The following is a 57,671-nucleotide window of genomic DNA, read 5'->3' on the forward strand; positions in this document are numbered from 1 at the left end:
GCCGCCATCGCCTCAAGCTCTTGCGAGGTCATCAGGCCAGTGGTGTCCTGCGATCCTACGATGTTGACCTTGACCCGTACGTCCGACCCGGCGTGCAAGACCGTGCCTTCCGCTACTCCCAAAGCGTTGCGGTTAAAGATCTTTTCGACCGCGGTCAGGCCCTGTCCATCTCGGCTGATCTCTTTCGACGGCGCAAATGCCGACTTCAGCTCGACTCCCAGTGTCTGTGCTGCAAATGTTTGCAACTTCTTGCCGAACACGATGGCGTAGGATCCGCCGGCCTTCATGAACTCCTGCTTTTGCGGAGTGAAGGACGAGGCAATATCAACAAGCTCTTTGGCGCCATCGGCGTCATAAAGCTTTTTGTCTTTCGTATTGATCGTGAGCACTGTCCCGGTTTCGACCGAGTACTTTTGCTCCAGGATAGGGCTGTCGTCATTGTTGAGGATCGGATTCCCCTCGGAATCGACTTTTTTGACCCAGTTTTTCAGGTCGATACCAATCCCGCCCGTCACACCAACGGTGGTCAGAAAGATCGGAGAGATACCGTTCGTGCCGGCCACGATCGGGGCAATGTTTACGAATGGCACATATGGGCTGGCCTGCTTGCCGGTCCAAAGCGCAACGTTGTTGACACCCGACATCCGGGACGAGCCAACGCCCATTGTCCCTTTCTCAGCAATCAGCATCACGCGTTTATCTGGGTGCTGGCGCTGTAATTCTTGAATCTTGTCTTGCGCTTGCTGCGAGATTAAGCACTTGCCATGCAGCTCCCGATCCGAGCGCGAGTGTGCTTGGTTGCCCGGCGACAGCAAGTCAGTCGAAATATCGCCCTCGGCAGCGATATACGTGACAACTTTGATCTCTTCCTCGATATCGGGCAGCTTGGTGAAGAACTCGGCCCGCGCATAGCTTTCAAGAATGTCGCGCGCGACCGGATTTCCGGCAGAAAACGCCTCCTTCAAACGATCCGTATCAGCCTCATACAGGAAGACCTGTGTTTTCAGCACTTCAGCCGCCTGCCTTGCGATCTCGGGATCACCACCCAAAGCCAGATCAAGAAGAACCTCAACCGAAGGACCGCCTTTCATGTGCGACAACAGTTCAAAGGCAAAGGGTACTGAAATTTCGTCAACCAGCGCTTCGCTCTGAATGATCTCTTTCAAAAAACGTGCCTTCTCGCCAGCGGCGCTGGTCGTGCCGGGCAGCGTATTATAGATGAAATAGTTTAGAGAATCCGCACGATGCGCATGATCGACGTCCTTGATCTGTGTAACAAGCTCTTTGACAAGCGCGCCGTCATCAATCGGTTTCGGATGCAGACCCTGCGCTTTGCGGGCTTCAATTTCGTCGAGGTAGTTGGTGTAAAGGCTCATGGCTCGTTCCGGTATATGTGGCTCGATTAGCAGGGGCTCAAAGACGTTATGAACGCCCGAGGATCCTAATTGTATGCGGCGGTATACTAAATGACCGGAACTTGCAAGCCTTGCACCTGTGGCGCGATGTCCCGTCTAAAAGCAACACTTCACAAAGGATTTTGTGCCAGCCAATGACTTTCGATAAGTCCGCTATGTCCTTATCTGATCCCTGTTCCTGGACGATATGCATATAGACCGGCGAGGTAATGAATAGCCATAAGGCGTAAACCGCCCCTGCTTCGAATTGCGTCAGGCAGTTGCTCGGGTCAGATAATCCTGAACCATGTCGCCAAAACTCTGTTCAACCGCAAACTCAAAACCAGCCTCGCAGCGCATCACAAGTGCTTTTAGGCCAAACAACTCGGAATAGGTTACTGCGTCTTCATCAAAAGCAGTGACATGCAGATCAAGCGGGCAGGCAATAGCCATCACTTCAGCGGCTTGGGGTCCGGCGACACTAAAGAAGGTAAGGGTGTCCGATATCCGCACTATACTGATGTCCGCAGGGCAATCCGTTGGTTTGAGCTGAGCTTCCAGTGCCTCTTCCAGTTCCAGCGAAGCGCGTACAATCCAGTGATTGCGTCCAATGTGATATACCTCAAACGCTTCCTGCATCGCCCTTGTGTTGGGGCGGTTTGGCAGAGAAAATTCGGCCCAATTTTGAACGACCTCGGGATCCCCTTTGAGGTCAAACAGCGCATTCAGGGTTTGGCGTTCGATCTTGACGTCGTAGCTCATCTCAGGACCTCAGGCGCTGACCCTCGGGGTCATGGAATACAGGCTTTGTGATGGTCACCGGGATCACCTCGTCTTTCAGCCGAACATGCGCGGTTTGCCCGTGTCGCTCCTGCCCGTTCTTCAGCAACGCCAGGCCAACCCAGCGATTGTTGACGACGCTCCAGACGCAGGCGGTAACCAATCCTTCGGTCGCTTCTTTGCGACCTTCAGGGGTTAGTGGCGCGCCTTCGGGCACTTGCTTGTCAGGGTCTTCGGGCAAGATGCCGACCAATTCCCGGCGTTCCCCTACCGCTTCACGGCGCAAGTGGACCGAGCGCTTGCCTAGGTAGTCGGGCTTTTTCTTCGACATTGCCCAACCCATGCCCAGGTCATAGGCGTCCACGGTACCGTCGACCTCGTGCCCCAGCGAAAGAAAGCCTTTTTCCACACGCAAGACATGGCTGGATTCCGATCCTACAGGCAGGATACCAAGGGGTGCACCAGCCTCCATCACCTTGTCCCACAAGGCGGCCATGTGGCGTGGGGCAACGTTGACCTCATAGGATAGCTCACCGGTGAAGCTGACGCGCACAACCCGCGCAGGGAACCCCGCAACCGTACCGTCCCGGAACGACATGAAGGGGAATGCCTCGGGCGACAGATCGATATCCGTAAACAGCGCGTGCATGACATCGCGCGCGCGGGGTCCACAAATGGTGGCGTTGTTCCACTGGCTTGTCACAGTTGTGATCATGACTTGCCAGTCAGGAAACTCGGTCTGAAGCAGCTTTTCCATGTGCTGGTTGACGGCGTCTGCATGGCCCGTTGAGGTCGAGATCATCCAGCGGTGCTGATCCAGCCGAAAGGCCACCCCGTCATCTATGATCAGACCATCATCCGACAACATAAGACCATAGCGACCATCGCCAGGCTTCAGGCTGGACATGATGTTCGAATACAGAAAATCCAGAAAGCGCGGAACATCGCGCCCTTTAAGCTCAAACGTGCCGAGCGGCGAACCGTCGTATACGCCAACGCCTTCACGCACCGCGCGGCATTCCCGGTTCACCGCCTCTTGCAGGCCCTCACCTGGTTTGGGAAAAAACCCCGGACGGCGCCATCGGGCACCAGCCTCATACATCACTGCGCCATAATCCTTGTTCCATTGGGTCACCGGCGTGTGCCGGTAGGGGAACAACACCGAGTCCTCACGCAGCCCCCCAATCGCACCGAATGAGACCGGCGTGTAGGGAGAGCGGAATGTCGTCGTGCCAAAATCTTGCAATGGAACGCCCTTTTGCAGAGCAACGGTGCCAATAATGTTGATATTGCCCGTCTTGCCCTGATCTATGCCCATCCCGCCAGTGGTGTAGCGTTTGACATGTTCCACGTTGTCATATCCTTCACGCAGCGCCAGATGCACATCGCTGACCGCAACATCGTTCTGAATATCCAGGAATGCCTTTCCGCGTTGCCCTGGCACATCTACGCGCCATAGCGGTTCAATCGAATAAGGCAGCTCTGAACCGTCATCGATGATCCGATCCAGTGTGAGATCCCCCGCCGCCGCGCCGACGGCCCGACAGGATTGAATCGGTTGATCGGGCAAAAACGCAGCGAGTTCTTCATCAAACCGAAGTGTGCTGCGGGACTGAGACCACAAATGCACGGTTGGGTTCCAGCCTCCGGAATGGGCCAGCAAGTCGCAGTCAATCCAGGTGCCTACGCCCCCGGACTTGGGAAAGGCCTTGACGGCACGGATGCTTTTGTACCCTCGGATATCGGCGGCTACTGTTCCGGCATGGACGGTTATCCCCGACACCAGATCAAGAGCTTCCCTTGGAACCGTGTCGCGGCTATCGAGGATCGCGTTAACCGTTACCTCAGCTGCGACCAGATCGGCGGCCACTGCGTAAGCGCTGTTGTTGTTGGTGAACAGAACCACACTCTGACCGGGTGTCACGCCCCAACGATTAACATAGGCCTGCACGGATGAGGCCAACATGACGCCCGGCCTGTCATTATTGGCAAACACCATCGACCGTTCCGTGGCCCCGGTGGCAATCACCACCTCAGCAACACGGACCCGCCAGTTGCGTTCTAGAATGCTGGCCTGATCTGGCTCGCGTTCATTGACGATCACTAGGTTGTGTTCGCGATAGGCCCATACGGTCGCGTTCTGAAGATGGGTGACGTTTGCCATTTGGCTTAGTTCTTCAACCGCTTCGCCCACCCAATCCATCGCCGGACGCCCGCCAATGGTCAGGGTGCGGTTCAGGAGGCTGCCGCCCGCTTCGGTTCCCTCGTCTGCGAGGAAGACTCGCTTGCCTGCCCGACCAGCCTCAAGTGCAGCTTGCAGGCCGGCGGGACCTGCACCTGCAATCAAGACATCTGCATGAGCGTAGCGCGCTTCGAAATGCCCCGATGAAGGCGGGTGCACAGGCGCTGCTGCCAGCCCCGCCGCCTTGCGGATGTATGGTTCAAACAGTTGCCAGTTAGGCCATTTGAAAGTTTTGTAGTAGAAGCCCGCAGGAATAAAACGGGCAATCAATTGATTGATCCCGCCCAGATCAAACTCGGGCGATGGCCAGCAATTGACCGAGCGTGCATTCAGCCCTTCGCGCAATGGAACCGTGGTCGCTGGACGGTTGCCCGAGGCGTCCTCGCCTTCCAGCTCCACAAGCGTTCCTGGCTCTTCGGGACCGTGTCCGACAATGCCGCGTGGGCGGTGGTACTTGAAACTACGGGCTGTTACTCGCACCCCGTTTGCCAGCAAGGCCGAGGCCAGAGTGTCCCCTTCGAACCCTTCGTAAGTTTTCCCATTGAACTGGAACGTCAGAGGGCGGCTTCGATCAACACGACCACCCACTGCGCGGCGATTAATCTGAGCCATCGGGCACCTCCACAATGTCATGTGTCACGGTATCCCGCCAGATTGTCAGCCACTCGCCACAGCCCCGTGCGTGCCACCACCGCTCTTGCACAGGCCCCATAGGGTTGGGCGTTATGGTCAGGTATTCGACCCAATCAGCATCGCTGATGGCGTTGGTATCGGGTCGAGCAGCTCCGACCGGGCCGCCATAGACGAACTCGCTTTCATTGCGCTTGCCACAGAATGGGCAGGGGATGAGCATCATGATCCTGTCCCTTCCTATCTCGCCGTCGTGGTGCCGGCTTCCATCACAAATTCTAGATGGCGGAAGCGGTCCAAAGTGAACGAGGCCATCAGCGGATGCGGCTCGCCTTTGGCGACCAGATGCGCAAGCGTCAGTCCGCCCGCAGGAATGGCTTTGTATCCGCCCCACCAGCCAGCGGTCACGAACAGCCCCGGTACCTCAGTCTGATCCATGATGGGCGAGGCATCATGGGCAATATCAAGATGCCCACCCCATTGGCGCATTAGTTTGAGTTTCTTGAAGCTCGGGAAAAGCGACAGCATCGCGGTCACAGTGTCTTCGAACACATGTTGCTTGATGTCGCGACGAAAGCTTTGCCCCATATCAGGAGCGCCGCCGATCACCATCTCGCCCTTGTCAGACTGGCTGAAATAGAACCCACTGTCCGGGCAATTTACGATGACATCCACCAAGGGCTTCACAGGCTCGGACACAAAGGCCGTCAGGTTCATCGTGCGCAATGGCAGCTTGAGCCCCGCTGTCTCGGTCAACGTCGTGGTATGGCCCGATACGGCCACCACAACCTTTTTCGCCCGCACGGTGCCGCGATTGGTCTCGACACCTTCGATGCGCCCATCAGCGCCACGGATCAATGCTTGCACGGCGGTCTGTTGTTGCATCTCGACCCCCATTGCATCCGCCGCGCGGGCATAGCCCCAGGCCACCGCATCATGACGGTTTACACCCGCATCTGTGTGGACCATTCCGCAGATGATCGGCAGGCGCGCATCTGGCCCGCCACCTGTCAGCGCAGGTATGCGTTTGCGCAATTCGTCTGTGGTGATCTGCTCATAGGTCGAGCCATAGATGTCCATGACCAATTGCCGACGCCGCAACTCTCGCAGTTTGGGCCAGGTCTGCACCACATCCACCATGGTACGCTTGGAATGCATCATGTTGAAGTTCAACTCATGCGTCAGCCCTTCGTACATCTCGACGGATTTGACGTAGAACGGGATCGACTCGTCACGCATGTAATTTGACCGAATCGTAACCGTATTGCGCGCTATGTTTCCGCCACCCAACCAGCCCCGTTCCAGCACGGCGACGTCGGTTATGCCAAACTCTTTGGCCAGATAATAAGCCGTGGCCAGCCCGTGACCCCCTGCCCCGATCACCACCACCTCGTACCGGTCTTTGAGCGGCAGGCTCCGCCAGGCTCGGGACCAGTTCTTATGACCAGAAATCGCGTTACGGGCGAGTGAAAATGCCGAGTATTTTTGCATAACGAGCACAATATTTATCAGAAAAAATATATCGTCAATAAATATATTTACCATTGCGCAAAAACTGCTTGGGCAATCAAAGGTCGGGGGCTACCATGGCGCATGACCTTCAAAATTGAACAGTTTCATCGGAATCTTGCTGGCAAATGGTCGGCCCGATCCCGCTGGCCCTGCTTCATCATAAACTGCCGCAGTTCACCCTCTCTCTGACTCCATGCAGACCGTGGCGCTTTGCGCCTGAATTCAAACCCGCCGGGAAATGAGGCGGAAGCTATGGATGGAAGAACTATGATTAACACACCGGATACAGATACTGTTCAGCAAGCGTATGCGCGCGACGGCGTCGTTTTATTGAGAAACATCCTCAGGGACGATTGGTTAAACAAGTTGCGTGATGCCGTGGACGAAGAGGTTAAAAAGGGTGACCGGTATTTTGCCTATAAAAATATGCGTGAAAAACCGAGTGTCTTTCAGGACTATTGTCTGAACTCAGATATTGGAAAGCGAGTGGCCGAGGTGGCGGGCAGCCCCTGGACTTCGTTGATCTATGACCAAATTTTCGTGAAAGAACCTGGCACACGCACCCAGACCGGCTGGCATACAGATCAGCCCTATTGGCCTGTGGCCGGTCCCATCATGACAATGTGGATCGCACTTGATCCTGTCGACCCAGACAATGGAGCGCTGGAATTTGTCCGTGGCTCGCACGCTTGGGGCGCAAAATACCGGCCTTTCAAAACTGACCAGCTTGGCAAGTTTCTTCACTATCTGGAAGAGGATAACCCGGACTATATCGACATGCCCGATTTCGAGGCGGATCGCACTAAATATGACATATTCCATCATGAACAGATGGAACCTGGCGATGCCCTGGCCTTCGATGGAATGACTGTGCATTCGGCGATGGGCAACCGCACCTCGACCCGTCGCAGGCGTGGATATGCGGTACGTTTTGCCGTTGAAGGTGCCACCTATGAACCGCGCGATAGCGTTACTGAATGGCTGCATGATGACGACCTGAAACCGGGTGCTCCCTTTGCCGGTGGGCGCTTCCCTGTCATCTATAGCAACACCTAAGATAAGGGGCCGGGAACTGGCCCCTGTTCAGGTTTCAGGCGTGCCGAATTGCACCCTCTGGCACAGCGGCCTCGGCCTCGATCGCTCGATCGAGCACGCGTCGGTATGTTTTTGCCCCGGCATCCAAACCCAGATCAATATGCGGTGTCTGAGCATTTTTCATGCCCTTGTGCACTTTTTCCAGCACATCTTTGTCTTCAAGAAACGCCATCCGGGCACCGTCATTCATGAACTTTGAAACCTCGGCATTGTCCGGATCAGAGTTGCGATGCTGGAACCAGAAATACCTGGTCTGATCCTCGTTGATTGGCGTCATGAAGTTGTAAGAGATGTTGATGAATGTCTCATCGACAGGATCTTTGTCATATCCACCCGTGCCAACCGGAGTATAGATGGACTTATTCAGCCCGATTGCGGGCATGCACATTTCGTAATGCTGCAAACGGTCGCAATCGCCGTCGAACGAGACCAGTTTGGCATAGTAAGGCGATGGTGGTTTGTTTTCGATCCAGCGCGAGACAATCACGCCGCGATCTGTCTTTTTGACGTCCAGAGGCTCTTCATCCGTTCCCGCGCCGGCGAATGACGAGACATGTACCCAGGCCACATGGCTGGGATCAAGCAGGTTGTCGCAAACCCAAAGATAATGGCAATCGATATCCATCACCCCGCCATCGGTTAGGCCCCAGCTCGTGTCATCAAAGTTTTCGATTGGGAAAATCAGGTCCGGATCAGCCAGTTCAGGATCGCCCATCCAGATCCAGAGCAGGCGATAGCGGTCGGCAACTGGATAAGACTTCACCACCGCGCGCCGAGGCGTCATCCCCCGCTGCGTTGGGCTGTCCGTACATTTGCCCGAACAATCGAATGTCAGCCCGTGGTAGCCGCATTCGACCAGATCCCCTTTCAGATTGCCATCGGATAGCGGGAGCTTGCGATGCGGGCAGGCATTCTCAAGCGCAACGGGCGTCCCATCCTGCTGACGATAGAGCACAATGTTCTCACCCAGATATGTCGCAGCCTTCAGTTCGCGCCCGATATCCTTGCTCCAGGCGGCAACATACCAGCAATTTCTGAGGTACATGGTTTGCTCTCCAATTTGATCAGTTGGCTTAGCGCCATTATGGCAGCGTCAGTGCAATACACCATTCTGGATTTGTAATGATACATATAAGGCAAGCTAATTCGGCAGCATTACCGACGGGGGCAGATCGGGCTGCGAAGCAACTTCGGCCTTGATCCAGTTCAGGAACTCGCTGACTTTTTGGCTGTCTTTGCTATCAGGGCGCCGGACGAGCCAATAGGAAAGTGGCGATTGAGTCAGTTGCTGAAACGGTCGCACCAGACGGCCATCGCACAACGCATCAATAACCAGCGGTTCGCGCCCAAGCGCCACCCCCAGCCCCTCAATCGCTGCCTGTATGACCATGTTTGATTGGCCCAATCGGCGCGTGCGCACTCCAGACGGCAATGTCAGATTGGTTTGCCGCGCCCAGAACTCCCATGTTGGGCTGGACGTACCATGGTGCAGATTTTCATCTACGAGCAGTGTGTGCTGTGACAAATCTTCAATGCGCTTCAATTCAGGCAACAGCGCGGGCGCGCAGACGGGAAACAGCCTTTCCCGCATAAGCAAATCCACTTCAAACCCGGGATATTCACCAAGACCATATCGAATGCCGATATCGGAATCTGCGCCGGAAAACGGATAGTATCCCGTATCCGTCGCGATCGAAATAGACAGGTCCGGGTGGGCCAAATCAAAGTGCAGAAGCCTTGGAAACAGCCAGTTGAATGCAAACCCCGGCAAGCATGAAATCACGATGGTCCGGTCCGCACGCGTTCGATCGCGAAGTTGCGCACACACATCTGAAATGCGGCCCAGCCCATCCGAGATTGCCTGCGCCAATTGCTCACCTTCGCGGGTAGGTCGCGACTGCCGCGCACCGCGCACCAGCAAATCCCGCCCAAGCCATTCCTCAAGCGATCTGACGTGCTGGCTGACGGCACTTTGGCTGACCCCCAGTTCCTCGGCGGCGGGTGAAAAGCCGGAATGGCGTACAACTGCCTCAAAGGCTCGCAGCGCGGAGTATGGCAGATTCAAGATCATATTAGTCATCCTAATGTCAGCCATTATCACTTTCAAATGGATTGCCGGCGGCCTTAGGCCGTAAGTTGATAATGTCAAGTAATCAGGAGATGTCGATGTCCGACATGACGCCAGAGCGGGGCGCTTACAATCTGCTGGTCAATTGCGCCCGCGCGGCGGCGGGTGAAAGGCTGCTGATTGCCTATGAACCTGCAGAGTTTGGATATTTCGACGCCGACAGCGTGAATGTTGTCAGTCAGGCGGCCTGTCAACTTGGGCTGGGGGTCGACACGGTTGATGTGGGCTTCAATCCGGGCAATCCGCAATTATCGCCTGATCTGCTTGCCCGGTTCGAAGCGGCAGACATCATTCTATTTCTGGCCCGTCTTGGGGATCAGTTGCGGTTCTCGGACATGCCGCAGGGTAAGAAAGTCATCGTTAGCTTCGCTTTAACCAAAGAAATGCTGGGATCTGGTTTCTCCAACGGCCACCACGATGCGTTCATGGAGCTTAAGGCCGATATCAACGCGGTCTTGGACGCGGCCAGCGAGGTGCGGATCACTTGCCCGTTGGGCACTGATGTAAGCGGTCGGCCGGTGATGAACCTGCAAGCCTCGGGCGACACCTCGATCCTGCGCTTTCCGATGTCAGTCTTTACCCCGGTTCCTGCCCACAGTTTCTCGGGCCGTGTGGCCATCAGTTTTCTGACGGGAACGGGGTCGAAGTATTACGATGACTACACCATCGAATTCGACCGCCCCGTCTTTGCGATGATGGAGAATGGGCGGCTGCAGCGTTTTGACGGCGATCCCGCCAACGCCGCACGGGCCGAGGCGCATTATGACCGGGTAGCCAATCAGTTGGGAATTGATCGCAATTTCGTGCACTCTTGGCATGCAGGTATCCATCCGGGCTGCGGCTACCCCTGGGATATGCGCGAAAACTATGAACGCTGGGGCGGCTCCGCTTTCGGAAATCCACGCATCCTGCATTTCCACACCTGCGGGGCGTACGCGCCCGGAGAAATCAGCTGGAACGTTATTGATCCTTCCATCGAAATCGATGGCGTAACTTATTGGGACCGCGGTACATTCCATGCCGAACGGCTGCCTTGCGGTCAATCAATCCTGGATCGGCACCCCTGCGCGGCCGCCCTGTTCGCCCATCCCGATCCGGATATCGGTCTGCGTGCAGTTGGCTGATCAATAGCGGCTTGATCGAATCACGAGCTGTGGAAATACTCTTAGATAATAGGGTCTGTTCGAGTTGGCCCTATGGTGCGGAGCACTCCCGTCTCCGGTGCCGGAATATGCGCAGAGGGCAAGACCCCCGCTCCGGCAAAATCATGGAAATCACATGTCAAAAGCTATTGTTACGCCGCTGACTCAGGCTCTGGCCGAAGGAAAACTGACGCGCGAAGAACTCAAAGGATTCATGCAACGCTCGAACGCGCACGGGTTACGTCATCTTGCAATGTGGATTTTAGTGCTGGCCTGCACGACAACATTGATCACCCTAGCCTGGAACAGTTGGCTGATTTGGCCCGCGATGTTTCTGCAAGGGGTCGTCTTGGTGCATCATTTCTCGCTTCAGCATGAGTGTGTGCACTATACCGTGTTTCGCACCCGGTGGTTGAATGATCTGGTTGGTCAGATTTGCGGGCTGATCATCATTCTGCCCCATCGGTTCTTCCGATACGAACATTGTGATCATCACACATATACGCAATTGAACGGAGAGGATCCCGAACTAATCCCGCTGCCCAAATCCCTTCGCGAGTACTTTCTGTACCTGTCAGCCCTGCCTTATTGGCGCGGTAAGTTCACTGAGCTGTTCCGACATGCCTTTGGGAAGCTCAGCAAGGCCGAGTTGAGTTTCATTCCCAAAGAGGAGCATCAGTCGGTCTATTGGGACGCGCGCCGCATGCTGGCCATTTACGCTTTGATCTTTCTGGCTATGGCCTTCACCGGATGGTGGGGATTGATCTGGTATTGGATCATACCCCTGTTTCTGGGTGAGCCGGTGATGCGATTCATACGAATGACCGAGCATGTCGGACGTCCCACCGTGGCGCAGATGTCAGAAAACACGCGCACCAATCTGGTGTCAAAGCCGATGTCATTTTTATGCTGGAATATGAACTATCATGCCGAACATCACTATGTCGCCTCAGTTCCCTTTCACGCTCTGCCCCGTCTGCATGAGAAGTTAAAGGATCATATCTTCGTCGAGAAAGGTGGATATCTGGCTGCGCATCGCGACATTCTGCGGCAGATCATGCAACGCAAAGCCGAGGCCTGAGAGATGGTGGCAGACAAATCTTGGCGCGATGTGATCGAGGCATCGAAGCTGGAAGAAAACTGGGTCACGCGGGTTCAGATCGGGCCGAGATTGATTGCAGTTTATGATACACCCAGCGGTGTCTATGCCTCGCTGGCATTGTGCAACCATGGTGGGGCTGATCTGTGTGACGGCTATTTTGATGGGCATGTTATCGAATGCCCATTGCACCAGGGCGCGTTCGATGTGCGTGATGGCAAGCCCGTTTCAGCGCCCGCGACCCGAGCAATGCGGGTTTTTGAGACACGGATTCAGGATGGAATGGTTCAGGTCCGAATGTGACCTGAACCTAGCGCTTGTCAGATCGTTTCTCTAGCCGCGCAAAGATGCGGCTGAGGCCGAAGCAGACGACAAAATAGAATGCAGCCGTTGTGATCCATGCCTCAAAGATCATCCGGGACGAAGCGACCAACTCGACGGTTTTGTAGGTCAGTTCCTGAACCGAGATCAGCGACAAGATCGAGCTGTCCTTGATTAGTGAGATGAACTGGTTGGCCAGCGGCGGCACGACCTTTTTCATCGCCTGCGGCAGCACGACATAGCGAAGCTCTTGCAAACGGCTCATCCCGATCGAGCGTGCAGCTTCGCGCTGACCTTTCGGGATCGACTGGATACCTGCTCGGACAATTTCGCCGACAAATGCGCTTTCAAACAGCGCCAGAACGATGACACCTGAGACAAGCGACGGAAAACGCCGCATCTCACCAAAGAAAAATGTCCAGATCTGGTTGTCTTCTTGCCGCGCAATTCCACGTGCCCAGCGTTCAAGGTTTAGTGCGTCGATCAGTTGCTGCGACAGGAAGAAAAAGAAAATAAAGACAACAACAACCGGTGGCACATTACGCAGAAATTCAAGATAAGTGCGTGCCAGCATGCGTATGGTCAGGTTGGCAGAACAGCGCGCGATCCCCAGAATTGTACCCAGAATGAGCGCCAAAATGCCGGAATAGATGCTGATACGAACCGTCGCCACCAAGCCTTGCAGCAATAGATTGGCAAAATACTCTTCTCGCCCAGTATGCCAGCCGACGATGTAGCTGGGGATCAATTCCCACCGCCACTTATAGTTCAGCGTACCTTCGATCGACAGCCAGATATATCCGAAGAAGGCGATCAATACCGCCACGATCAGATAATCTGGCCATCTGAGTTTTTTAAGAAATTCAGGCACCTGGGCGCTCCGCTTCAGGCCCGAGGGCGGCTGACCCGCCCCCGGCTAATTGGTTATTGGGCAACCTGGTCTGCCCACTCTTCAGTTGCGAACCAATAGTTGTGACGCTCTTCCAACCAACCCGACCGCCAGTTCTGAGCGATCCAATTGTTGAAAAAGTTCATGGCATCCGGATCGCCCTTGCGTACTCCGAACGCTTCGCCACGCGGATCATAGAGGTTATCGAACGGAACGGTCAGAGTTTCCGGATGGCGACCGGCCTCGCGGTTCGGCGTAGGTTGAGCCGCCATCGAAGCATGCGCGTTTCCGTTTAGCACTTCTTGCGTTGATGCACCGTCTTCATCAAACAACAGCAGCGTCGCGTTGGGGAAGTTTTCCGCGATCACCGTAGCTGGTGTCGCCCCGCGACGAGCGGCAAAGGTGACCTCAGGTTTATTGAAATCTTCCAAAGACATACCATCGGTCAACTGTTTGTTAGCCATAATAGCTAGGCCCGAATACGCGTAAGGATCGGTGAAGTTGATCGTCAAGTTTCGCTGCGCAGTCACCGACATGCCCGAGATGATCACGTCGAAATTGCCAGATACGAGCGCCGGGATGATGCCATCCCAGGCGGTCGGTACAAACTCGACCTCTACACCCATGTCCTCGGCCAGCTTGCGACCGACATCCAGTTCGAACCCGATCAGATCACCATTCTTGTCGCGCATCGACCACGGCACGAACAGCGAAAGACCAATCCGGATTACCCCATCCTGTTTGATCGTTTCAATCACACTTTCGCGGGACAGTTCCTGAGTCGCACTTTGCGCCCAGCCTGAGGTCGCCATGCCTGTTGCCACGACCGCGCCCAGGGCCGCCCCGAGCATTCTGCGAGATAGCTTCATCTTGGTTCTCCTTGTTGTCCGGTTGAGTTCTTGTGGTTATTGGTCGACGGCATATTTCTTCTCCAGATAGCTAACGCCAATCGACAGGATCAGGGTCACCACCAGATAGACCAGCGCGATGGTGAACCATATTTCGAAACTCATATACGTGTCGGATATGATATTGCGTCCGAATGTGGTGAGTTCGGCCACGGCAATGACGCTGACAATAGCCGAGGATTTAATCAAGTGGACGACCTCGCCCGTCATGGGCGGCAGCATAAAGCGAACAGATTGCGGTAGAATGATATATCTGTAGGTCTGATAGGGGGTCATACCGATAGACTTGGCCGCCTCCCACTGACCAGATGGGATGGCGTTGATCGCCGCCCGCAGGATTTCTGAAATCAAGGCTGAATGAAACACCGCCAAGGTCAAGATGCTGGCGGTATATCGATCAAATCCAAAGATAGGACCCAGGACATAATAGAACAGGTAAAGCAGAACCAGCAGCGGGATATTGCGGATCAGTTCAAGGTAGGCAACCGCGACAGCCGTACCAATCACCAAGCCCGACAAGCGCAGTAGCGCCACCAGTAACCCGATGACGGTTGCCAGCAGAAACGATATGACGGACAGTTTGATCGTGGCGACCAGTCCGATGGGAATTTCGCCCCACTCGAACCCAATCTCGGTGTTGCGGTACAGGAATTGGGGCACGCGATACCACTGCCAATTATAGCCCATACCCTGCGCGCCAACATATGACCCGTAGGCGATCAACCCGACAATAACCGCATAGATCACGACGGACACTAACGCCGAGCCAAAGAACCGCTTGTATAGTGGCGGCTTCGGCAGCGCTTGCCCGCGTCCCTGTGATATGCCCAGATCGGTCACGTTAGTGTTCCAATATCTGGTTCAGGAATAGACGGCAGCGCTCGCTTGACGGGTTGGTGAAGAACTGATCGGGCGGCGAGATTTCAACGATCTGCCCCGCCTCCATAAAGACCATCGTGTCGGCGACCTTGCGCGCAAACCCCATCTCATGCGTGACAACCACCATGGTCATGCCCGTATCGGCCAGTTCAACCATCACATCCAGCACCTCATTGATCATTTCGGGATCAAGCGCGGATGTCGGTTCATCAAACAGCATGATCCGTGTTTCCATGCATAAGGACCGCGCGATCGCGACGCGCTGTTGCTGCCCCCCCGACAATTGCGCCGGGTACTTGTCGGCCTGCTCGGGGATGTGAACGCGATCAAGATAGTTGCGCGCGGTTTCCTCGGCCTGCGCCTTGGATAGCTTGCGCACCTTCATCGGTCCGATCATCAGGTTTTCAAGCACAGTCAGGTGCGGAAACAGGTTGAACTGCTGGAAGACCATGCCGACTTCCTGTCGCAGTTCACGGATTTCCTTGGCACCTTCATAGACTTCGATCCCATCGATCACGAGACGCCCGGAATTATGCCACTCTAACCCGTTGAAACAGCGGATCAGCGTGGATTTTCCTGATCCGGACGGGCCGCAGATTACCACCTTCTCGCCCTGATGAACGGTCAGATCGATGTTCTTGAGCGCATGGAAAGTCCCATAGAACTTATCCAGATTGGTCACTTCGATCATGGGGGAGAGCTGTGTCATGCCGAACCTGTCAAGATGCGGATCAGCTGGCGTCGCTGATCTATGACGCTGTGGTAGTGCGATCGCAACATGAGGTCATGCACGCATGCGCACGAAGTCATTCGCGGCGATTCAGGCAGAGTGGAGAGATCTGGCAAAGCTTCAGAATCCTCAAATTCGTTGCGCGCTGTTCAATATGGTTGCTTAATGTGCAATATTCGTCAATAAAAAACTCAGCCGAACGGCACACGCCGCGAAAATAGAAACAGAAAACACGAGAGGAAACGTGAATGTCCGCCTGGATTCGGATGATATCTGACGAAGATGCCGACGAGCACCTGAGAGCGACTCTGGATCTGGCGCGCACACCACACGGGACCGTGGACAACGTGATGCGCGTGCATTCACTGCGTCCCAACACCATGAAAGGTCACGTCATTCTGTATCGCGCGTGCCTGCATGATGAAGCCAATTCCATACCCATGTGGTTTCAGGAAGTCATCAGCTCTTACGTATCGACGTTGAACACCTGCCCCTATTCTTATGCCAACCATTGGGCAAACGCCCGACATCTGATCGGTGACGACGCACGCGCCGACGCAATCGAGGCCGCTTTAAAGGCCCATCGTCCGCAGGACGCATTTGAAGGTGCGCAGTTGGCCGCGCTGATCTATGCGCAAAAGCTGACCCTGTCGCCGGGTGCAATGGAGGAATCCGAAGTTCGCGCATTGAAAGATGCCGGCTGGGAAGACGGAGAGATTCTCGAGATCAACCAGATCGTCGGATATTTCAATTATGCCAACCGATTGCTGAATGGTCTGGGTGTCACAACGGAAGGGGACGTGGTGGGCTACTACGCCGAGGATTGACGGATTGAATCATGCACGATGACACGCCGGGAAGACAGATTGATCGCGCTATTGGTGCCTCGCTCAGGGAGCTGCGCCAAAGCCGCAAGCAATCCGCCCGTCGGTTGGCAGAACAGTCTGGTATCTCGGCTGCAATGGTCAGCCGTATCGAAAACGGGTTGGTCTCTCCGTCAATCGATACACTGGCTGCACTTGCCGAAGCGTTAGAGGTACCAATCGTATCGCTGTTTCGCGAAGCACGGACAGACCACACCGACTATACGCTGGTTCGCCATGGCGAAGGGCTAAAGTCTACGCGACTGGCGGGCGGCCATTCGCACGAATACGTCAACCTTGCGCTGCATTCCCGGAAGGACCTGCGCTTTCAGGCCCGTCGTGTCACGTTGTTGCGCGACGAGGGGCAGCCACCCACTTATGTCGGCCATGGCGTCGTGTTTGTTCAGGTTCTCGAAGGGCAGGCCATCTATCGGTATGGCGAGGCCCGATTTACTCTTTCAGCAGGAGACAGCATCAGCGTCGATGCAGAGCTGAATCACGGCTTCGAAGAAGTCCTAACGCCAGAGTTCGTATTCCTGACCGTTCAGGCCGAACGTCCGTAGTGGCCAGTTGATATGGCCATCCCAACTGAAATTGATCTGACGCGCGGGCCAATCTCGACCCATTTCCGAACCCTGGCGATCCCGGGCGCAATCGGGATGTTGTTCAACACTCTCTACAACGTTGTCGACATGTTCTTCGCCGGCCTTCTCTCGACCAGCGCACAGGCTGGATTGGCATTAGGGTTTCAGGCTTTTTTCATTGCCATTTCGGTCGGGGTCGGGTTGGGTGCCGCGATGAGCGCGCTGGTCGGCAACGCGTTAGGCGCTGGAGACACTCGCGCAGCGCGGCGTTTTGCAGCACAGGGAATGATCTATGGTTTCATTGCAGCCTGTGTCCTGGCGGCGGCGGGTCTCTGGTACGGCCCTGCGCTGATAAATCTGGTTTCGGAACCGGGACCTTATCGCGATGCAGGTTTACGTTATTTCCACTGGCTCCTATTGGCCTTGCCCGGATTTCTTCTGGCCTTCGGTTGCAATGGCATTCTTCAGGCACATGGTGACGCGGTATCGATGCAACGCGCCCTCATGGTGGCGTTTTTTGCCAATATCGGTCTGAACCCCCTATTGATCTACGGCATTCCGGGCGTGATCCCGGGCATCGGATTTGATGGCCTCGCTGTATCGACGGTGATCAGCCAGACCGGTGTGATGGTGTTTCTGATCCGTCAGGTCCTCAGACGCCGCAGGATGAGGCGCATGCGCCCCCGAAACTTCATTCCGCGCCTACAGAAGTTCAAGGAGATCTCGGTTCAGGTACTTCCCACAGCGACATCTTTCTTCGTGATGCTGCTGTCAGGTTTCGTCATGCAGTTCGCCCTGAAAATCTTTGGAGAGCACGCAATCGCTGGCTTTGGCATTGCCATTCGGCTTGAGCAGATTTTGCTTTTGCCGGTGCTGGGGGTCACGGGGGCACTGCTACCCATCGCGTCCCAGAATTTCGGTGCCCGCGACTATGAAAGGGTACGCGAGGCACTGTTTTATTGCTGGAAAGTCGGGTTCATCATGACCGCCATCGCAGCCCCCATATTGTGGATTTTTGGCCGCCTTATGATGGGCTTTTTCACCGACGATCCCGAAGTGATCCGCGTCGGACTTAGCTATCTACGTGTCGATAGTCTGATCCTCCCGGTCTACATGATGCTTTTTTCCATCAACTCGCTATTGCAAGCCTTGAAGCGACCGATCTGGACCGTGTGGATTAGCCTATATCGTCAAGGATTTGGCGTCGCCTTTTTTGTCTGGATTTTCGTCGGCCTGCTCGGTTTTAACGAAATTGGTGTCTGGTTCGGCACCGCAGGTGCCGTGGTGACTGGCTGGATGATCGCATTGCTGATGACGTCCCATGTGGCTCAAAAAGAGCTGGGCGGGCTTTGGCTCAGGACGAGAACCGATCTGGGCTGAAGGCTTCTATATCGATGTCCGGTGATCTGCCAGCAATTACATCTGCGATTATCCGCGCCGTCGTCGCGCCTAGTGTCAGGCCAAGCTGTCCGTGACCCGTCGCAAAGGCGACGTTAGCCAGTCGCCTGCTGCGGCCAATGATCGGACGTGTGTCCGGTGTAAACGGGCGGCGACCCATCCGGCGTTCCGCACTATCGGTCTTCAAACCCGGTAATACGCGGCATGCACGCCTGACCAGCACATCGGCTCGGTTCCAATTCGGCTGCGCGTTCAGGTCGGCAAATTCTGCGGTACCAGCCACTGCCAGCGCCTGCTGATACGGTGTAATGCCAAACCCACCTTTGGCATAAAACACCGTGTGGCGGAGCTCGACCCCGCTATCTTTCAACGCAGTCGAATATCCGATCACCCCTTCCATCCTCAATTGAACACCCAGCGTCTTGGCCAAGATTCTAGACGGCGTTCCCGCAGCGATGACGAAATCATCTGCGCTGATCGATCGCCCATCGCTCAGCTTCACGCTTTTCACATGTTGTCCGTCCTGCGTAAAACCGATTGCTCTTCCTGCCACGACTGCCCCACCGCGGCTGCTAAAACTCTGCGTCAGCGATTCAACCAATACCTTAGGGTCCGTCACAAAACTCCAGTCTCTAAGCAAAGCTGCATGTTTGAAATCAGATGCTATTGCAGGATCGATTTCATGCGCTTCCTGACCTGTAACTTGATCAATTGTGCAACCCAGCTCACGCGCTAGTTCAAAAGCTGCGCGCATGGTCGCAAGGTCATTGTCGTCGTCAAACAACTTGATTACCGGCCGTTCGACCAAAAGCTCAGGATGGCCTACATCTAAAAGCTGAGCCTTGAAATCCGCTGTTGCAGCAAACGTAAGTCTTGCCAGATCGGAGGCGATTGCACGCATTTTCGAGCGACGCGCATTGGCGGTAAACCGTGCAAACCACGGCAGCAGCTTCACTGCTGAAGCCGGGCGCAGTGTCAACGGGGCCTCGGCATCCAGCAACCAGCCCGGCACTTTCATCAGCATCCCCGGCTGCGACAACGGCACGATCTCACCCACTGCGATACACCCGCAGGAAGCCCAACTCGCGCCCTCACCAACCGGACCCGGTTCTACGACGGTGACCTCGTGGCCCTGCGACTGCAATGTCAGCGCACAGGATATTCCGACGATGCCGCCGCCAATTACAACCACCCGTGCCATTACTGGGACCCCTACAGAAGTTCGCGAAGTTGCTTCATCAAGTCCGCCGTGACGCGAACACCATCCGCTTCGGCGGCAGCACGGTTCTTCAAGCGGCCATCTCCGGGAACGCGGGCATCCCCGTTACCTTCAATCTCAGCGCAGATGCGTTGGACATAGCCTTCAAATGCGGCATTCCCGAAACGCGCCGGATCAATCGCGATCAACGTTGAACCGCCCTTGATATTCAAGGCACCGTGCGCTTCGCGGTTGGCATTGTCCACGGACAATGTTCCACCGGCCAGTGCCGCGCCAAGAACTTCGATCAGGAAGGCGATCGCCGCGCCTTTGTGCTCGCCAAACGGCAACAGACTGCGGGTCTCCAAAATCGCGTTGGGATCGCTGGTTGGCTGACCGTTCGGGTCAAGCCCCGCAGGGCGTGGCAATTCGTGCCCTTCGGCCGCGGCCATCCGGATGTCCATCAGCGCAACCATTGACGAGGCCTGATCCCATACAACCGGCGCACGACCCGGTCGCGGGCAAGCAAAGGACATCGGATTGGTGCCAAAAACAGGGCGGATGCCGCCTTGCGGCACCACCATCGAGAGCGAGTTCACAACACCTAGCGCTACCAGCCCAGCGTCCGCCAGCGGACCTGTATCGAAACGTAGTGCCCCCAGATGGTGGCAATTGGCACAAGTAAACGCGGCAATACCATTCGCGCGCGCCATTTCAATAAGCTCGTTTCGAGCTTTGGCGGCCACGATCTGGTAATAGCCATTGTCACCATCTCCGCGCAGAACCCCCGGTGCGATCCGTTCGACAATCGGGTCGGCCTCGGGGTTGGCATATCCCGAAGAAAAGCTCTGCGCATAAACAGGTAACATCCTTAACCCATGGCTACGCGGGCCGTCGCGCTCGCTCATCCGCACAAGCCCGGCCAGAACCGTGCTGCCATGTTCATCCATGCCTGCTGCCACAAGGACAGATTTTGCCAATTCCTCTACTTCGTCGAGTGAGAGAGCGATCGTCGAGTTATCGGCCATGTGCCTAATCCTGTCGTTGGTTGAGGAAACGGGTACATAAGTGCCCGCTTGCAGATCTGTTTAGGCGCTGTATTCCACCCGCTTCTTAGCGACGAATTCATCCAACGCCCCGCGCTGATCGTCCGGCATTGGTGGCTGGACGTAGGTGTTCAGCATACGCTGCGCCTCTTCCGTGCCAACTGTTTCTGCGGTTTTCGCACCTTCTGCCTCCCACTGTTCAAAACTGTCATTGTTTTGCAAGTGGTTCATATGCATTGGGTTTTCGCGCGTGTGGTCAGTACCAAGGAAGTGCCCACCCGGTCCGATTTTGTCAATGTCGCCCAGCAACGTGTCCAGATTTTCTTCTTGCAGGCCGCTGAAGAAACGGTGGAAGTTCTCCAACTGCAACGCATCCTGCACCCATTTTGAGTAGCTGACCCCAAGCGCGCCTTCAAGGAAGCCTGCTGAGTGTACGATGTAGTTTGCGCCACCCAGCAGCACCGGCCACATGGTGTTTGCGGTGTCGAACGCAGCCTGCATATCCGGGGATTTCGATCCGGTCCACATGGTACAGGTCCGCCATGGCACACCATAAAACCGAGCCATCTGACCCACCAGAAGGTTCATCAGCCCTGGTTCGGGCGAACCCATCATCGGTGCACCTGTCTTCATCGAAACGCCCATGATTGCTACCCCCAGCACCATCGGGGCTCCGCGCCGGATGATCTGGCTGTAGGCCATACCGGCCAGAGATTCTGCAATCAGCAGCGCGACACCACCCTGCGGGCTTGCAGGTGTGCTCGCCCCGGCAAGAACAAAGGGCGACAGCAGGCAGGGCTGGTTGGCGGCGGCATAGACGCGCAGGCTCTGCAACATGGTCTCATCCCAGACCAACGGTGTGTTGCAGTTCAGCAGGGCTGCCATCACCACATTGTTGTCAACAAACTCCTCACCAAACACGATGCGAGTCATCTCTACCGAGTCCAACGCTGCCTGCTCGGATAGAACTGAACCCTTGATCGGTTTGTCGGTCAGCGTCAGTGCGGCATGGACCAGCTCCAGGTGGCGTTGCGGGACGGGTACGTCCTGCGGCTCGACCGGCAAAATACCCGGTACCATCATCGACTGACTCATCTGACTGAGTTTGAAGAAGTTATGCGCATCCTCCAGCATCGAAGGGCGGCGCACACCATCCAGACCATAGACAAATGGCGCGCCATACGCATTGGCAAAGACCGAATGCCGATTGCCCACCCGCAGCGAGCGTTCCGGGTTGCGCGCGGCATAGCCCCATTCCGAGGGAACGGCCGAGATCAGGTCCATCAGCATCTCGCGCCCGATGCGCACTCGCTCACCCTGCACATCCGCACCGTACTTCTTCCAATCAGCTAAGGCCACCGGATCGCGGAACTCAATCCCTGTGGTTTCAAGTATAGTCATGGCCGCGTTGTGGATTTTCTCAACGCCTTCGGGACCAAGCAGATCAATCGGACCAACTTTGCGGTTCAGCGTCGACAAGTAGACAGGGGGCGGGTTGGTGCGAGCCTTGACCCGCGCGGCACGTCCACCGCCACGGCCCGAGCGTGCTTTGACTTCTGCCATCTCAAATCCTCCTGATCAGGCGCGCGCGCGGGCGCTGGTGGGATCAACGGCGCAGGTTTCGATCACTTCTGCCTCGCGCATTTCATTGTGGATGAGCACCTGCATTTTGGTGCCGGGTGCCGTCATCTCGTATGGAACCAGCGCCATCGCAAGGTCGTGGTTGCAGTAATACGAGAACCCGCCCGAAGTGACGCGTCCGATCAGCTTGCCATCGGCATAGACACCTTCGTCAAACATCACCGAGGTGTCGCAGAACGGCAGCTTCAGTGTGACCAGTGTGTTGTATCCACCCTGCTCCTGCTGCTTTTGCAGCGCGGCTTTGCCGACGAAATCGCGTTCGGCCACCTGCCCGCCGATCTTCTCGGTCATTGCAACGAAACGGCCCAAATCGGCCTCATATGGGGTCAGGTCCTTGCAGATTTCGCGGTTGATCGCGCGATAGGATTTCTCAAGCCGCATCGACTCCAACGCTTCAAGCCCGAAGGGTTTCACACCCGATTTCAGCAGCAAATCAACGAGGTGGCGATTGTACCCGACCGGGTGGTGCAATTCCCATCCCAACTCACCGGTGTAGGAGACGCGCAACAAGTGCACGCCTTTGGCATAGCCCACCTCGCCCATCTGTGCCGACAGCCATGGGAATGCTTCGTTCGACAAATCATTATCGGTCAATGGTTGCAGGATGTCCCGTGCCTTGGGCCCGGCCAGTGCGATCACGCCCAGCTGTTCTGAGATATCCTCGATCACCACCGAGCCATCACCTGGCAGCACGCGCTGTAACTGATCCCAATTGTAGGCTCGCCAGTTCGGCGTCGATATCAGGTAGAAATCGTCGTCGGCATAGCGCACGATTGTGTACTCTGCATCCATGCCGCCCTTGTCGTTCAACATCAGCGACAAGGTCATGCGGCCCACCTTGGGCAGCTTGTTGGCCATCAGGCTATCCAGCCATTTGGCGGCACCCGGCCCGCGCACTGTGAACTTGGTCATCGGCGACATTTCGATGAAGCCAGCCTCTTCACGGGTGGTGCGCACCTCTTCCTGAACACGCTCCATATGGTTGGTGCGGCGGAAACTGTGTTCGGGGATCGCCTCTTCGGGCGATTTGGCAAACCAGCGAGGAAATTCGTAGCCGTTAAAGCTGGTCCAAACCGCGCCCTGAGCAGTCAAAAGATCATATGACCCCATGGTCTTCATCGGGCGCGCATCCGGGAAATCCTCACCCGGAACATGCGCATCCATATGGGTGCCCCATGTCTCGCGCACCTTATCCATGGTCCAACGTTTTGAGGCGTAGTCCGAGAATCGACGCGGGTCGAGCTCCGACATATCCATGCCCGGATCGCCATCGACGATCCATTTGGCCAAACGGTTTCCAACGGTGCCGCCCCAGAGGATGCCACCAGGCATGCCTTCGGCCAGCCAAAGGTTCTCATGCCCCGGTGCGGGTCCGGCCAGAGGCAGCTCGTCCGGGGTCATCTGGAACGGGCCACGGGTGTTGGCCTTGATCCCAACCTCACCCAAGGTCGGCACACGTTCGATGGCGCGTTCCCATTGGGTTTCCACGGCATCAAAATCCTCGGGCAACAGATCGGCTCCGAACTCGGGCGGGACACGATCCTCGGCGAATAGTTTGAGGTCTTTGGTGAATTCATACGGCCCGAACTGGATCCCGCCCACATCTTCGCGCAGATAAGCGCCGTAATCTTCATCCCGCAGGATCGGGAATTCGGGCAAGCCTTGCGCCCGGCGCTCTTTCAGCAGCGGCACCGTCTCGGTCGTCCAATACTGGTGAACGATCGGGATACATGGCAGGTCCAGCCCCACGCGGCGCGCATTTTCGCGGGCGTAGTTGCCGGTGGCAAAGATCAGATGCTCGCAGGTGATCTCACCCTGATTGGTGGTCACTTTCCAGTGGCCATTGTCCAGCTTCTCATAAGCCTGCGCTTCGGTGTTCTGGTATACCTTGGCGCCGGTATCCCGCGCGAGCTTGGCCAATGCCATGGTAATGTCGGCGGGATTCACATAGCCGTCTTCCGTGTGCAGGATACCACCCCGAATATCCGGGCTTTGGTTCAGCAAGGGATGAACCTCAGCAATCTCCTCTGGCGTCAGCAGCTTACAAGGCACGCCGGCGGCTTCGGCGATCGAGATATAGGACTGGAACTCATCCCAGCGCTTTTCGGTATTAGCCACCCGCAGCTGTCCTACCTTACGCAGTCCGACCGAACTGCCCATCTTCTCTTCCACCTCGGTGTAGATGCGGATGGTTTCCATCGTCATCTTCGACACGTTGTGCGACCGCACAAAGGTCACTAGCAAACCAGCCGCATGCCACGTCGAACCCGAGGTCAGTGTGGTGCGCTCCAGCATAACGGCATCGGAACACCCATGTTCGGTTAACCCGTACAGAATTGACGCACCGACGCACCCACCTCCGACAACCACGACTTTTGCATGTGACTGCATACTGCAACTCCTTCAACTTGTGCACGACCAACCGGGGGTCGCATTGCATTAGGAAAGATCGATATGAACGCCAAGGGTCTTGAGGACCTTTGATACATCCATTGATCATGTCTCAAACGGTTGTGGCGAATTTTCACCGTGAACCGCTGGCGGGCAATTGCAAAAAGATTCACTTTGAATAAGATCAGCTAAGCCTGATCTTCGGATAGTGCTTATATAATATTGGATGTACAAACCATCACAGGTCAAATCACCTTGCTCAACAGGCCCTACGATCTTCCACCTGTAAGTTCGCTTGTCAGCTTTGAGGCTGCTGCGCGGCATGTAAGCTTCAAGACCGCTGCAGAAGAGCTGAACGTCACGCCGGCCGCAATCAGCCATCAGGTCAAAGCGCTGGAAAACGAGCTGCAATGCGCGCTGTTTCTGCGCCATCATCGCGGCGTGGAACTTACTGAAAGCGGTGCTTATCTTCTTGTTGCCCTTCAACGTGGTCTGGAAGGCATCAGCGAAGCACTTGGGCAGTTGCGGCGTCAATATGACAGAAAAGGTGTGACGATCCGCTCAACCACGGCTGTCAGTTCACTTTGGCTCACCCCGCGCCTTGCGCAATTCTGGAAGCAATACGGACATGTTTCCGTGACGCAGGTCGTGACCGACCTCGGCATCGACACGTCAAAATGCGACCTAAGTATCCATTACGGCGATTCCAGTCGCGAAACGGGCATGTTCAAGACACTATTTCACGACAAGATCATGGCGCTTTGTAGCCCAAGGTTTGCGCAACAGAATCCCATCAAACGTGTTGAAGATATTGCCAGGGTCCCCCTAATTCATCTCGACGCTCCGGATACCGGCTGGACCGACTGGCGTGCCTGGACCCAGAAACTCGGCTATGAAGGCCCGCTGAATTCCGCGCATCGGGTCAACAATTACACGATCGCGCTTCAGGCCGCTCAGGACGATATGGGCGCAGTGCTGGGATGGGAGGGACTGACCTCGGAGCTGACCGCATCCGGAAAACTGGTCAGACTGTTGCCGCAAACCATCTCATCGCAACTGGATTTCTACGTGAAACTGCACAACACCTCATCCGACCGCGCCAAGCTTGTGTTCAAGTGGCTCGGCCAAGCGGCTGACGGAAAGGTTTAAACTCGGCTCAGACCTGATCAGGACGAAATATCTTGGGAGCGAAGATCGAGGGCCTTACCGTTGATTTCTCGCTGTCCTGAATAAAAGCAAGAACACAAACACCGATCCGATTGAAGTTGTGACGATCCCCACCGGCAATTCCTGCGGAGCCAGCAGAAGCCTGCTGAGAATGTCAGAGCCGGTCAACAAGGCAGCACCAACCATAGCGGCGGTAGGTAGAAGGTTTTTGTGCAGGGGACCTGCGATCCCGCGTGCAATATGCGGCACCATCAGACCGACAAAACCAATCACTCCGGCTACGGAAACAAACACGGCCGTTGCCAAAGCTGCGGTGAAAAACATGCTGAACCGCAGACCCCGAACCGGCACACCCAGAGTTGCGGCAGTCAAATCCCCGGTCAGCAGCGCATCCAACCAGCGGCTGCGATAAAGCGAATAGCTCAGGATCAGCAGCAGACCGATGCACACCAGCGGGAACGTCTCCCAACGGGCCAGGCCCAGCCCCCCCAGCATCCAGAAGATGACAGAATGGGCGGCGCGGCTATCACCGGCGAAGATCAGATAGTTGGTGATGGCCGAAAACAAAAATGACACAGCCAGACCCGCAAGGATCAGCTTTTCCGGTGCGCTGGTGCGAAGCCCATGAACCAGCGCCAGCACGATGCCCGACGCCACAAGACCGCCGCAAAAGGCCGCCAGAGGCAGAGTCCAGAAACCCAGAATATCTCCGGTCACGGTAATTACAAACACCGCCCCCGCTGCCGCGCCCGAGGACAGGCCGAACAGAAATGGATCGGCAAGGTCATTACGTGTGGTCGTTTGCAGCACCACGCCAACGATGCCCAGCCCGGCACCGATCACGGCTGCTAACAACGCGCGGGGCAATCGCAGGTCGAATACGATCCTATGCAGCGGCGACATCTCTCCGTCCTGCAACCCGGTACCGCGCAAGATCGCGGTGAAGGTCTCGGACAAAGGTATCGAGGTTGTGCCGTAGATTGTGGAAATCAGCAAAAGGGCGGCCAGAACGACCGCCCCCAGCAACAACGTCAGGCCCAATCCGCCCATATCAGCTCTGACCCGGATGCATCGCGCGCGCCATCTTCGAGATCGCTTCGATATTTGCCGGTCCGGGCGTCAGCTCTTCGTAGCGCAATCCGATCCAGCGTTCGTTCTTGACGGCATCAGTCTGCGACATGACGGGATGTTCCTGCAGGAACTTGAAGGTGTCCTCGGCGCCATTGCCGGTCTGATAATCCAACAAAACCAGGAATTCCGGGTTCGATGCGGCAACGGCCTCCCACGAAGTGCGGCCCCAGCTCGTGTCCATGTCATGAGTGACGTTTTCACCACCAGCGGCTGTGATCATCGCATCGGGAATCGCGAATTTACCGGCGGTAAACGGAGCATCTGCAGGACCATCCAGAAGAAAGACGCGGGGCTTGGGCAGTTCAGCAGTCTTGGCATCGATCGCTGCCAGCTGCTCTTTCCAGCCCGAGACCAGAGCCTCGGCCTTGTCTTCGACTTGCATCACCTTGCCCAAGCGCAACACATCGCCAAACAGAAGATCCATGCTGGCTTCGGGGCGATCCTTGTCCAGATGGACACAGCTTTCCGTTAGAACCAAGGTCTTGATTCCGAACGGTTCCAATGTATCTGGGGTCACATCACCACCCGGCTTCATGCCATAGTACCAACCTGCAAAGAACAGGTCGGGTTCAACCGCCACCAGGTTTTCGACGGTCGGATATTTCGGCGCAAGCTCGGGGATGTCGCCGCGCAGAGCATCAAAATCAGGGCTGGTCTTGTACCAGCCGGTGATGCCGGTCAGGCCGACGATCTTGTCCTGCAGACCCAATGCAAAGGCCATATCGGTCATGTTCATGTCATGCACAACCAGGCGCTCGGGCGCGGTATCAAAAACCAGTGGTTCGCCGCAGTTGTCTACGGTGACTTCTTGCGCAGCAGCACCGCTTGCCATGGCGGTGGCAAACGCCACGGGCCAGATGTATTTCATCTCAGTGTGTTCCTTCGACTAAGTTGAGACTGTGGTTCTTCGAATATCAAGCGCCGGGATCACGCGGCCTTCGTGGAGAAAGCAGAGGAAATCAACGCCAAAAGTTTCGCGGACTCTTTCGGGTGTCAGCACCTTGTCCACCGACCCAAACTCGATCATACGGGTCGATTTCATCAGCGCCACGTGTGTGGCGAATTCGGGGATCATGACCAGATCGTGTACAATCATGACCACGGTGATCCCAAGCTCGGCGACCAAAGACAGCATCCGCCCTTTTGCATCAGGATCCAGATGGTTGGTCGGTTCGTCCAGAAACAGCAACGAAGGGTTCTGCGCCAAAGCACGCGCGATATGGGCACGCTGACGTTCGCCTCCGGACAGTTGGGCCATGCGCTTGTCCGCGAGATTGGCGAGACCGGTCAGGTCTAAAATCCGGTCCAGCTCTTGCGCGTGGCCTTCGGTAGAGCGGTCCGCACGGATGGGTATTTGCCCCAGCGCAACATAATCGCGTAACGCCAAGCGTCCATCGGGCAGTTCCTGCTGACCTACCACTGCGATCATGCGCGCACGCTTTTTGGCGGAGAGCTGTTTCAGACTGCGTCCTTTGATCCGAACATCGCCAAGTGCCAGCGGCTCAGCGCCGCACAACAGATTGAGAAGCGTCGTTTTCCCCGCCCCGTTCGGGCCGGCGATGGCTAGAATGGAACCCTCGTCCAACTCGAACGAGACGCCCTGCAACAGGACATCTCCGTTAAGGGCATAATACTCAAGGTTTTCGGCAATCAGAAAGGGTCGCAACGTCATTGCGATGCCCCCTGTTCGATCCGCGGCATGCGCGAGAGGGTTTTATTGAACAACGCCTGCGGGCGATCAGTGGCATTTGTCCAGCCATCCGGGCTTTCACGATACTGCGCTGCAAACTCAGCCAGCGCCTGCACCTCATCCGCGGTCTGAATGCCACCAAAAAGGTATTGCGCCTTTCCTACGGCCTGGAACCCAACCGTTCTGGGACTATCGCAGCCTGCCATGCAAGACGACGCGCGGATCGCAAAACTGCGATGTAATTTCCCGGTCAACGCATCGCAAATTTCATCAAGGGGCAGCCCTTCAGTGCAGCTTTCGCAGACTAGAATGAAATGATCAGGCGTATCTGGCATGGTCCACTCCACTTGTTTCCAAGCGCATGCGGAAGCTGCCGACAATGTAAACACGCGATTGACGCGCCATCAAAGCCTCCTTCCAGGACGCCCCGCCCCGGGTTGGTTAAACATCTGATGGCAGGTCTCCTGACTTGCGGGTCCGCGCTCGGCCAACCTTCCCGACCCTGTGGACCAGTGGCTGTTTGGCCTTGCTCACCGCTTACAGTTGCGGGGGCAGTTACGGAATTGGCACCTTTTGGCAAACCTCACCGTATTCCCTTTTCATCCCGCGGCAACACCACCGGGAACCATCAATCGATTGAGTGCCCGAGAACACCGGACACGTCAATGATAAAGTCGAAGGCACCCAACTCTGGTCGAGGATCGAGCGCGGGCAACCACGTGTCCGTAGCACCAACCGAATGGGTTGGGCTGCGCGCCGAATTTGTCTGGCCACGGCTGTCCATAGTTGGTGTGTTTGGAAATTAGACAATCTGAGGTAAGCTGAACAAATTTAGAGGTTTAGCTTTGTCAGCGCCTTACCCCTGTTTGATCATTGCCTGGGTTTATCCAAGGAGACGGTTCTTTGACGCATGTTTCGCAAAACGCATTGCCGCCGGATATTGTTGATGATGTCATTGACCACAATCTCGAGGCCGTTGCACGGTGGAAAGGCCATCGCTTAAGGGCTCAGCATGGGCGCAGTCACGGGTGCGTGGCTGCAACATTCACTGTCAGAAACGATCTACCAGAACAGTTCCGTCACGGCCTGTTTGAACAGCCCGCTGCCTATTCAGCCGCACTTCGCTTTTCCAACGGCGCGCATCTGGATGACCGGAAATCGGATGCCCACGGGATGGCGATCAAGCTTTTTGACGTGCCAGGCCCCAAGCTGATCGACGCCGAGGCACTTGCGCATCTGGGGACCACACAACTCAGCGACGAGTTCGATTTCGTATTGGTCGATCAGGATGTGTTTCCCAGCTACGTCCCCGATGAATATGAGCGATTGGGCAGGCTTGTCGCCACATTACAAGCGGTCCAGCACGCGATCAAAGGGCGACGAAAATGGAGCCTTAGGTTGATCACCAAAGGGCTGCGCGCAGGATTTCGCGCCTTCCTCACTCGTGAAGGCAAGCGTCAGTTTCGCGTCGCGAGTGATTTTGCCTCGAACTATATGCACTCGCCTTTTGAGGTCCATTTCTGGTCGACAACACCGTATCGGCTGGGCCCCGATCTAACGGTCAGATACTTGGCCCGCAGCGCGAAACCAAAAATTCCGGCACATCCGGTAGACGACCCAGATGGGATCGGGCAGTGTTTGCGGCAAGACGTGGCCGATGGAGATAATCACTTCGAGCTGTGTGTGATTGAGCCCCCGCGCCCGGCCGACGAATTCGATGTGCTCGACAATCGCATCCGGTGGGCATGCGACCCGCAACCAGATGCACCTCTTGATCCGTACCATCATACCGTCACGCCCGTGGCGGATATCACGATTCCCAAAGGTGCAGAATTTGATCCGCAGAATGGAGACGCGATGAGCTTCGCGCCCTGGCGTGTCACGGCAGATCACGAACCTTTAGGACCGATTAATGCGATCCGGCTCAGAACCTATCTGAGCTTGGCCCGCGCCCGGTTCCCGAATCGATGACCAAACGGAGATGTATTGATGCTGGACGTTGATGATCTGATCAAACTCGGATTCAAGATCTCCCCACCCGTTACGAGCTATTTAGCCGCGATCAGGCTTGCAAACGCCGCGAAGATCCACCGACCGCGGCCCTATACGATGGGCGCAGACTACACGACATGGCCCGGCGTGTTTTCCCATCGCTGGATCGGTCGGCATACAACGCCAGAAGACCTCTCACCCGTCCTGCCGTCGGAAAGCGAAGTTGCTGATCTCTTTCGCCGACGGACACAAATGGATGGCAGCCCGCTTACCTTGATGTGCCCGCAAGGATCGACACTTTTGTTTATCTCGGCCGCACAATGGTTTACCGACAGTTTCCTGCGCACCTTTGGGGCGAAAGGACCGGTTGATCAGACGGATTCGAACCACGAGGTCGATCTGTGCCAAATCTACGGGCTGAACGATTTTCAGACCGACATGCTGCGCGAACGCGATCCCGATACCAATGAATTAACCCACCGGTTGGCCTTTCGTCTGGATACACAAGGCGAGATGTGGGCCCCGAAGCTGTTTCAAAAGAACCAATCCGGTGGTGTTAAGCTTGCGCCCCCCTTTGATGGCAGTCTTGCCACTGGCGAGAATTACGGAAAGCCCCTGCACGATCCATGCAAGCTGTGGAATGCGGTGAAACGGGCGCATCCGGGTCTCAGCGATCACGCGATTGACCAGCTACTGCTCGATTTTCATGCAACCGGGCTCGATAATGGCAATGGTACCATAGGTTATATCGCGATCAATACACTGATGTTGCGCGCCCATAACACCTTTGCCGATCTGTTGTGGCGCGAAAAGCGCGGCATATCAGGCTGGGATAAAGAGCGTGTGTTCCAGACCACACGCTGCACCTTGATCGCATTGCTGATCAAGCTTGTGCTTGAGGATTACATCGCCCACATCGCCAATATGCCTTTCAAACTACCCGTTGGCGTCAATCGCTGGCAACCGTGGCATCATTCCAACCAGATCGCGATTGAGTTCAATTTGCTCTACCGCTGGCATTCGATGATCCCCGAGCGATTCATAATCGACGGCGCACAGGTTGGCCCAGAAGGCTTCAGGTTCAATCCACGACTGGTCGAACAAACGGGCTTGGCGGAAATGATCCGATCTTTGTCGCGCCAACCTGCGGCCCGCATGTCGCTGCGCAACACGCCCGATTTCCTGTTCCAAAGGCCTGCGCCCGGTGCTCCTGCCCCTGTCGAAGCTACAATTGCCCTGACGCGTAAGGCGCGTCTTCCGTCGCTGAACACTTATCGTCATCATTTCTGCCGCAAACCGCATTCAAGCTTTACTGAGATGGTTGGTGATCAGCCGTTTGCGGACGAATTGATTGCCAACCTGAGCCGGCTCTATTGCGACGTCAATAGAGTCGAGTTGTTCCCTGGTCTCTTTGCGGAACAGCACAAGGGCGATGTGATCATGGGCGATCTGATGACATCGATGGTGGCGTATGACGCGATCACGCAGCTTATGAACAACCCGATGGTGTCCAAAAACTTGTACTCAGCTGAGACTTTTTCAGAGAAGGGTTTTCAGTTGTTGAAGAAAACTTCGTCATTCTCGCAGGTGGCGCGTTTTGTGGGCTTGGACCTGCAACCCGAAGACTGCACTTTAGGTCGACGTCCCGGCGGGACCTAAGACGCGACCGCGCGCTCTTCCAGCTCAGCAATCCGCGCGGCAACTTCCGTATCGGCTGGCCGGATGCAGGCAAGATCACTCAGCGCGCGCAATTCATACAGCGCCGCGCCCTGATCATTTGCCACGGCTATAGCTTCACGCAAAGCCGCCTCAGCCGCGTCGAACGGACTACCTTGTTCCAGTAGAAGAGCCGCCTTTATCCGGTGGATTTCGGCCTCATAGTTCCGCTCGTCAGTGTTTTCTGCACATGTCAGACCAGCCTCCACCGCATCCAACCCTTTCTGAATCTCACCCAGAGCAAGATAGCCCCGTGCGAGCTCGGCGTTAACGAGCACGCCAGCCGCCTCGGCACCCGTTGCGTGCATCCTTCCCCAAGCGGCCTGCAGCATGGCCACGCCCTCTGTGGCCTCGCCGGTTCTGATGGCAGCCCCGGCAAGATGGGCCGTCGCAACAGCTTGGTAATAAGGGCCGCCCTTGTCCTGAACAGCCGCGCTCAGCGCCTTGGCCATACGCGCATAATCCGGGTGGTCCATCTGCATGTGGATTTCGGTCAACCAATGCATTGCATTTGCGATGATCAAGGGCTGGCCCGACGCCATCGCGGCGTCAACTGCCCGCTTGGCTTTGGCGAGTGCCGCCTCAGTTTTGCCCTGAAAGCTGTCAACCAGCGCGCTCATACTCTCGATTTGTATCACGGCTGCAATATCGGGGCTGTTTCCAGCTTCGGCGCGATGCGCATCCGCATGAGACGCCGCTTGTTCCAGAGCTGCTGCCGCATCCTGAAACCGACCGCGCGGGGATAGCGCGGCCCCACAGATGTAGTTTCCGACCATTCGGGTGTGGTGATCGTCATACGCATCGATGATCGCTTGCCCCCATTGCTCGGCGTTCTGGTAATCACCTTTGACCATTGCAGCGGTAAACAGACCCCTGCCCGCGCGCACAAGAGTACGTCTGTCGCCCAGCTTTTCAGCCAGTTCAAAACTGCGCCCAAAGGCATCGATTGCGGGCTCGGCACCATAACCGACATGCACGCGTTCGGCAGCGGCCAGAAGGAATTGCAAGTTCAATTCAGCTTTATCTCGTTGGTCTGCGGACAACTCGTCCAACAGCCGCAATCCGTTTCGGGCATGCTGAGCCCCTTCGCGATTTGCGTGGCGCCTCAGGTTCAGCCGCGCGGCCTCCGACCAGGCGGCCACCGCCTTCGTTGTTTCACCGGCCAGTTCCCAGTGCCGCGCTATTTGTTCAGGCTGTCGGGCGGCTTCCGGTTGGGCGGCAAGGGCTTCTGCCGTGCGTCGATGCAAATGAATGCGACGGTCCCGCACAAGGCTTTGATATGCCGCCTCACGCACCAATTCATGGCGGAACCGCCAGATCATTTCTGCGTCGTCATTCGCGCCGGGCAGATGTTGCAAAATACCCGTGGCGGCGAGCCCAAAGATCGCGTCTTCGGACTCGTCTTCAGTCAGTTCACTGATCTGAGCCAGCAAAGGTGCCCCAAAGGCACCACCTATAACAGCGGCCTCGATCGCGGCACGTCGGAGTTCTCCGACCTCGTCCACCTGTTGCGCCAGGAGGTCATGCAACGTGGCGGGAATGTTGTCCACGATACGTTCAGGCGACGCAGCGATGGCGGCAGAGCACTCCTTGATGAAAAGGGGCACACCATTGCCGCGCGCCAAAATCTGCGCCGTGGTGCGGTCGTCAAGGCGCTCACCCGAGACCGCCTTGGCCAGTTCTGACGATGTCGCATCATCGAGCGGTGGAAGCGACAATTGCTCAAGAGACGGTATGCTCTCTTTGATCGCTGATGGCGCCGGCATCCGCGAAACCATCAACATCAGGACGGGAAGTGATGTCAGATGCTCGGCCACGTCGCGCAGCACCGAAAGGGTCGATGGGTCGACCCATTGCATATCCTCAACCACGACAAGCACCGGCCCCTCTCGGCTGAGTTTTTGGTAGACGCGGATGAATATGTCACTCAGCTGCGCGCGCAGTTCGTCCTCACTGGTCGTCCCGCTGTCGCCGGGGCCCGGGGCAAGAATGAAATACAGCGTGCGAAGTTGCGCGTCGTCCAGAATATCGCTCAGATGTTCTGACAACCGGTTGCGACGCGCGGCAATATCGTCCTGATTGTGGATGCCGCACCACCGTTCGACCTGTGATATGAAGGGAAAGAACGGTGTGCTGACATGGAACGGGCTGCAGTGATAGGTCACCCATGCCTGCGGCCCGACCGACGAACGCAGATCACGGATCAGGTGCGATTTGCCAATCCCTGCCTCACCCAATATGTGAATCACCCGCCCTCTTCCAGCGTCCACATCTTTCCACGCGCGGCGGAGTTGTCCGCGTTCGGCTTTGCGGCCAAGCAACGGGGTGCGGTTATGGCGGCGTGCCTGATCCTTGCCTTCACCGGTCAATCGATAAACTGGAACAGGCCGGTCGAACCCCGCGAGGTTCTGAACGCCTTGCGGCTCGAACTCCATTTGTTCGGCCCCAAGCGCTCGTGTTGCCGCAGAAACCATTGTTCCACCGGGGGTTGCCAACGACTGAAGACGTGCCGCAAGATTTAGCGTCGATCCAAAAATCGCGTCGGGCTGAATATTGGTCCCAAGCGCGATGTCCCCGACAAGCACTACGCCGGATGCGATCCCAATCCGGCACCTGAGATCGAGCGGACCCGCCATTGCGGGCAGATCAGTATGGATGCGCAGCGCAGCGCGTAGAGCGCGCTCGGCATTATTTTCAGACGCAGCAGGCCAACCAAAGGCGACGAGGATACCGTCGCCCACGATCTGCAGCACCCTGCCCCCGAACTCAACGGCAATTTGTTCGACCAGTTTATGATAACGTAATGTCGTAGACAGCAAATCTTCGGGCTCAAGCATTTGAGCCAATACCGTGGACTCGACAAGATCCACCATCATGACAGTCAGATGGCGGTGCTCCATCGCGCCAAGATCAGTTTCCGGGCCAGTGGGGTGCAGCACCATCAGCGCGCTCCGCGACCGGCGCTCATGCGGCGTGGAGATTTAAGGCCAACGCCTTCTCCGGAACCCAAAAACGAGAACATGCCCCCCATCGCGAAGCCTTAAAATAATTAACAGATTGTACGCGCCGCCGCTCGACACCACGAAAACTGATTGTGAGACTATATGAAGCTTCGCATTCTGGCTATGCCCAACGCCTGCTGAAGCGAAGAAGTGCCTGATATTACGTTTAGGATTGAGAATGCGCGCCTGCGGTCGAACGAATGTCATCGTCGGAAATCCGATCTGGCAACGAATCTTGATCGTAACACGCCGTTCTTCGCCGAGACCAGATAGCCAGTTCAACGCAAGCCACGAACAGCACTTGAACAATTCACCACAACAAGCATATTCGGTCGCCAAGAAACAGTCTGATGATTTTGCCCTATCGCCCGCAACACCTCAGAAGTGCCGAGCTGTTGTTGAAAGCAAGCCGGCAATGCCTAAGCGGTTGTAACTATCGAGCCCTAAAAGCTCTCAATTCAGCGGTTGAAAGAGACCATGAAATACGCCACTGGCGAAACCCAAAGGAAGGAATTCGATAAATGCGCATTGCGATGATTGGCACGGGATATGTCGGTTTGGTGTCCGGGGTTTGCTTTTCGGACTTTGGCCATGATGTGATTTGCGTCGATAAATCCGATCGCAAGATCAAGATGCTTCAGGATGGAGAGGTGCCGATTTACGAGCCGGGCCTTGATGTGCTCATGACTAAGAACGTGGCTGCTGGCCGCCTGACCTTTACCACCGACCTGGCCGCTGCGGTCGACGGCGCGGACGCGGTGTTCATCGCTGTGGGCACACCTACGAGACGCGGGGACGGGCACGCTGATCTGACTTATGTGATGGCCGCCGCCGAAGAAATCGCTCATTCCATCACCGGATATACGGTTGTCGTAACCAAATCGACTGTCCCGGTCGGCACCAACCGCAAGGTTCATGAAGTTGTCTCGGGTGCAAATCCGAAGGCGGAATTCGACGTCGCATCGAACCCCGAATTCCTGCGCGAGGGCGCTGCAATTGATGATTTTATGCGCCCGGATCGTGTTGTCGTAGGGGTCGAAAGCGAACGAGCGGCGGATGTCATGGCCGAGATTTACCGCCCGCTTTATCTGCGTGACTTTCCGATCCTGACCACTGATCTAGAAAGCGCCGAGATGATCAAATACGCGGCGAATGCATTCCTGGCGACCAAAATCACGTTCATCAATGAAATCGCCGGTCTTTGCGAGCGGGCAGGCGGCGATGTCAAAGAGGTGGCGCGCGGTATTGGTCTGGATGGGCGGATCGGCAACAAGTTTCTGCACGCAGGCCCTGGCTATGGCGGCTCGTGTTTTCCGAAAGACACCGCTGCACTTGCCCGGATCGGACAGGATTTTGCCCACCCGATGCAGATCACCGAAACCGTCATTCGTGTGAACGATGAGGTCAAGAAGCGGATGATCGAGAAGATCCGGGATGCCTGCGATGACAGCTTCAATGGCAAGACCGTGGCGGTTCTGGGTGTGACTTTCAAGCCCAACACCGACGATATGCGCGACGCACCTTCCCTGACTATCGTTCCCGCCCTGATCGGTGGCGGTGCCCAGGTCCGCGTTGTCGATCCGCAAGGCCGTGCCGAGGGGGAAGCGCTGCTTCCTGGCGTCAAGTGGATGGATGATCCCTACGCCGCGGCCAAAGATGCGGACGTTGTTGTCTTGCTGACAGAATGGAACGAGTTCCGCGCCCTGAACCTGAGCGAGCTGGCGGAGACGATGAAATCGCCCCGCATGGTCGACTTGCGCAATATCTACTCGTCGACGATGGTTCTGGGATCGGGATTTGAGACCTATGTCGGCGTCGGGGTTGGGGATCAGCGTTAGGGCTGGCACCGCCAATGCCTCTCACCCAAATCAACTGGTTGTGGCAGCCGTCTGATACAGTCGGCGCATGATCAGCGGCGTCAGATACATCGGTATCTGATAGGCCCCGATGAACACCATGATCGGCGCGGTCACTTCAGGTGGCAGTGCCACGAAGAATATCGCGATGTTCCGGTTTCCGGCGATCAGAGACACCGCCGTAGCCTCGGCCCCGGGCATTCGAGTTCGTGTGAATTGGAATGAGACAACCTGAGCCCCAAAGTTGATCAGACAGGCAAACGCGATCCAGAACAGCGCGACACGCGGGTCCACAAGTGCGGTTGCGCTCAATGATGGCATCAGGCCAACAACGAAAACGGACAGAGTAATCGTTGCCGCACCTTCTACGTTCAAAAGCGTAGACTTTGAAGGTTGGCGCAGCACCGTGCGGCGCAATATGACAGCCGCGAGAATCGCTATTGTGATGGTAAGAAAAAGCCGAAGCGCGGTCATCAGGACCGCCCTGAGATCACCCAATTCCGGCATCAGCCAAAAGATCGGTAACGCGGTCAGTGGCAAAACAGCCGTTCCAACCACGACCAGTCGCATCGCCGGTTCCGCAGAATAGCCTATCATCAGGCACATATTGGGGCTGCCGGATATTGATGGGGCTGCAGCCATGACAAGCAATGCCAAAAAAACTGGCGAACCGGTCCATCCGCAGGCAATTCCAATCCCAACGACAGACAACGGCAAAACCAATTGAAAGGCGGCAATCGTTCCCGCAACTTTTCGCAGGTCAACCAGCGAACCCACAATGGCCCCCGGCTGCATTCGCAGCAGCGTCAAAAACAGCAGGAGCATGACCAAGGGCGGTAAGAGAGGCCGCATCGGTGCGGCCAGCCCCGGCAGCAGAAGGCCTGCGGCAAGGCCCGATACTAACACATATGGGCCGTGACGCGCCGCGAGGTGAAGCGGGTTCAACGGCGTCTACCCACCGGGGCTTTGACGCAGGTTTTCGGGCAGCCACGTCGCCAACTCGGGGAACCAGATCAGAACGAACACCATCAGCACCATGATCAGGAACATCGGGATCGCAGCGCGGGCGATATAGCTCATTTCATGGTTAGTCATGCCCTGCATCACGAACAGGTTGAAACCAATAGGAGGTGTGATCTGCGCCATCTCGACAACGACCACGATGAAGATCCCGAACCAGATCAGATCGATCCCGGCGTCCCGGATCATAGGCTCGACAACAGCCATAGTCAGCACAACCGAAGAAATCCCATCAAGGAAGCAGCCCAGAATGACGTAGAAAACCAGCAGAACCATGAGCAGTTCGAACCGGGTCAGTTCCCAGCCCGCGATCAAATCCGCAAGCCCGCGCGGCAGGCCGGTAAAGCCCATCGACAATGACAGGAACGCAGCACCCGCTAGGATCAGCGCAATCATCGCACTGGTGCGGGTTGCGCCCATCAAACTTTCAGTGAAGGTCTTCCAGTTCAACGATCCCTGCCCTGCTGCCAGTAGCAGTCCGCCAATCACACCGAAAGCCGCCGCCTCGGTCGCCGTAGCATAACCCAGATACATCGATCCGATTACCACCATGATCAGCAGGATCACTGGCAACAGAAAGCGAGAGTTCTTAACCTTTTCGGAAAAGGTCAACTTGCTCTCATCGTTGGGGTTCCAGTCTTTGCCAACTTTGGAATAGATGGCGACATAGCCCATGAACATTGCGGCAAGCACAAGACCGGGTAGGATGCCTGCAAAGAACAGCTTGGTGATGGACTCGTTGATCGTAACGCCGTACACGATCAACGTCAGTGACGGTGGGATCATTAGCCCAAGTGTTGCCGCGCCGGTCAGCGTGCCGATGACCATGCGTTCGGGATAGTTGCGCTTTCGCAGTTCCGGGATCGACATCTTGCCAACCGTAGTCAGCGTCGCCGCCGAAGAACCCGAGACCGCAGCAAACACTGTACAGCCTACGATATTCGTGTGGACCAGCCCGCCGGGCAAAGGTGCCATCCACGGCGACAGGCCTTTGAACATGTCTTCGGACAATCGCGTTCGGTAGAGGATCTCGCCCATCCAAATGAACATAGGCAAGGCAGTCAGGGTCCAGGAAGAGGACGCCGACCAGATCGTGGTGATCATGACATCGCCTACGGGGCGCGTCGTGAACAGCTCCATCCCGACCCAGGCGACGCCCATCAGGGCCAGCCCGACCCAGACACCGGTGCCCAGCAAGGTGAAAAGGACAAAGAGGAAGAGGATAATAACGGATATATTTTCCATGCTCTTACTCTCCGTGGCTCTGATCGGCCAGATCACGGGTGATGCGGTGATCACCCTTGAACAGGACATGGAACAGGTGATCGGTCAGCGCGACGGCCAGAATGACCGCTCCGATCAGCATGGTAGATTGCGGTATCCAAAGGGCGGTTTTATCTTGCCCCTGGCTGATATCGTTGAACTTCCAGCTCCAGTACACAAAGCGATAGGCATACCAGCAGAAATACCACATGACCGCCGAACCAATCGCAAAGCACCAGATTTCCAGAATTCTGCGAAAGCCATCGGGAACCGCATTCAGGAGAATGGAGACTCTAATATGGCTGCCTCGGTTCAGGGCGTTGGCGAAGGCCAGAAAAGACGCAGCGGCCATCGCATATCCAGCATAGTCTGGCGCGCCGGGAAACACCTCACCGGTCCAACGGGCCAGCATTTGCACAACAATCAACACCAGAATGGCAATCAGGCTGAGCGCCGCCAGAACCCCTGCTGCCAGATAAATGAAATCCAGTACGGACCTGAGCCCTCGCATTGCCGCCATGCTGTCCCCGCTGTGCTTTTTGTGGATTGGGAGCAGACGGCAGGATGAACTGCCGCCCGCATTCGAATGGTTACTGAGAGTTGAACGCGTCGACGATAGCTTTGCCTTCGTCTCCGGCGGCCTCAAGCCATTCGTTGGTCATGGTGACGCCGATTTCTTTCAGCTCATTCGTCATCTGTTCGGATGCAGGACCAACTGTCATGCCGCCATCGCGCAGACCCTGAAGCGTAAAGCCGGTATATTCCTTGGCGCGCCAGTTACCTGCATACTCGGCCAGTTCCGCACAGCCTTTGATGACGTTCTTGTTCGCATCCGAGACACCGGCCCAGACATCCGAGTTCACCATCACGTAGTTGCGCGGCAACCAGGCATCCACTTCATAGAAGTAGTTCAGGCTTTCCCAGACCTTCCGGTCATAGCCGGTCGACCCGGATGATACCATGGAATCCGCTACTCCGGTGGCAAAGGCCTGGCTAATCTCAGCCGCCTCGATGGTGACGGGCAGCATCCCAGTCAGTTCGGCCAGGCGTGAGGTGGCGTTGTTGTAGGAGCGGAACTTGATCCCCTCCATATCCGCAACCGAGTTCACTTCGTTCTTGAAATAAAGCCCTTGAGGCGGCCAAGGCACGGCGTAAAGCAGCGTCAGGTTCTGTTCAGCCAGCAGCTTTTCGATGGACGGCTTTGCCGCATCCCACAGCTTGGCGCTGTCGTCGAACGACGTTGCCAGGAATGGGATCGAGTCAAAGCCGAACAGCGCGTTTTCGTTCTGGTGCCCAGACAGCAGACGCTCACCAATCGGGGCTTGCCCGGTCTGGATCGCACGCTTGATGTCGGCACCTTTGAACAGCGAGCCGGACGGGTGTGTGACGATTTCAATCTCACCACCGGTTCCTGTGGTGACACATTTGGCGAACTCCGCGCCGGTGGCCGAATGGAAATTCGATGCCGAATAGGCCATCGGCATATCCCATTTCTCTGCCATTACTGGCGCTGCTGCGGCAGCCGTCAGAGCGGTTGCTGCCAGAAGGCTTGTCAGTTTTTTCATCATGTTTCTCCCTGTTGAGTTTTGAGACGCCGGCGTTCTTCGCCAGTCATTTCTATGTTGCGAAACGCGAGGGCGCGTAGACGCTCATGTCAGTGTTCGGTGTTCTGCCCGCAATTATCTGGGCCAGAAGTCGCCCCGTTTTCGGCCCGCCTGTCAGGCCAATGTGATGGTGCCCAAAGCCCATATACGCACCGCTAATCCCCGGAGCCTCACCGATAATCGGGATCGAGTCGGTTGGTGCTGGGCGGTGCCCCATCCATTCCACTTCCTCCTTCCATGTCAAACCCGGGAAGGCCATCCGGGCATTCTTGCGCATCAATTCAAACGGCGCGCGTGAGGGTGGCGCATCAAGACCGCCAAATTCCACGATGCCAGCCAAACGAATGCGGCCATCCATCGGTGTGGCGACAAATTTGCCGGAAACCACCATGACCGGACTGCGCGGCATGGCAGAAGGCTCCACCAATTCAAGATGATAGCCGCGTTCGGTTTCAAGGGGAACAGAAATGCCCAAAAGCTTAGCCAAAGGTCCCGACCAAACGCCCGCAGTTACAATTGCCGTATCACATGCGATGGTTTCGCCTGCCGCCCGTATACCGGTTACGCGACCATTTTCCTGAACCACGTCATCGACCGCTGCACGTAGGATTGTGCCCCCATGTGCCTCGACATACGCCGCCAGATCTTTGACGTACCGACCAGGATCCGTGATATGGCCATGATCCGAAAGTTTCGCCGCAAAACCGATATCTTCACTATAGACCGGGTCGTAGGCGTGAAAGCCTGGGCCTTCCAATTCTTCCCATGTGAATCCGTTCCTGCGCCGAATGTCCCAGCCAAACGCATCATCATTGAAATGCGCGCGGTCCTTGTACAGGAACAGATAGTCAGACGGCACGATCCATTTTTCAGCGCCTGTGCCCTCGGCCAGCGCTTTGTGGTCGTTCAGGCTATCGCCAACAATTGGCGTCAAAGCTGACGCGATGCGTTCCACATCTGATGCATTCGCATGACTCAGATATTTTGTTAGCCAAGGAATCAGCTTTGGAAGATACCCCCATCTCAGAAACAACGGGTGTGACGGGCTGAGCAGCATTTTGGGCGCCTTCCGGAGCAGCCCTGGAACAGTCACCGGAACAATCGAGCATGACGCCAATACGCCCCCATTGCCGTGCGAGGTGCCCTCTCCCGGTCCGGCCTTGTCGATCAGGATTACCTCGTGACCATCCCGCTGCAGCCAGATTGCGGCTGAAACGCCAACAATCCCAGCGCCGATGATCGCTATGGTCTTCTTCTCGCTCATGCCCCCACCGCCTTGGCCACTGCATAATGCTCAAGCTTGGTTACATCAGGCCTGTTGCCGAGGCCGGGTGCGTCAGGGACTACAACTTCGCCGCTGCTTACTTGGAAGGGGCTTTCAAGAATGTCCTCTTTCAGGAAGTAGGAGGCTTGATAGAACTCGCAGCCCAACGTTATCTCAGGTGTTGCAGCAATCATATGTGTGCCCGCCAGATGCGCCAATCCGGCCTCGAACATATCACCGCCATAGGCTGTCAGACCATGTGCTGCAGCGATACGGGCCACAGTCTGGCCTCGTGTCGGGCCACTGGATTTCATGATTTTCACTGAAACCCCGTCACAGATACCGTCACGCGCTGCCCGCTCCATGTCTTCGGGGCCAAAGACGCTCTCATCAGCCAGAAGTGGGACGTCAATCATCTGTCGCAACTTGCCCATCATGCTGAATTGATGAGCGCGGACAGGTTGCTCAATGAAATCCGGAGCGAATTGCGCAACATCGCGAACCTGTGCCGGTGCGTCCTCGATACTGAGCCCCTGATTGTAATCAACACGAACCCTGAAATCCGGATGGTTCTGCGCGAGATATTCCAACCGCATGATATCGAAGGCGTGATCCTTGAACCCGGTCTTGAGCTTTACAATCCGAACGCCATCGGCCTGCAATTGTGCCAGCAGCTCAACATCCTGAGCAAAATCCGGGTTCGCAATTGAGCAACTGAGTGGAATGGTTCCCCGGCACTTCCCGCCCAGCAGAGACCAAACAGGAACCTTGCTGATTCTGCCCGCAAGATCCAGCAAGGCGGTTTCCAATGCAGCCTTTGCCTCGGTGCAATGAGCCACGGCATAAGCTGCCTGTGCCATGATCGCTGAACGGTCGCCCACTCTGGCCCCAACCACAAGTGGGCGCAAATAGCGATCAAGGGCTGCATAAGTGGCCTCTGGGGTGCCCGTGAAGACAGACCAGGGGGAGGCCTCACCAAATCCTTCACTGCCGTCCTCGGATCTCAGCCGCAGGACGACGACTTCGCATGTTCCTTCGACGGACCCGATGCCATGATCACGGCGAGACGTCACGGGCAACTCAAGGTGCCAGAGATCATAGCCGATGATTTTCTGTGTCAGATCGCCCATTGCACCCCCTGCCAATGGCCGAAGCCTGCCTTGACGGGGATATCATTTCAAATACTATATTATCTAGAGGTCATCAGGAAAAATGATACCATAGCGATGTCCCTGCGATTTCGTCAGCTACAGGCTTTTCACGCCATCATGGAAACCGGCACTGTCACGGGTGCGGCCTCGGTGCTTGGGATTTCACAGCCCGGGATCAGCAATCTGTTGGCACAGCTAGAGCGCGAAGCTCGTTTGCCGCTGTTTGAACGCAACAAAGGCCGGTTGCTGCCTACGCCAGAAGCTGAACTTCTATACCGCGAGGTTGATACGGTTGTTCGGGGGCTGGATCACGTGGCGCAGGCGGTCACGGATCTGCAGAACAAGCATCCGGGTCAATTGCAGATCGCCGCACCACATCTGCTATCCTTCGGCTTCATGCCGCGTGAGATCGCTCGCTTCGCAGAAAGCCGTCCGAACCTGTCGGTAAGCTTTCAGTCGCAGTATTCCTCGAAGATTCAAGAATGGGTAATCTCTGGCCTATTTGAGATCGGCATTGTCGAGATGCCCATTCTGCATGACACACTGAACTATCAGGTTTTTGAATTCGAAACACTGGCGACCTTTCCGGAAACCAGCCCTTTGGCAGATTATGATGTGCTCACACCTGAAATTCTTGAAAACGAACCATTCATCGTGATGGGGCCAGAGCATCAAACCCACCGACGAACTCGGGACATCTTCCAATCAGCGGGGCGCAACTGGCGGACCCAGATTCACACCCATCTGTCAGAAAACCTGCTAAGTTTCGTCAAGCAGGGCATGGGGGTCGCGATGATCGATCCCTTCACTGTCACCTTTGACGACGAGAGCGGGTATCAAACCCGCCCCTTCCGACCGGCTGTGATGCTTGATCTGGCCATTATCACCGCGAAAGGGCGACCCCTATCAACGATTGCACAAGATTTTCTGGCTCAGCTAACCCCTTCGATCGCCTCTTATGCCACCCATTCCGAAACCGGTGCAGCGGCCTCGTGAAGCGGTTGTGAGTGAATGTCGACCAATGTCGGGCCATCATGCTCGATAGCCTGTTTCAGAACTTTGGACAGGTCTTCGGGATCTTTGACAGTCCATGATTTCACACCAAAGGCGCTTGCAACAGCGGCGTGGTCGGTGCGGTTGAAATCAACATTGTAGTATCTCTGCCCAAACCCTGCGTCCTGTCCGGCCTTGATCCAGCCAAAGACCGAGTTCGAGAATACAATTGAGGTGATCGGCATGTTGTGCCGCACCATGGTTTCGAACTCACCACAGGTAAAGCCGAATGAGCCGTCACCCATCACCGACAAGGTCTTGACCGAAGGCCGTCCAACATGCGCACCCATTGCGGCACCCAAGGAATATCCTAACGCCCCATGCGCCCGGTTGGTGATGAAATGCCGCTCCGGTGTCTGCCAGCGGTAATGCGCGCTGAAATATGGGCATGGCGTGCCGGGATCAGCGACAACAATCGCATCATCATCCAGGATATCCATTAGCGAAGCCATGACAGCCTCGGGCCGGATCGGCGTTTCTCGGCTGGCTGCAAGCGGGGCGAACGCAGCTAATTTGGCCGCCCATGCCGCGTTTGATTTGGCCGCCCCGCCCAGCCTGGGCAGGTCTTGGCGTGCCGCCAATGCGTCCGCCAATGCCTCCAGCGCGAGACGCGCGTCGGCACAAATAGCGACTTCGGTCGGATAGTTGGCTCCGATCACCATCGGGTCACTGTCGATATGAATGATGGTGGCATCGCGCGCAGGGCTTCTCCAGCGCTCGGTCGTGACGGATCCTGCGCGACATCCGATGAACAGAACGACATCCGCCGCATCTACCACAGCGCGGGTGGCAGGCACCCCGCCATTCGATCCGACAACACCAAGCGCGAGCGAGTCTGTCTCGGCAATCGAGCCCTGCCCCGACACGGTCGTGGCGACAGGCATATCCAACAGTCCCGCAACCCGGCGCAGTGCGTCGCTTGCCCCTGATAGAACGGGTCCACCGCCACAAACGGCTACGGCGGATTTAGACTTTGAAAGTATCTCTGCTGCCGCCTCGACCGCATCCATGTCGGGGCCTGCACGTTCCGCCGGATAGCTGCGATGTCTTGCATCCGCCCAGATCTCTGCCTCGTCCACCGGCGCTTTCTGAGTATCGAAGGGCAAGGCAAGATGTGTGGCCCCAGGTGTACCGGTGGTCATTGCACGGAATGCCGCACGAACCATGGCCGGCAATCGCCTGGCATCATCCAGCGACGCATTCCACTTGGCCAGCGGCTTGAACAGCGCGGGTTGGTCCAATTCGGTCAGCGGGTACTTTCCCCGGCTGGTTGTCGCCACATCCGAGGTGATCGCAAGAATAGGAACCGAGCTTTCGTTGGCTTCGACCACGCCAGGTAGAATATAGGTCGCCCCGCCTCCAGACGGGCCTTCGCAGACACCCGGCTTACCTGTCACCCTTGCATAACCATCCGCCATGTAGGCCGCATGACGTTCATCCCGCGTCAGAATGTGCTGAATACCGTGATCCATCCGAGATAGCGCATCATAGAATGGCAAGGTTGTATCACCACATAGGCCGAACATGTGCTTCACGCCATGCGCCTCAAGCATACGGACCATTGCCTCGGCTCCGGTCAGGTAATTCGTTCCTGTCATGGTCGGCGACTCCCTCGATCCAATCTGCACACAGACCTGTATACAGTTTTGTATATTGATTTCAAGACTGGCCTGTGGCACCTGTGGGGCAACGACCAAAAGGCAATACCAATGGCAGGTCCACGCGTTGATGATATCTACGATCAGATGAAGGCCATGGCGGTTTCATTCCGCCTGCGTCCCGGCGATCGTTTGAACGAAGTCGCCCTGTCGAAGGAGCTGGGCGTCAGCCGCACCCCTTTGCGCGAAGCACTGAACCGGCTGGTCGCCGAACGTTTGTTCGACTTCCGCCCGGGACAGGGTTTCTTTTGCCGCCCATTGGATGCCCAAAGCATTTTTGACCTGTTCGAGTTGCGCCAAATCATCGAAACCGCCGCCGTCCGCGCAGCGTGCACCAAAGCCACCACAGAACAACTGCAGGCGCTTCACGACGAACTTTATGCGACGGGTATCGATATCACCGGGCTTACCGTTGAAGAGGCCGTCACGCGAGATGAAGCGTTTCATCTGGGCATCGCCCGGCTGTCTGGCAACATGGAATTGCTGCAAACCCTGATGCGGATTAATGAGCGCATTCGCTATATCCGATGGATTTCCATGAGTCTGGACCGGGTCCAACGCTCAAAAGACGAACATAAGCGCGTCATGCAGGCCTTGATGAACCGCGACGCTGATGAGGCCGCGCAGGCTTTGGGCACCCATATCAACAAGCGGATGGATCAGGTGCAGGACGCGGTGCGCCATGGGATATCAAGCATCTATATGGAAGGGTCCGACGATATCTCGACCCGCATCATTCAGGAGGCGCAGTCATGATCGCGCAGGGCGGAAAATCCATATACGGCGCATCTGTCGGCATCCTGATGTTGGACGCACATTTTCCGCGTATTCCCGGTGATATGGGCAACGCGCAGACATGGCCGTTTCCCGTTCTCTATCGCATCGTGCGCGACGCTTCGCCTGATCTTGTGGTCCGCAAAGGGGCCGAAGGAATGCTTGGAGCGTTCATTGATGCGGCTCGGGAGCTTGTAAAAGACGGGGTGGACGGGATCACCACCAATTGCGGCTTTCTTTCGCTGTTTCAGGATGAATTGGCCGAGGCAGTGCCGGTGTCGGTCGCGACGTCCTCGATGATGCAGGTCGATATGGTGAACCGTGTCCTTCCTGCAGGAAAGCGCGCCGGAATTCTAACAATCTCTGCCTCAACACTTACAGATGAGCACCTGCGAAAGGCACGGGTCCCCGACGGCACTCCGATTGGCACCACCGAAGGCGGCAGCGAATTCACAACCGCTATCCTCAGAAACGCATTGGCGCTGGATGTGGACAAAGCCCGCGACGACAATGTCGAAGCAGCGCTTGCGCTGCAGGCGGGAAATCCCGACCTTGGTGCAATTGTACTGGAATGTACAAACATGTGCCCTTACGCGGCGGACATACAGCAAGCGACCGGTTTGCCTGTGTTTTCTATCGTCACCTTCATCAACTGGTTTCAGGCCGGGCTGAACCCGACGAGGTTCTGATCAAGTGACCCGTAAGTCCAGAGTAGCCGCCGTCTATAGCCAGATGGCGATTCTGGACCTATCGGCAACAGCTTGACGGTGACCAGGAACCAAGCAATCAAGAAACGAAATCGGAACAGCGCCAAAACGACCATCGTCAACCTCAAGGTGACCTGTTCTGACACCACTTAACAACAATTCAGGAACCGAGACGCATGACGAAAACACCGATCGAGTTGTTGGCCGCCAGCGCCTCGGAAATCCGCCCTGTTGTTGCGCTGAGCGAAGGCGCCGATCCGCGCATCGTTGCCGGAGGATTGGCTGCCCATAAGGCTGGTCTGGCAGATATTATTCTCGTCGGACCCAAGGCCGAAGTAGAAGCCGCGCTAGCGGCAGAGGGTGGCTCAGCCGAGGACGGTATTGCCATCCATGATCCTGCGCATTCGGAACTGACTGACGATTTTGCGGCCGAGTATCATTCTCTGCGCAAACACAAAGGTGTCGATGAAGCCAAGGCGCGCAAGGCCGCAGAATCGCCGCTGGTCTACGCAGCTATGCTAGTGCGGATGGGGCACGCGACTGGAACCGTAGGTGGGGCGGTCCATACCACAGGCGATGTGGTCAGAACTGCCATCCAGGTTATTGGAATGAAGCCCGATGCTGGAATGGTATCCTCGTTCTTCCTGATGTACCCGCCGGAGGCCGCTGCTGAAGGCGCGCGCGCCATGCTCTATTCTGACTGCGGCTTGGTGATCGATCCGACATCCGAAGAACTGGCAAACATTGCAGCCGCTTCAGCGGTTTCCGCGCGGGCATTGCTGCAGGAAGAGCCAAAGATCGCAATGTTGAGTTTCTCAACAAAAGGCAGCGCCCAACACCCCGCGGTGGACAAGGTCGTCAACGCAACAGAAATTTTGCGGGCGAAACACCCAGAGTTGAATGTGGATGGAGAGCTGCAATTCGATGCCGCCTTTGTGCCGTCGATCGGTGAGCGAAAATCCCCCGGGTCTTCGGTCGCCGGTCAGTCGAACGTCAAGATTTTCCCTAATCTGGATGCCGGAAATATCGGGTACAAGATGACTCAACGGCTGGGCGGTTATCTGGCGATCGGTCCGGTTTTGCAGGGGCTCGCCAAACCGGCCAATGATCTATCGCGCGGATGCAGCGCGGAAGATGTGACGCAGATCATCGCGGTGACCATCCTGCAGGCGCGCGAACCCTAAACTCGGCAGCCCGCCTGCTTTATCGCGCAGGCCCGCGACCCATTCATTACAAACAAAGGACCATCCGTTATGGCGTCCGCCGATCCCTCAGCCCTATCCCTCACCGAGCGGAGCAAGGAGCGTGTTCGCACGCTCTTTCCCGGCGTCATGATTGCCGTAACCGTTGCCGTCGCCGCCAAGTTCCTGTCCGAGCATTATGCTACCCCGGCCATGCTGCTTGCCCTTCTTTTGGGGATTGCGGTCAGCTTTCTGGGCGAAGAAGGAAAAACCGTTGAGGGGATCGGATTCGCCGCACGCACACTTCTGCGCCTTGGCGTGGCCTTGCTGGGTGTGCGCGTGTCGATGACCCTGATGCTGGGTCTGGGCTGGGACCTGATTGCCCTTGTGATCGTCGGAGTGCTGTTGACCATAGGATTTGGCCTGTCCGTAGCTCGTTTTTTTGGCCACAAATGGCGCTTTGCCTTTCTGACCGCCGGTTCGGTCGCAATCTGCGGTGCATCGGCGGCAATGGCGATCAGTGCAATCCTGCCCAAGGACGAACGCTCGGAAGAGCGTCTGATTTTTACTGTCATGGGCGTGACCGTTTTGTCCACCATCGCCATGATCGCCTATCCGATCCTCGTACGCTCATTAGGGATGAACGATATTGCGGGCGGTGTGTTTCTGGGTGGCACCATCCATGATGTGGCTCAGGTTGTCGGCGCGGGATTTTCGATCTCGGAACAAACCGGAGATACAGCGACGCTGGTCAAATTGTTCCGCGTGGCGATGCTGGCACCGGTGGTTTTGGTCGCTTCACTGATTATTCGTGGCTTTGCTGAAATGGACGCAGACGGGAAACGCCCACCGCTGTTGCCGGGATTCGTGTTAGGATTTCTGGTTCTCGCTGCGGCATCCTCATTCGGATTGATCCCGCCAGCGATTTCAGAATTTCTAAGCCAATGCTCTCGATGGTTGTTGCTTGTTGCGATCGCAGCTGTTGGGATGAAGACAAACCTTAAACAGATCCTGTCGGTCGGTGCAGCCGCAATCGCCCTCATCATAGTGGAGACGTTGTTCATCGCCGTGGTAATTCTGGCCGGGATTAACCTATTAACCTGAAGCAGTTACCAAGAGTTTTCCGCCAACTGCGACGGCTGAACGGCAACCCCTGACAGTCCGGTGCGGGTTTGCCGATTGCCTTCGTTCGCGGTGTTTGGTTCATTGGCGACTGGCGCTTTGCAGCGCTTTTTCGTTCGATTCCGAATGATTCCTCAAGCGAGATGAAGAATATGGACAACACCTTGCCTCTGCCACCTGGCCCGCATTCCGAACCGGGTTTTTGGCTTGATACATCTGAACACCGCACGTGGTTGAAAGATCAGGCTATGCGACAGTTGGCGTTTTTCAGCGCAAGTTGTCGGACCGAGCCAGGATTTTTCATCCTCGACCATGATGGCAGCCCGCTGCCAAACACATTGCAGGAACTGCACACGACTACACGCCTGGTGCATTCTTACGCTCTGGGGCATCTGATTGGATTTCAAGGCGCTGAGCGGATCATCGATCACGGTATGACCTACCTCAACAGCCACCACAAAGACCGGGATCACGCCGGTTACCTTTGGGCTTTGGATGGCGACAACATCAAAGATGATCGCAAGCTTGCCTACGGGCATGTCTTTGTTCTGCTCGCTGCCTCAAGCGCAAAACAGATAGGGCACCCGGAAGCTGACAAACTGCTGACCGAAGTCCGAGATGTTTTGGACACACATTTCTGGGATGATGAGGCCGGGTTGTACTGTGACGAGTGGAACCGCGATTGGACGCCGTTTTCCACATATCGCGGAATGAACGCGAATATGCACGGAGTTGAGGCACTGCTTGCAGCTTTTGAGGCGACAGGCGACGAAATCTATCTTACCCACGCCGGTCGTATTCTGGATTTCTTTATCGGCCGGATCGCTCCTGCTGAAAACTGGCGCTTGCCCGAGCATTTCACCTCAGATTGGCAGATTGACCGGGGCTATGCCGGTGACCCGATGTTCCGTCCCGCGGGCACGACCCCGGGCCATTCGTTCGAGCTTGGGCGACTTCAGCTGCAGCATTGGGATTTATCAGGCCGACCAAACTCGGACGCGCCCGAGTCATCGCGACGATTGATTGAGCAGGCCCTCAAGGATGCATGGCTGCCCGGCGGCGGCATGGCATATACGCTGGATTTTGGGGGTCGGGTCGCAAATGCGTCGCGGTTCTGGTGGCCAGTAGCTGAAGCCATTGGTGCGGTTGGAGCCCTGATCGCACTGGATAAAAGGCAAGAGGATGAAATTTGGTACAGAAAACTCTGGACCTTTGCGAATGAAACGTTCGTGGATCACCAACATGGCGGCTGGTTCCCGGCGGTGGATGAATCCGGTGACATCGTGACATCCATCTTTGACGGCAAACCGGATATCTATCATTCATTGCAGGCTTGCCTGTTCCCGCTATCGGGGCGCTTATCGCGGATGGTGCCGCTTTAGCGCGCGGATTCAAGCAAAGCGAGACCCGCATCGAGCCGGCTCAATTGAAGAGTCGGGGTAAATCTGCTATGTTAAATACATTCAACACCATCCGACGACCTGCGAATTCGGATGCGTTTCTTGACGAACGGATAGGAGAGTTGAATGGCAAATCAAGCACGTGGAAAGCGAACGACCCGAAAGGGCACACTTGAGGTGAGACCACAACCATCGGCCCATTCCGCCCTGAGCGAACGGGCCGGGGCGTCAGGCCTCATGACCCCGCAAATGCTGAGCGAACGCGATGAGCGCGTCTCAAAAACTCGCAAAAAGGGCGGGCCTGCTTTGGAAGAAGATAATTCGGATCAATCCGGCAATGACGCTGATCCGACGGAACTGGATTACTAATCAATTAAGCACATTTTTTTGACATGAATAGATTACGGAGGCTGCTATGCCCTCGACCCATCAGCCAAGGATTTTCAACACAATAAACCTTACGGATTTCGATACTAACGGCCAAACCTCTACTGTGGGCGAGCCGACAGTTTCCAGCAACGGAGGTCAGATTCTGGCCACTGGCAACTGGTATGCAAGTCGGTCACTGGACGGCGGCCAAAGCTGGTCTCACATGAGTCCTTTCACGTTGTTCCCACCTGTTGACGGGGGGTTTTGCTGCGACCAGACCACGATTTACGACCCAAGCCGGGATCTGCTTATCTGGCTGCTTCAATATATCGAACAGGGGGGCACCAACACACTGCGGGTTGCGGTCAAACAAGGGCGCACCTTGGGGAACGACACATGGAACATTTGGGATTTCACCCCCGCCGGGCTTGATCCCGCGTGGAACAATGAGTGGTTCGACTATAATCACGTTTCGTTGTCCGAAAACTATATGTATGCGGGCACCAATGTGTTCTCGGCCGGGGCTAACCAGTTTACCCGCTCGGTCATTCTGCGGATTTCACTGGACGAACTGGCGACCGCGGCAACGCTATCATTCGACATATTCGAAACAGAAGACAACTTCTCTCTGCGCTGCGTACAAGGCGCACGCGGCGCGATGTACTTTGCCAGCCACAACACGAACTCGCAGATCCGCGTATTCAGATGGGCCGAGAACGCCTCGGACGTAGATGAATTCGACATCGATGTCACGCCTTGGTCCGCAGGCAATTATTCCGCGCAGACCACCGGTGGCGACTGGATGTCGCGCACTGATCCACGCATTATGGCTGGTTGGCTGGGACGCGGCGTTCTGGGCTTTATGTGGACAGCTAATCGTCAGACCAACAGGCCACTCCCTTTCGTCAGGACCGTCCGCATTGACGAAGCAACCATGTCATTGATTGACGAACCGGATATCTGGAACAGTCAGATCGCGTTCGCCTACCCCTCAACAGCTGTAAACCGGGTTGGTGATGTAGGGCTTTCGGTCTTTGCGGGTGGTGGGAATTTGCATCCGAGCCATGTTGTTGGCTCATACGACGATATCGATCTGACTTGGCGGCTGGCCCTCGCTCGACGTGGCACAGACACTCCGGGTCTGGGAAAATGGGGCGACTACACCAACTGTGCCGAGGTTGCCGATGATGGCTTCACCTGGCTGGCAGCCGGGTACACGCTGCAGGGCGGGAACACCCAAACTGACATCGAACCAACCATGACCTGGTTCGCACAACAGCGCTATGACGCACCACGTCGCCATCCGCCCGTTATCGTCTAAAACATTATAACCATTTATAATTCAGGGATCTACATCATGCACAGAGCGATTAAATCACAAGGCGTAAAGTCATTCTTGCGGCAGGAAGCCCCCTGGCTACTTATCGCCTTTGTTATTGCTGACCTATTCTACAAATGGGGGTCATTCGCCCTGGAATGCGTCGGCTTTCTGTTGACTTGGTACGTCCTGAGCCTTCTAGCCAGCCTGGTGTCACGTATGCTGTGGGGGGAAAACTCAGCTGTCGGAGATTGAACCATCGATCAATCTTTTTAAGCTTGCGGACTATTGGTTTGCCTCCCGCCCTGGTACATTACGAGTTTGTTGCGCGTAGGTCTGAAATCACTTCGGACAACAGCTCAATCCCTTTTCGGATAGAACCGGGTTGGATTGACGAGACGCCAAGACGAAAGTGGTATCTCCCTGCGGTTTTATTTGAAAAACAGGGCCCGATCGGCTCCACAATAACACCGCGTTTTAGGGCGGCTTGACATATCGTCATGGCATCCAACCGGGCCTCGGGATCAGAAAGCACAAAAACCGTTCCGCCAAATTCGCCCGTTTTCAGGAAATGGGGTAGCTTTTCACGGATCGTCGTATCAGCCAGATGCCAGCGCAGCTCATAATTCTGGCGAACCCTGCGCAACAAGCCATCATAGTACCCCAAGTTGATAAACGCTGCAGCAGTGTGCTGAAGGATCATCGGCGGATGGCGCATCATCATGCCCCGGCAATCGCGCGCGGCGTCAATAAATTCTGGCGCAGCCGCCAGGTACCCCAGGCGCAAACCTGGTGAAAGACCTTTGGAAAGGCTGCCCAAATAGATCAGTCGATCCGTGTCATCCAGACTGCGCAGCGGCAGCAAAGTAGAATGCCGGTAATCCACATCGCATTCGTAATCGTCTTCGACTATGTAAAAATCATACTCTTCAGCGGCCTGCAGCAAGGCCTTGCGGCGGCGCTCGGACATCGTAACGGTGGTTGGGTGCTGGCGATTGGGGGTTACGAATACCAGGTCAGCCTCGCGCAGAAGTTCATCGACGATCAAACCCTCGCTATCAATGGGTTGAAACCTTACATTCCCAAAATTTGCCTGAAGGATCTTGCGTGCATCCGGATATCCCGGATCCTCCATAACCGCAGTTTTATCGCGCCCGCCGAACAACAGGCTGGTGATAAACAACCCGTTTTGCGAACCCAATGTGATCAGGATTGAGTCGCTGGGTTCAAAAATACCGCGACGGGGCAGGATGCGCTGCCGGACCTGCTCGATAAGTTCAAAGCAATCCTCGTACAGCCCGTCCGCTGACCAGATTTTCAGGTGCTTTCGATTCATGGCCAACCGAGTGCATTCGCGCCAATCCGCAACCGGGAATGCGCCATCATCGATTTGGTTGCACACAAACGGATAGTCGTACTTATACCAGTCATTCGGGCGCTGGATGGTTTCGATTTCTTCGGTGCGGCGCAGTTTGTTCAGTTTCTGGCCAATCGATGTGCGCTGTCTGGTGCTGGTTCGCCCAATCGCATCACCGTCCGTGCGAATCCCCACGTCAGAGCAGACATAATAACCCGAGCGGGGCCGGGCCTCGATCAGTTGCTCTTCTTCAAGCTTTCGATAAGCCGCGACGACCGTATTGATCGAAACATCGAGATCCCGCGCCAACCCCCGACATGAGGCAAGCTTTAGTCCAGACGGCATCAAACCTTCAAAAATGAGTCGTGAAATCTGCGAGACGATCTGATCTCGCAAACCGCTGGACTGAGTTTTGTCGATGCTCAACCGTTGTGTCATGTCCTGTCAGGCTCTAGTCGCAAATTCTGCGACGCGATTTGCAAACTGTATCCATGTTTTCAAGTGCTCCATGCAAAGTGGAAACGACGCCAAATTCCCCAATTCTGTACTGGCAATACTGAAAGCAATAGCGCTCTTACTAAAAGCGGGTTGATGATAACTCAAAAAAGAGACTTCAGCCAACGCTATGTTTTTAAAGTACTTATACAGACCAGAGATGTGCTTAAGCAACCTGCGCTGCCATTGTTGAACTTGTAACATCTTAACGCGCGGGACTGAATCGCGGCATCGAACAGTCACTTGGCGCGATGAAATCTGTACCCATTATTACAAACAACTGTATCTTTCTCAGTCGAACTCCTTCGCGTTTGCTGTAGCGATCCGGGAAGTTCCATGTCGAAATCAGGGATCACCCGGGCCGTTCGATGCGACTAGGGAGGGTGACCGTTCGCATGGTTTTGCAGGAGTGGGATATGCGTCGACTCTGTGAACAGCGATTCAGCAGACGTTTCTCTGATGTCCGTCCGAACCCCGACGCGAAGGGTCCGGTACATCAATTCAGCGCACAGATTTTTTGAGGGAGAACCAGATCCATGAAAAACACAACGAGGTTGGCATGCTGATGCGCGGTCTGGAAAAGCTGACAAGCGCAATCTCAGAAGTCATGGGCCGCATCGGCTGGTTTCTCATCTTGTATTGCATGGCGTTTGGCGTGTCGGACGTATTCATGCGCTATGTACTGAACGCGCCCTCCCAGTGGATCGGCACCACATTGCAAGCTGCGATGGTGTTGTTGGCCTGCACCGGCGGCGTCTATGCGTTGCAGCATGACAGTTTCGTCAAACTCGACCTGTTTTATGCAAACGCCAGCAAGCGGTCAAAAGCGATTTTGGATGTCCTGACGGCACCGATTGCAATCCTGTTTCTGGTCGCATTGATCTGGAAGGGTTACGAAGCCGCATCGCTGTCCTTGATGCTTAATCAGAAGACCCCGACATCCATTCCGATCCCGATTTATCCGATCAAATTTGCGATCCCACTCAGCGGTGCAATGGTTCTCTTGGTGGTCCTGAAACACTTGCTCCGCGATCTGCAAACGATCTTCGGGCGCAGTTAGGCACGCTGGCCTGGGCGCCTGCAAATACATACGAAAATAGACTGATCAACTAACGAGGAGGAATTAACATGAAACCAAACAGGTTTGTGCACACAACCATGTGGGCAGGCGCCATAGCCGTGACCGCAAGCATTGCCGTAGCACAAGATGGGCCGCCGGATGAAGTGACCGAGTGGACCTTCCAGCCCGCATTTGACCAAACCGATGCCGGCTGGGACAACGGTCTGATCCCATGGGTTGAAGCAGTTGAAAAAGCGACTGAAGGCACCGTCAAAATCCGTGTTGAGCCCGCAGGGGCGCTGGTCAGTGGTGCAGAGGCCTTTGGCGCAGCGGCGGCTGGACTGACCGATGGCTACGCGGGCTGGGGTTCAGTCTATGGTGGAGACATGCCCGAAGGCATGCTGGCGTTTGGCATGGCCATGGGCGCCGACAACACCGAAGAAGCGTGGGAAGTGATGTGGGGCAACCCCGACTACCGCGTTGGGGACATCGTGCAAGAGGCCGCCAACGCGCGGAACCTGCAGTGGGCAGGCTGGACCAACCAGGGACCGAACGCAATGTTCACCAAGTTCCGCGTCGAAAAACTGGAAGATCTGGAAGGCCGCAAGATGCGCGCCGGTGGACCCCAGGCCATCTTCCACTCGACCATGGGCGGCGCGCCGGTCTCGATGAACGGTGGTGAGATTTACACCGCAATCAAACTGGGCACCATCGAAGGCACCTACTGGGATACAGGCGGCATCGATGACATGTCGTTCCAGGAAGTTATCGACTATGCGATTATGCCCGGCTGGAACCCTGCTCAGCACCAGGAGATCTTCATCAACCTGCAGAGCTGGAACGCCCTGACCGACTGGCAGCGCGAAAAGATCAACGGTGTTTTCGAAGAAACCTATTTCGAAACCAGCCGCATGCATGCGGAAGGTGTCGAAGAAGCGCTTCAAATCCTGCGCGATGCCGGTGGTGAAGTAATCGAGCTGAGCGATGAAGAAGTTGCTCGTATGCGCGAGAAATCCATTGCCGAAGTGTGGCCGCAGGTTGCAGCCGCATCCGAGGGCAACGCCAAAGGCGTGGAAATCTTCAAGAGGTTCCTGGAAGACAAGGCGAACGCGCAATAATCCCGCGCAATGTCATCTTTCCAATATAGCTAAAACTCTTTCGCTGGCCTGATCGTCGGGCCAGCGGACCAGACGGGCGCATGTCAGTGTTAAAAGCACTGCTGACACACAACCCGGCAAAGACCGCGCGAACGGCCACTAGGTAGGGAAACTAAAGATCATGAGCCTCGAACTAATTACAGCGCTGTATTTCTTAATACTGTTTGGGATCCTTTTCATGGGGCTGCCGGTTGCGTTCGGCTTGGGCGGAACAGCGGTTCTATTTGCCCTGGTTTTCGAACCTCGCGCGCTGTTGTCCGTGCCCAGTGCATTCTATTCAACGCCTTGGAATTC

At 56.1% G+C, this 57,671-nt stretch carries 50 protein-coding genes and 1 riboswitch (1 of these 51 running past the window's edge); of the genes, 22 read left to right on the forward strand and 28 right to left on the reverse strand.

What is annotated here, in order from left to right; genetic code table 11:
* From ACR0MP_RS20660 to ACR0MP_RS20680, 5 genes are all read right to left on the reverse strand, one after another.
* Positions 1 to 1,376, reverse strand: a 1,376-nt coding sequence (locus ACR0MP_RS20660; protein WP_480893890.1) for a 3-isopropylmalate dehydratase large subunit, incomplete at its 3' end; no start/stop codon positions are given.
* A 291-nt stretch (positions 1,377 to 1,667) separates the two neighbouring features.
* Positions 1,668 to 2,156 (reverse strand): aminomethyltransferase family protein, encoded by a 489-nt coding sequence (locus tag ACR0MP_RS20665; protein WP_170393861.1) that lies wholly within the window; start codon positions 2,154 to 2,156, stop codon positions 1,668 to 1,670.
* A gap of 1 nt (position 2,157) precedes the next feature.
* Positions 2,158 to 5,028, reverse strand: a complete 2,871-nt coding sequence (locus tag ACR0MP_RS20670; RefSeq protein WP_480886650.1) for a 2Fe-2S iron-sulfur cluster-binding protein — start codon at positions 5,026 to 5,028, stop codon at positions 2,158 to 2,160.
* Positions 5,015 to 5,272 carry a sarcosine oxidase subunit delta gene (locus tag ACR0MP_RS20675; protein WP_170407032.1) on the reverse strand — a complete coding sequence of 86 codons (258 nt, stop codon included), beginning with the start codon at positions 5,270 to 5,272 and terminating at the stop codon, positions 5,015 to 5,017. The genes ACR0MP_RS20670 and ACR0MP_RS20675 overlap by 14 nt, the downstream gene beginning before the upstream one ends.
* Before the next feature lie 14 nt (positions 5,273 to 5,286).
* Positions 5,287 to 6,537 (reverse strand): FAD-dependent oxidoreductase, encoded by a 1,251-nt coding sequence (locus ACR0MP_RS20680; protein WP_170407029.1) that lies wholly within the window; start codon positions 6,535 to 6,537, stop codon positions 5,287 to 5,289.
* Positions 6,538 to 6,810: 273 nt separating this feature from the next.
* On the opposite strand from ACR0MP_RS20680, the gene ACR0MP_RS20685 reads away from it, so the two are divergent.
* Positions 6,811 to 7,614: a phytanoyl-CoA dioxygenase family protein gene (locus ACR0MP_RS20685; RefSeq protein ID WP_480735147.1), complete on the forward strand. Its 804-nt coding sequence runs from the start codon at positions 6,811 to 6,813 to the stop codon at positions 7,612 to 7,614.
* Positions 7,615 to 7,648: 34 nt separating this feature from the next.
* Here ACR0MP_RS20685 and ACR0MP_RS20690 read toward each other — a convergent pair whose 3' ends face one another.
* Positions 7,649 to 8,698, reverse strand: coding sequence for an aromatic ring-hydroxylating oxygenase subunit alpha (locus tag ACR0MP_RS20690; RefSeq protein ID WP_170407024.1), 1,050 nt, complete (start codon positions 8,696 to 8,698; stop codon positions 7,649 to 7,651).
* 96 nt (positions 8,699 to 8,794) lie between these two features.
* Positions 8,795 to 9,724, reverse strand: coding sequence for a LysR substrate-binding domain-containing protein (locus tag ACR0MP_RS20695; RefSeq protein WP_170407021.1), 930 nt, complete (start codon positions 9,722 to 9,724; stop codon positions 8,795 to 8,797).
* Positions 9,725 to 9,819: 95 nt separating this feature from the next.
* Here ACR0MP_RS20695 and ACR0MP_RS20700 point away from each other — a divergent pair, with 95 nt between their 5' ends.
* The 3 genes from ACR0MP_RS20700 to ACR0MP_RS20710 all read left to right on the forward strand — a co-directional run bounded on the left by ACR0MP_RS20700 (position 9,820) and on the right by ACR0MP_RS20710 (position 12,325).
* Positions 9,820 to 10,905 (forward strand): hypothetical protein, encoded by a 1,086-nt coding sequence (locus ACR0MP_RS20700; protein ID WP_480760650.1) that lies wholly within the window; start codon positions 9,820 to 9,822, stop codon positions 10,903 to 10,905.
* Positions 10,906 to 11,059: 154 nt separating this feature from the next.
* Positions 11,060 to 12,004 (forward strand): fatty acid desaturase family protein, encoded by a 945-nt coding sequence (locus ACR0MP_RS20705; protein WP_170407019.1) that lies wholly within the window; start codon positions 11,060 to 11,062, stop codon positions 12,002 to 12,004.
* A gap of 3 nt (positions 12,005 to 12,007) precedes the next feature.
* On the forward strand, positions 12,008 to 12,325 hold the full coding sequence (locus ACR0MP_RS20710; RefSeq protein ID WP_170407016.1) for a non-heme iron oxygenase ferredoxin subunit: 318 nt from the start codon (positions 12,008 to 12,010) through the stop codon (positions 12,323 to 12,325).
* 7 nt (positions 12,326 to 12,332) lie between these two features.
* On the opposite strand, the gene ACR0MP_RS20715 is transcribed toward ACR0MP_RS20710, so the two are convergent.
* Genes ACR0MP_RS20715 through ACR0MP_RS20730 form a run of 4 tightly spaced genes read right to left on the reverse strand, consistent with a single transcriptional unit; the run spans position 12,333 to position 15,728 of the window.
* A complete protein-coding gene (locus tag ACR0MP_RS20715; protein ID WP_170407012.1) occupies positions 12,333 to 13,214 on the reverse strand; it encodes an amino acid ABC transporter permease in 882 nt (293 codons plus the stop codon).
* A gap of 53 nt (positions 13,215 to 13,267) precedes the next feature.
* Complete coding sequence (locus ACR0MP_RS20720; RefSeq protein WP_170393843.1) at positions 13,268 to 14,101, reverse strand: transporter substrate-binding domain-containing protein; 834 nt, start codon at positions 14,099 to 14,101, stop codon at positions 13,268 to 13,270.
* Positions 14,102 to 14,137: 36 nt separating this feature from the next.
* Positions 14,138 to 14,980 (reverse strand): amino acid ABC transporter permease, encoded by an 843-nt coding sequence (locus tag ACR0MP_RS20725; RefSeq protein ID WP_480886654.1) that lies wholly within the window; start codon positions 14,978 to 14,980, stop codon positions 14,138 to 14,140.
* A 1-nt stretch (position 14,981) separates the two neighbouring features.
* The gene (locus tag ACR0MP_RS20730) at positions 14,982 to 15,728 is read right to left on the reverse strand and encodes an amino acid ABC transporter ATP-binding protein (RefSeq protein ID WP_304621969.1); all 747 of its coding nucleotides are present in this window, start codon (positions 15,726 to 15,728) and stop codon (positions 14,982 to 14,984) included.
* A 269-nt stretch (positions 15,729 to 15,997) separates the two neighbouring features.
* On the opposite strand from ACR0MP_RS20730, the gene ACR0MP_RS20735 reads away from it, so the two are divergent.
* From ACR0MP_RS20735 to ACR0MP_RS20745, 3 genes are read left to right on the forward strand one after another with little or no spacing between them, the layout of a single operon-like run.
* A complete protein-coding gene (locus tag ACR0MP_RS20735; protein ID WP_170393839.1) occupies positions 15,998 to 16,576 on the forward strand; it encodes a carboxymuconolactone decarboxylase family protein in 579 nt (192 codons plus the stop codon).
* An 11-nt stretch (positions 16,577 to 16,587) separates the two neighbouring features.
* Entirely contained in the window at positions 16,588 to 17,175 is a 588-nt protein-coding gene (locus ACR0MP_RS20740) for a helix-turn-helix transcriptional regulator (RefSeq protein WP_170393837.1), read from the forward strand.
* A gap of 12 nt (positions 17,176 to 17,187) precedes the next feature.
* Positions 17,188 to 18,576 carry an MATE family efflux transporter gene (locus ACR0MP_RS20745; RefSeq protein WP_170407006.1) on the forward strand — a complete coding sequence of 463 codons (1,389 nt, stop codon included), beginning with the start codon at positions 17,188 to 17,190 and terminating at the stop codon, positions 18,574 to 18,576.
* Here ACR0MP_RS20745 and ACR0MP_RS20750 read toward each other — a convergent pair.
* The 4 genes from ACR0MP_RS20750 to ACR0MP_RS20765 are packed head-to-tail and all read right to left on the reverse strand — an operon-like array spanning position 18,551 to position 24,870.
* A complete protein-coding gene (locus ACR0MP_RS20750; RefSeq protein WP_480886656.1) occupies positions 18,551 to 19,795 on the reverse strand; it encodes an NAD(P)/FAD-dependent oxidoreductase in 1,245 nt (414 codons plus the stop codon). The two genes, ACR0MP_RS20745 and ACR0MP_RS20750, sit on opposite strands and share 26 nt — an antisense overlap.
* A gap of 11 nt (positions 19,796 to 19,806) precedes the next feature.
* The gene (locus tag ACR0MP_RS20755) at positions 19,807 to 20,820 is read right to left on the reverse strand and encodes an Ldh family oxidoreductase (RefSeq protein WP_170407000.1); all 1,014 of its coding nucleotides are present in this window, start codon (positions 20,818 to 20,820) and stop codon (positions 19,807 to 19,809) included.
* A 60-nt stretch (positions 20,821 to 20,880) separates the two neighbouring features.
* The gene (locus ACR0MP_RS20760; RefSeq protein ID WP_170393827.1) at positions 20,881 to 22,401 is read right to left on the reverse strand and encodes a trimethylamine methyltransferase family protein; all 1,521 of its coding nucleotides are present in this window, start codon (positions 22,399 to 22,401) and stop codon (positions 20,881 to 20,883) included.
* A gap of 15 nt (positions 22,402 to 22,416) precedes the next feature.
* Entirely contained in the window at positions 22,417 to 24,870 is a 2,454-nt protein-coding gene (locus tag ACR0MP_RS20765) for a GcvT family protein (RefSeq protein WP_480886659.1), read from the reverse strand.
* Between the two features lie 255 nt (positions 24,871 to 25,125).
* On the opposite strand from ACR0MP_RS20765, the gene ACR0MP_RS20770 reads away from it, so the two are divergent.
* A complete protein-coding gene (locus ACR0MP_RS20770; protein WP_170406993.1) occupies positions 25,126 to 26,019 on the forward strand; it encodes a LysR substrate-binding domain-containing protein in 894 nt (297 codons plus the stop codon).
* Between the two features lie 54 nt (positions 26,020 to 26,073).
* Here the strand turns inward: ACR0MP_RS20770 and ACR0MP_RS20775 are convergent, their stop codons facing one another.
* From ACR0MP_RS20775 to ACR0MP_RS20790, 4 genes are read right to left on the reverse strand one after another with little or no spacing between them, the layout of a single operon-like run.
* Positions 26,074 to 27,087: a FecCD family ABC transporter permease gene (locus tag ACR0MP_RS20775; RefSeq protein ID WP_480886661.1), complete on the reverse strand. Its 1,014-nt coding sequence runs from the start codon at positions 27,085 to 27,087 to the stop codon at positions 26,074 to 26,076.
* Position 27,088: 1 nt separating this feature from the next.
* Positions 27,089 to 28,036, reverse strand: a complete 948-nt coding sequence (locus ACR0MP_RS20780) for an ABC transporter substrate-binding protein (protein ID WP_170406987.1) — start codon at positions 28,034 to 28,036, stop codon at positions 27,089 to 27,091.
* An 18-nt stretch (positions 28,037 to 28,054) separates the two neighbouring features.
* Positions 28,055 to 28,840 (reverse strand): ABC transporter ATP-binding protein, encoded by a 786-nt coding sequence (locus ACR0MP_RS20785; RefSeq protein WP_170406984.1) that lies wholly within the window; start codon positions 28,838 to 28,840, stop codon positions 28,055 to 28,057.
* Entirely contained in the window at positions 28,837 to 29,193 is a 357-nt protein-coding gene (locus ACR0MP_RS20790; RefSeq protein ID WP_170406981.1) for a DUF1636 family protein, read from the reverse strand. The genes ACR0MP_RS20785 and ACR0MP_RS20790 overlap by 4 nt, the downstream gene beginning before the upstream one ends.
* A 102-nt stretch (positions 29,194 to 29,295) precedes the next feature.
* Positions 29,296 to 29,503, reverse strand: a riboswitch (cobalamin riboswitch).
* A 258-nt stretch (positions 29,504 to 29,761) separates the two neighbouring features.
* Here ACR0MP_RS20790 and ACR0MP_RS20795 point away from each other — a divergent pair.
* Together ACR0MP_RS20795 and ACR0MP_RS20800 are read left to right on the forward strand one after the other, a co-directional pair.
* On the forward strand, positions 29,762 to 30,829 hold the full coding sequence (locus ACR0MP_RS20795) for a catalase family protein (RefSeq protein ID WP_170406978.1): 1,068 nt from the start codon (positions 29,762 to 29,764) through the stop codon (positions 30,827 to 30,829).
* Positions 30,830 to 30,847: 18 nt separating this feature from the next.
* Complete coding sequence (locus ACR0MP_RS20800) at positions 30,848 to 32,509, forward strand: peroxidase family protein (RefSeq protein ID WP_480886663.1); 1,662 nt, start codon at positions 30,848 to 30,850, stop codon at positions 32,507 to 32,509.
* On the opposite strand, the gene ACR0MP_RS20805 is transcribed toward ACR0MP_RS20800, so the two are convergent.
* Positions 32,506 to 35,508, reverse strand: coding sequence for an ATP-binding protein (locus ACR0MP_RS20805; protein WP_480886664.1), 3,003 nt, complete (start codon positions 35,506 to 35,508; stop codon positions 32,506 to 32,508). The two genes, ACR0MP_RS20800 and ACR0MP_RS20805, sit on opposite strands and share 4 nt — an antisense overlap.
* A 581-nt stretch (positions 35,509 to 36,089) precedes the next feature.
* Here ACR0MP_RS20805 and ACR0MP_RS20810 point away from each other — a divergent pair.
* Positions 36,090 to 37,406, forward strand: a complete 1,317-nt coding sequence (locus ACR0MP_RS20810) for a UDP-glucose dehydrogenase family protein (RefSeq protein WP_170406968.1) — start codon at positions 36,090 to 36,092, stop codon at positions 37,404 to 37,406.
* Positions 37,407 to 37,436: 30 nt separating this feature from the next.
* Here the strand turns inward: ACR0MP_RS20810 and ACR0MP_RS20815 are convergent, their stop codons facing one another.
* From ACR0MP_RS20815 to ACR0MP_RS20840, 6 genes are all read right to left on the reverse strand, one after another.
* Positions 37,437 to 38,369, reverse strand: coding sequence for a hypothetical protein (locus ACR0MP_RS20815; RefSeq protein ID WP_170406965.1), 933 nt, complete (start codon positions 38,367 to 38,369; stop codon positions 37,437 to 37,439).
* A gap of 6 nt (positions 38,370 to 38,375) precedes the next feature.
* A complete protein-coding gene (locus ACR0MP_RS20820; RefSeq protein ID WP_170393803.1) occupies positions 38,376 to 39,689 on the reverse strand; it encodes a TRAP transporter large permease subunit in 1,314 nt (437 codons plus the stop codon).
* A gap of 4 nt (positions 39,690 to 39,693) precedes the next feature.
* The gene (locus tag ACR0MP_RS20825; protein WP_170732617.1) at positions 39,694 to 40,227 is read right to left on the reverse strand and encodes a TRAP transporter small permease subunit; all 534 of its coding nucleotides are present in this window, start codon (positions 40,225 to 40,227) and stop codon (positions 39,694 to 39,696) included.
* A 70-nt stretch (positions 40,228 to 40,297) separates the two neighbouring features.
* Positions 40,298 to 41,272 carry a TRAP transporter substrate-binding protein gene (locus tag ACR0MP_RS20830; RefSeq protein ID WP_170393799.1) on the reverse strand — a complete coding sequence of 325 codons (975 nt, stop codon included), beginning with the start codon at positions 41,270 to 41,272 and terminating at the stop codon, positions 40,298 to 40,300.
* Positions 41,273 to 41,324: 52 nt separating this feature from the next.
* Complete coding sequence (locus tag ACR0MP_RS20835) at positions 41,325 to 42,575, reverse strand: NAD(P)/FAD-dependent oxidoreductase (RefSeq protein ID WP_480886667.1); 1,251 nt, start codon at positions 42,573 to 42,575, stop codon at positions 41,325 to 41,327.
* Positions 42,572 to 43,705 (reverse strand): enolase C-terminal domain-like protein, encoded by a 1,134-nt coding sequence (locus ACR0MP_RS20840; protein WP_480886668.1) that lies wholly within the window; start codon positions 43,703 to 43,705, stop codon positions 42,572 to 42,574. Before ACR0MP_RS20840 ends, ACR0MP_RS20835 begins: the two co-directional genes overlap by 4 nt.
* A 96-nt stretch (positions 43,706 to 43,801) precedes the next feature.
* Here ACR0MP_RS20840 and ACR0MP_RS20845 point away from each other — a divergent pair, with 96 nt between their 5' ends.
* Positions 43,802 to 44,722, forward strand: coding sequence for a LysR family transcriptional regulator (locus ACR0MP_RS20845; RefSeq protein ID WP_170406952.1), 921 nt, complete (start codon positions 43,802 to 43,804; stop codon positions 44,720 to 44,722).
* On the opposite strand, the gene ACR0MP_RS20850 is transcribed toward ACR0MP_RS20845, so the two are convergent.
* On the reverse strand, positions 44,683 to 46,377 hold the full coding sequence (locus ACR0MP_RS20850) for a thiamine pyrophosphate-binding protein (RefSeq protein WP_170406949.1): 1,695 nt from the start codon (positions 46,375 to 46,377) through the stop codon (positions 44,683 to 44,685). The two genes, ACR0MP_RS20845 and ACR0MP_RS20850, sit on opposite strands and share 40 nt — an antisense overlap.
* A 111-nt stretch (positions 46,378 to 46,488) precedes the next feature.
* Here ACR0MP_RS20850 and ACR0MP_RS20855 point away from each other — a divergent pair, with 111 nt between their 5' ends.
* From ACR0MP_RS20855 to ACR0MP_RS20885, 7 genes are all read left to right on the forward strand, one after another.
* Entirely contained in the window at positions 46,489 to 47,193 is a 705-nt protein-coding gene (locus ACR0MP_RS20855) for a GntR family transcriptional regulator (protein ID WP_170406946.1), read from the forward strand.
* Positions 47,190 to 47,900 (forward strand): aspartate/glutamate racemase family protein, encoded by a 711-nt coding sequence (locus ACR0MP_RS20860; RefSeq protein WP_170646808.1) that lies wholly within the window; start codon positions 47,190 to 47,192, stop codon positions 47,898 to 47,900. The genes ACR0MP_RS20855 and ACR0MP_RS20860 overlap by 4 nt, the downstream gene beginning before the upstream one ends.
* Before the next feature lie 194 nt (positions 47,901 to 48,094).
* Complete coding sequence (gene pta, locus ACR0MP_RS20865; RefSeq protein ID WP_170511674.1) at positions 48,095 to 49,102, forward strand: phosphate acetyltransferase; 1,008 nt, start codon at positions 48,095 to 48,097, stop codon at positions 49,100 to 49,102.
* 69 nt (positions 49,103 to 49,171) lie between these two features.
* Complete coding sequence (locus ACR0MP_RS20870; protein ID WP_170406937.1) at positions 49,172 to 50,203, forward strand: putative sulfate exporter family transporter; 1,032 nt, start codon at positions 49,172 to 49,174, stop codon at positions 50,201 to 50,203.
* 170 nt (positions 50,204 to 50,373) lie between these two features.
* Complete coding sequence (locus ACR0MP_RS20875; RefSeq protein WP_480893893.1) at positions 50,374 to 51,603, forward strand: AGE family epimerase/isomerase; 1,230 nt, start codon at positions 50,374 to 50,376, stop codon at positions 51,601 to 51,603.
* Between the two features lie 144 nt (positions 51,604 to 51,747).
* Positions 51,748 to 51,990, forward strand: coding sequence for a hypothetical protein (locus tag ACR0MP_RS20880; RefSeq protein ID WP_170393778.1), 243 nt, complete (start codon positions 51,748 to 51,750; stop codon positions 51,988 to 51,990).
* Between the two features lie 46 nt (positions 51,991 to 52,036).
* Positions 52,037 to 53,311 carry a hypothetical protein gene (locus ACR0MP_RS20885; protein ID WP_170406931.1) on the forward strand — a complete coding sequence of 425 codons (1,275 nt, stop codon included), beginning with the start codon at positions 52,037 to 52,039 and terminating at the stop codon, positions 53,309 to 53,311.
* Between the two features lie 310 nt (positions 53,312 to 53,621).
* Here ACR0MP_RS20885 and ACR0MP_RS20890 read toward each other — a convergent pair whose 3' ends face one another.
* Positions 53,622 to 55,103 (reverse strand): aminotransferase-like domain-containing protein, encoded by a 1,482-nt coding sequence (locus ACR0MP_RS20890; protein WP_170406928.1) that lies wholly within the window; start codon positions 55,101 to 55,103, stop codon positions 53,622 to 53,624.
* 616 nt (positions 55,104 to 55,719) lie between these two features.
* On the opposite strand from ACR0MP_RS20890, the gene ACR0MP_RS20895 reads away from it, so the two are divergent.
* From ACR0MP_RS20895 to ACR0MP_RS20905, 3 genes are all read left to right on the forward strand, one after another.
* On the forward strand, positions 55,720 to 56,220 hold the full coding sequence (locus ACR0MP_RS20895) for a TRAP transporter small permease subunit (protein ID WP_170393772.1): 501 nt from the start codon (positions 55,720 to 55,722) through the stop codon (positions 56,218 to 56,220).
* A gap of 68 nt (positions 56,221 to 56,288) precedes the next feature.
* Positions 56,289 to 57,338, forward strand: a complete 1,050-nt coding sequence (locus ACR0MP_RS20900; RefSeq protein WP_170393770.1) for a TRAP transporter substrate-binding protein — start codon at positions 56,289 to 56,291, stop codon at positions 57,336 to 57,338.
* Positions 57,339 to 57,498: 160 nt separating this feature from the next.
* Positions 57,499 to 57,671, forward strand: partial view of a TRAP transporter large permease gene (locus tag ACR0MP_RS20905; protein ID WP_170393768.1) — the 5' end (the start) only. Its footprint extends 1,135 nt past the window's final position; only the first 173 of its 1,308 coding nucleotides appear in the window; it begins with the start codon at positions 57,499 to 57,501; the stop codon falls past the right edge of the window.

It is taken from the genome of Ruegeria sp. K3 (assembly GCF_056531845.1).

Excerpts from the sequence above, each read along its gene's own strand:
- ACR0MP_RS20665 (WP_170393861.1), bottom strand. The coding sequence starts at position 2,156 with ATGAGCTACGACGTCAAGATCGAACGCCAAACCCTGAATGCGCTGTTT.
- ACR0MP_RS20670 (WP_480886650.1), bottom strand. The coding sequence starts at position 5,028 with ATGGCTCAGATTAATCGCCGCGCAGTGGGTGGTCGTGTTGATCGAAGC.
- ACR0MP_RS20675 (WP_170407032.1), bottom strand. The coding sequence starts at position 5,272 with ATGATGCTCATCCCCTGCCCATTCTGTGGCAAGCGCAATGAAAGCGAG.
- ACR0MP_RS20680 (WP_170407029.1), bottom strand. The coding sequence starts at position 6,537 with ATGCAAAAATACTCGGCATTTTCACTCGCCCGTAACGCGATTTCTGGT.
- ACR0MP_RS20685 (WP_480735147.1), top strand. The coding sequence starts at position 6,811 with ATGGATGGAAGAACTATGATTAACACACCGGATACAGATACTGTTCAG.
- ACR0MP_RS20690 (WP_170407024.1), bottom strand. The coding sequence starts at position 8,698 with ATGTACCTCAGAAATTGCTGGTATGTTGCCGCCTGGAGCAAGGATATC.
- ACR0MP_RS20695 (WP_170407021.1), bottom strand. The coding sequence starts at position 9,724 with ATGATCTTGAATCTGCCATACTCCGCGCTGCGAGCCTTTGAGGCAGTT.
- ACR0MP_RS20700 (WP_480760650.1), top strand. The coding sequence starts at position 9,820 with ATGTCCGACATGACGCCAGAGCGGGGCGCTTACAATCTGCTGGTCAAT.
- ACR0MP_RS20705 (WP_170407019.1), top strand. The coding sequence starts at position 11,060 with ATGTCAAAAGCTATTGTTACGCCGCTGACTCAGGCTCTGGCCGAAGGA.
- ACR0MP_RS20710 (WP_170407016.1), top strand. The coding sequence starts at position 12,008 with ATGGTGGCAGACAAATCTTGGCGCGATGTGATCGAGGCATCGAAGCTG.
- ACR0MP_RS20720 (WP_170393843.1), bottom strand. The coding sequence starts at position 14,101 with ATGAAGCTATCTCGCAGAATGCTCGGGGCGGCCCTGGGCGCGGTCGTG.
- ACR0MP_RS20730 (WP_304621969.1), bottom strand. The coding sequence starts at position 15,728 with ATGACACAGCTCTCCCCCATGATCGAAGTGACCAATCTGGATAAGTTC.
- ACR0MP_RS20735 (WP_170393839.1), top strand. The coding sequence starts at position 15,998 with ATGTCCGCCTGGATTCGGATGATATCTGACGAAGATGCCGACGAGCAC.
- ACR0MP_RS20740 (WP_170393837.1), top strand. The coding sequence starts at position 16,588 with ATGCACGATGACACGCCGGGAAGACAGATTGATCGCGCTATTGGTGCC.
- ACR0MP_RS20745 (WP_170407006.1), top strand. The coding sequence starts at position 17,188 with ATGGCCATCCCAACTGAAATTGATCTGACGCGCGGGCCAATCTCGACC.
- ACR0MP_RS20750 (WP_480886656.1), bottom strand. The coding sequence starts at position 19,795 with ATGGCACGGGTGGTTGTAATTGGCGGCGGCATCGTCGGAATATCCTGT.
- ACR0MP_RS20755 (WP_170407000.1), bottom strand. The coding sequence starts at position 20,820 with ATGGCCGATAACTCGACGATCGCTCTCTCACTCGACGAAGTAGAGGAA.
- ACR0MP_RS20760 (WP_170393827.1), bottom strand. The coding sequence starts at position 22,401 with ATGGCAGAAGTCAAAGCACGCTCGGGCCGTGGCGGTGGACGTGCCGCG.
- ACR0MP_RS20765 (WP_480886659.1), bottom strand. The coding sequence starts at position 24,870 with ATGCAGTCACATGCAAAAGTCGTGGTTGTCGGAGGTGGGTGCGTCGGT.
- ACR0MP_RS20775 (WP_480886661.1), bottom strand. The coding sequence starts at position 27,087 with ATGGGCGGATTGGGCCTGACGTTGTTGCTGGGGGCGGTCGTTCTGGCC.
- ACR0MP_RS20780 (WP_170406987.1), bottom strand. The coding sequence starts at position 28,036 with ATGAAATACATCTGGCCCGTGGCGTTTGCCACCGCCATGGCAAGCGGT.
- ACR0MP_RS20785 (WP_170406984.1), bottom strand. The coding sequence starts at position 28,840 with ATGACGTTGCGACCCTTTCTGATTGCCGAAAACCTTGAGTATTATGCC.
- ACR0MP_RS20790 (WP_170406981.1), bottom strand. The coding sequence starts at position 29,193 with ATGCCAGATACGCCTGATCATTTCATTCTAGTCTGCGAAAGCTGCACT.
- ACR0MP_RS20800 (WP_480886663.1), top strand. The coding sequence starts at position 30,848 with ATGCTGGACGTTGATGATCTGATCAAACTCGGATTCAAGATCTCCCCA.
- ACR0MP_RS20805 (WP_480886664.1), bottom strand. The coding sequence starts at position 35,508 with ATGGTGCTGCACCCCACTGGCCCGGAAACTGATCTTGGCGCGATGGAG.
- ACR0MP_RS20810 (WP_170406968.1), top strand. The coding sequence starts at position 36,090 with ATGCGCATTGCGATGATTGGCACGGGATATGTCGGTTTGGTGTCCGGG.
- ACR0MP_RS20820 (WP_170393803.1), bottom strand. The coding sequence starts at position 39,689 with ATGGAAAATATATCCGTTATTATCCTCTTCCTCTTTGTCCTTTTCACC.
- ACR0MP_RS20825 (WP_170732617.1), bottom strand. The coding sequence starts at position 40,227 with ATGGCGGCAATGCGAGGGCTCAGGTCCGTACTGGATTTCATTTATCTG.
- ACR0MP_RS20830 (WP_170393799.1), bottom strand. The coding sequence starts at position 41,272 with ATGAAAAAACTGACAAGCCTTCTGGCAGCAACCGCTCTGACGGCTGCC.
- ACR0MP_RS20835 (WP_480886667.1), bottom strand. The coding sequence starts at position 42,575 with ATGAGCGAGAAGAAGACCATAGCGATCATCGGCGCTGGGATTGTTGGC.
- ACR0MP_RS20840 (WP_480886668.1), bottom strand. The coding sequence starts at position 43,705 with ATGGGCGATCTGACACAGAAAATCATCGGCTATGATCTCTGGCACCTT.
- ACR0MP_RS20845 (WP_170406952.1), top strand. The coding sequence starts at position 43,802 with ATGTCCCTGCGATTTCGTCAGCTACAGGCTTTTCACGCCATCATGGAA.
- ACR0MP_RS20850 (WP_170406949.1), bottom strand. The coding sequence starts at position 46,377 with ATGACAGGAACGAATTACCTGACCGGAGCCGAGGCAATGGTCCGTATG.
- ACR0MP_RS20855 (WP_170406946.1), top strand. The coding sequence starts at position 46,489 with ATGGCAGGTCCACGCGTTGATGATATCTACGATCAGATGAAGGCCATG.
- ACR0MP_RS20860 (WP_170646808.1), top strand. The coding sequence starts at position 47,190 with ATGATCGCGCAGGGCGGAAAATCCATATACGGCGCATCTGTCGGCATC.
- pta (WP_170511674.1), top strand. The coding sequence starts at position 48,095 with ATGACGAAAACACCGATCGAGTTGTTGGCCGCCAGCGCCTCGGAAATC.
- ACR0MP_RS20870 (WP_170406937.1), top strand. The coding sequence starts at position 49,172 with ATGGCGTCCGCCGATCCCTCAGCCCTATCCCTCACCGAGCGGAGCAAG.
- ACR0MP_RS20875 (WP_480893893.1), top strand. The coding sequence starts at position 50,374 with ATGGACAACACCTTGCCTCTGCCACCTGGCCCGCATTCCGAACCGGGT.
- ACR0MP_RS20880 (WP_170393778.1), top strand. The coding sequence starts at position 51,748 with ATGGCAAATCAAGCACGTGGAAAGCGAACGACCCGAAAGGGCACACTT.
- ACR0MP_RS20885 (WP_170406931.1), top strand. The coding sequence starts at position 52,037 with ATGCCCTCGACCCATCAGCCAAGGATTTTCAACACAATAAACCTTACG.
- ACR0MP_RS20890 (WP_170406928.1), bottom strand. The coding sequence starts at position 55,103 with ATGACACAACGGTTGAGCATCGACAAAACTCAGTCCAGCGGTTTGCGA.
- ACR0MP_RS20895 (WP_170393772.1), top strand. The coding sequence starts at position 55,720 with ATGCTGATGCGCGGTCTGGAAAAGCTGACAAGCGCAATCTCAGAAGTC.
- ACR0MP_RS20900 (WP_170393770.1), top strand. The coding sequence starts at position 56,289 with ATGAAACCAAACAGGTTTGTGCACACAACCATGTGGGCAGGCGCCATA.